Here is a 54569-nt window from a genome sequence, read left to right as displayed (position 1 = left end):
CACGCCCACTTCGGCGCTGGCTTCAGCGATGGAAACGCTGATGTCGGCGCCCATCGACGCGCCGATTTTTTCGCCGCGATCAACGATGATCACCTTGATATCCGCCGCTTCGCCAAGAATGGCGCGCAGCCGGGCCGGCATTTCAGTCGCTGTTTCAATCCCGGTGAAGCCACCGCCCGCCACCACCACGGTGTTACGCGCGGCGCTGTCCGGCTGGCCGGCGAGGGATTTGAGGTGTTGCTCCAGGCGCACGGCCTGTTCGATCTGGTCAACGTCAAAAGCGTGCTCGTTCACTCCCGCAGTGCACGACCGTGCCAGGCGGCTGCCGGTGGCCAGAACGAGTTTGTCGTAGCTGCACAGCTGTTGGGCGCCCGCCGCATCCAGGTAACCCACCTGCTTGCTGTGAACGTCGATGGTTTCAGCCGAGCCCTTGATGAACCGTACGCCGACCGCATCGAACAGCTCGCCGATGGGCGCCGCCAGTTGGTGGGCATTGGGCTCGTAGAACCGCGGTCGCACTCGCAGCTCGGCCTGCGGGGCCAGGACGGTGACTTCGACCGCATCGTGACCATGAAGATCGAACAGGCGTGTGGCGCTCAATGCTGTCCACATGCCACCAAAACCTGCGCCGATTACCAGAATGTGCTGTTTCATCTGTGACTCCAGGGAAGACCCGATATTGGAATGGTTTGAGGTCACGCTGAATGATCACCGTGCCGCTCCGAGTAACGGCGACTGTATTAGTCCTAGTTAACCAAAGCAATCGATTTTTTTGATGGTTGCCATCGACGTCATTGATGGCCTAACGGGAAAGGGTTTAGCAGGTAGGCAGGCTAAAGCGCAGAGAGGCGGGGATTGGGGCCCGACGTTGCCATGCCCGCAGCCGGCTGTTAATATTGGCGACTACTTTAGTCGGAGATGAACATGTCTCTTTACAGCGCGGGCGTCGAGTACGGCATTCATTGCCTGCTCTTTCTGGTGGGCAACCGTGGCGAGACCCGGGAGGCCAGCGTGCGCGACCTTGCCGAGTTGCAAGGCGTACCGCTGGATTACCTGGCGAAGATCTTTACCCGGCTGGCCAAGGCCAAGCTGGTGAGTGCCACCGAGGGCGTACGCGGCGGCTTTAGCCTGGCGCGGCCAGCCGATGAAATCACCCTGCTCGACATCGTCAATGCCATCGACGGGCGCAAGAACATTTTCGAATGCCGCGACATCCGCGGGCGTTGCGCCCTGTTTGAGGGCAATCCGCCGGAGTGGGCAATAGAAGGAACCTGCTCGATTCACGGCGCGATGATGACCGCGCAAAAGCGCATGGAAGAAGCCCTTGCCCAACAGACTATCCTCGACATTGCGAGAAAGGTCGGGCGCAAAGCACCGGCGGAATTCGGCCAGCAAGTGGAAAACTGGATCACTGATCGGCGCGACAGGAAAAGCGCCAGCCCCCAAGGCATCCCGCTGACCGACATCAGCAACTGAACACAAGCGTGGCTCAAGCCTACAGGCAGTCGCGCACGGCCTGACGCAGCGCGCCGGATTTGGCCCAGGGCGGCCCCTGGTACAGGGACACGCGGCTGCCACTCTTGTTCTTCACGATATCTAGGATCTCGTCTGCGGTGATCATGCCGGGGGCATTGATCCGGTAGCCGTTAGAGATCGAGGTCTGGCGCGTGGCCGAGACTTGCTTCTGCCATAACGGCAAGACGCACGCGGCGTACTCCTTGGGCGGCTTCTCGCTGTACTTGCTGACGTTCGGTTCACCGGGCACGACGGAAGCCGGCAATGAACAACCAGCCAATGTCGCCAGCATGATTCCTGCGATGAGCATCCGCATGAAGGTTTCCTTCGCTTAAAAAGGAAAATGTAGCGCGTGCCGGCGCAGACATCCATCTGATACACAAAAGCTCATCATTGCCCGGTGTCATCGGGCGCCTCGTAAGTTCGCGCATTCAGGTAATTCATCCAGCGCTCATAGGCCTCGTGTTGCCATTGAGTGACCCGCTCCCACTCCGGGCCGCTGAGTTGATGGGCGGATATCAACTTCATCATTTCCGTGGTGGCCGCATCCAGGTCAACGATCAGCTCATGGGCGTGAAACCTGAAATCATCGGTGGTCGTCATTTGAAAGTGGCCTCTGACACAGCGCGAAATCGCTACTCCACTACGACAACGCCGCTGCAGACTCGCTTAACCTTCCCGACCAAAGGCAAACGCCTGCGTGCAGCGACACAACTTCCGTCACGGTAAAAAGGGTCTAGTATTTCGAAACGGAGAATCATTACAGGAGGTCAGCATGTGGCTTAACGAATCGGAACAGCAACTTCGGCGGGACTTGCAGGGGGTTGCCTCGGACCTGCGCTGGTCGGCGGTAGAGCTTTTGCGCATTGCCGAGCAATTGCAGCAGTCGGGCAACGAGGTGGACGCCAAAGCCGCCAAGCGCCTGTGTGAAGTGCTTCAAGGGGATGAAGAGCGCCTGGCGCAGTATGCCGGGGAAGTGAAGGCCAGGGCGATCACGCGCAACCAGGCGCACTGAGCGAACGGGTGGCGAGGGAGCGTGCTCCCCGCCACCGCACATTGCACGCAAGCCGTTACTGTTTAGTGGCAGGTCTGGGTGATCTGTCGCGGTATCCGGGCAAGGACGCCGCAAAGGCCAACGCCTCTTCACGGCTGGCAAACGCGCCCAGACGGTCGCCCTTGGTGCAGACACGCCAAGGGCCATTGTTCACGCTGAGTACGTCGTAACCGTTCATATGCATCTTGTTCAGCATCGGTACACTCATGACAACCTCCGTTGCGAATCAACTCCAGGATTGACCTTTCTACCTTACACCTGCTTTTGGCGAACGTGCTGACCAGACGTCGTGACGTCAGCGATTGCACTTTCACCCTCCTCCCGGGCTCCAATCATCTGAAACACTACGCTGCACGGTCTGAATATTGCAGTTTCATGACATTATTGTGACAGCCAGTATTTGGATAGAGCATGAAAGTACGCGCCACCGTCATCTGCGAGCAGGATCGCCACATACTTCTGGTACGCAAGCATCGATGCCGCTGGACCCTGCCTGGAGGCAAGGTCGAGCGCGGCGAAACCGTTGCGGACGCGGCCAGGCGCGAGCTTCAGGAGGAAACCAGCCTGGGGGTCGACGAGCTTCTGTACCTGATGGCACTGGAATCCGGCGACACCTGTCACCACGTGTACGAAGCGTCGGTGGTGGATTACGAGGTCGCGCGGCCGACAAATGAAATCGTCGACTGCATCTGGCACCCGCTCGATTCGGTGCACAATCTGAGCACCAACGATGCCACGCTGCGCATCGTCAGGGCGTTCCAGCGTCGCCTCTAGGGTGGCTCAGGCCCGGGCCAGTCAGCCCTGATCGCCACCGCCCACGGGCATGACCATGCCGGTGATGTAGGAGGCGTCGTCGCTGGCCAGGAACAGAATCGCACCTGCCTGCTCATCAAGCGTGCCGTAGCGCTTCATCAGGCTGCTATCGAGCGTCTGGTCGACGATCTGCTGATACCACACCTTCTCCTCGGCACTCTGTTCGGCGCTATTGCGCGGGATGACCCGTGGCGGCGCATCGGTACCGCCGGGCGCCGTGGCATTGACGCGAACGCCCCGCCCGGCCGTTTCGAACGCCAGGCACGCGGTCAGTGCGTTGACCCCGCCCTTCGCCGCCCCGTAGGGCACGCGGTTGATGCTGCGGGTGGCAATGGAGGAGACGTTGACGATCGCCCCGCTGCCCTGCTCCAGCATGAACGGCAGTGCGGCATGGCAGCACCACAGCGTCGGGAACAGCGAGCGACGCACTTCGGCTTCGATCTGCGACGCTTCGTAATGCTCGAAAGGCTTGGCCCAGATGGTCCCGCCGACGTTGTTGATCAGGATGTCCAGGCGACTAAAACGTTCAACGGCGGCCTGCATCACGCGCTCGCATTCGCTGTATTGCTCAAGATCGGCGGTCAGCGCGAAGCTGTCCTGGCCCAGTTGCTGTTGCAGTTCGAACACCAGTTCGGAGCGGTCGACCAGGATCAGCCGCGCACCTTCGGCCGCCATGCGTTCGGCGACCCGCCGGCCGATGCCTTGGGCGGCGCCGGTGATGAGGGCGACTTTTTCGTGGAATCTGTTCATGTGTACCTCGATGGTTCAGGTGCCGCAGTTCTTGTACGGGCTCACGCCGCGCTGGCGGCGAATTTTTCGAAGTAGAAATTCACCGGGGTGATGCCCTGCTCGCGGATGTATTGGCTGACCGCTTCAACCATCGGCGGTGGCCCGCACAGGTAGACGTCGACATCACCTTCGTTGAGGTGACGCGGTTCGATGTGTTGGGTGACGTAGCCCTTGAGTGGGTGCGCGCTTTGCGAGTTGGCCACGCAGGCGCCGAAGCTGAAATTGGCGATGCGGGCGGCAAAGGCTTCGAGGCGATCGAGCTCAACCAGGTCGAAGTCATTGGTCACACCGTAGATCAGGTGCACCGGATGCTCACTGCCCTGCTCGGCGATTTTTTCCAGCATTGCGGTGAACGGTGCCAGCCCCGTGCCACCCGCGAGCAAGAGCAGCGGCCGCTTGATGTCGCGCAGGTAAAAACTGCCCAGCGGCCCGGCCAGATTCAGGCTGTCGCCGGCCTTCGCCAGGCCGGTGAGAAAGCTGCTCATCAAGCCGCCGGGGACGTTGCGGATCAGGAAGCTGACCTCGCCATCCTTCTGCAAGGAACTGAATGAATACGCCCGGCTTTGCTGACTGCCCGGCACTTGCAGGTTGACGTACTGCCCCGGTAGAAACGCCAGTTTGCTCAACGCCTCGCCCTTGATCGACAGGGCAATGGTGCTTTCGGACAACTGCCGCACAGCGCTGATCGAGGCCTGAAAACACGCCTGTTCGGTCTTGCATACCTGCGAGCCGACCGGCACGCGTATTACGCAGTCACTCTCGGCGCGCATCTGGCAGGTCAGGACGTAACCCTGGGCGAGTTCATCGTCAGTCAAGGCGTCCTCGATGAAGTTGTCGCCCATGGCGTAACGCCCGGCTTCGGCGAAACATTTGCAGGTACCGCAGGCGCCGTCACGGCAGTCCAGCGGGATGTTGATGCCTTGGCGATACGCCGCGTCGGCGACGGTTTCATGGCCACCGGCCTCGATGAAACGGGTGACGCCGTCTTCAAAATTCAGTGCGATCTGGAAATTCATGGTGCACCTCGCCGTGTCGACTAGATGTGATAGATGTCGATGACCTGACGGACGTAATCGTTTTTCAGCACGACTTTCTTGGCCTTGATCAGCGGCTGGTCGCCGCGCAGGTCGAGGCTGTAGAAACTGCTGCCGAAGTAGCTGTCGGTGACCTGATAGCGAAAGCTCAGGGTGTGCCAGTTGAAGCGCACCTGGCAGTGGCCTTCGCCTTGCTCGACGATTTCGATGTTGCTCAGGTTGTGCGAGGTGCGGGTGTCGGGAAGGGTCGCGCTGGAGCGCTCGGTCTTGATCCGAAAAATACGGTCTTCGAGGCCGCCCCGGTTGCCGTACCAGATCAGCGAGATTTCGCTTTGCGGGTCTTCGGTGAGCGTGTCGTTATCGTCCCAGGCCGGCATCCAGAACGTCGCCTCGGCGGCGTACAGTTCCAGCCATTGATCCCACTGACCGTCATCGAGATAACGCGCTTCGCGGTAGAGAAAATCCCGCACGGCTTCGTAGGTAATGGTCATCACACGGTCTCCACGTCGATCAGCTTCGCCTGCTCGGCGGCCAGCGCCTTGAGCATGGTCTGCTGCCAGTACTTGTGCTGCAGCACGAACAGACCTTCGTCTTCGGTGCGCACGCCGCTGAGCAACGGCTGCAGGTCGATTTCCCTGGCCGCCTCATCGGCGCCTTCGATCCAGTGCTCGGCACCGCGGGACATGTCGTTCCAGGCGGTGACGCTGCCCTGGTAACCGGTCTGGCAGGAACGAAATTCTTCGAGATCGTCCGGCGTCGCCATGCCGCTGACATTGAAGAAATCCTCGTACTGGCGGATGCGGCTGGAGCGCGCGTGATCGCTTTCGCCTTTGGGCGCGATGCAGTAGATGGTGATTTCCGTGCGGTTGACCGAGATCGGCCGGGCAATGCGGATCTGCGAGCTGAACTGGTCCATCAGGTACACGTTGGGGTACAGGCACAGGTTGCGCGAGTTCTCGATCATCCAGTCGGCGCGAGCCTTGCCGAAGTCACGAGCGAGTTCGTCACGGCGCTCGTAGGCCGGGCGATTCTCGGGGTTGGCCCAGCGGGTCCAGAGCAGCAGGTGACCGTGATCGAAGGAGTAGAAACCGCCGCCCTTCTTCGCCCAGCTGCCGGCGCTCATGGTCTTGATCGCTTCACCGGCTTCACGCTGCTGACGCTGATTCTGAGTGGCGGCGTAGTTCCAGTGCACGGAGCTGACATGGTAGCCGTCGGCGCCGTTTTCGGCGGTGAGTTTCCAGTTGCCCTCGTAGATATAGGAACTGGAACCGCGCAGCACTTCCAGACCTTGCGGCGACTGGTCGACGATCATGTCGATGATCTTCGCTGACTCGCCGAGGTGTTCACTGAGGGATTTCACCTCGGCATTCAGGCTGCCGAACAGAAAGCCGCGATACGACTCGAAACGCGCGACCTTGGTCAGGTCATGTGAGCCTTCGCAGTTGAAAGCGGCGGGATAACCGGCCTCGCTCGGGTCTTTGACCTTGAGCAGTTTGCCGCTGTTGTTGAAGGTCCAGCCATGGAACGGGCAGGTGTAGGAGCGCTGGTTGCCGGATTTATGCCGGCAGAGCATGGCGCCGCGATGGCTGCAGGCGTTGAGAAACGCGTTAAGCACACCGTCCTTGTTGCGCGCGATAAAGATCGGCTGGCGCCCCATGGTGGTGGTCAGGAAGTCGTTGTTGTTGGGGATCTGGCTTTCGTGGGCGAGATAAATCCAGTTGCCTTCGAAGATGTGCGCCATCTCCAGTTCGAACAGACGCGGATCGGTGAACATCTCCCGCTTGCAGCGGTAGATGCCCTGCTCTGGATCGTCTTCAAGCAGGGATTGCAGGTATTCGGGTCGCAGGGTCATGGCCGCCGCCTCCATTGTTTTTATTTCAGGCAGGGCCATGCTAGGACGGGGGGACGGGACGGACTATCCGCTGGGTGCAGACCTGTATCCGTTTAGTGCAGCTGTATGTGGCCAATGCGTGGGAGCGCGGAGGAGCTGTCGAGTGCAACGAGGCTGCGATCTTTTGACTTTCGCTTTTTCAAGAGCAAAGATCGCAGCCTCGTTGCACTCGACAGCTCCTACAGAGGCATTGGTGGGGTTTGCGGGTTCAATGCCGGCGCTTGAGGGTGTCCGAGGGCAGTTCGCCGAATTGTTTGCGGTAGCTGTCGGAGAACCGTCCCAGGTGCAGGAAGCCGTAATCCATCGCCACTTCGGTGACGTTGCGCACGATGCAGGTCGGGTCGCTCAGGCAAGCATTGACCCGTTCCAGGCGCTTCTGGCGGATGTAGTTCTTCGGCGTGGTGCAGGCGTTGCGTTCAAACAGGCCGTACAACGAACGCAGGCTCATGCTGGCCTGGCGCGCGAGTTCTTCGCTGTCGATGTCGTGCTTGAGATTGCGGGCGATGTAATCGGCAATCGCTTCGAACGTCGCAGCCTGGGAACCGAGTTCCAGGCGGCTGACGTTGGTCTTCATCAGGCTGAGCATCTTGCTGACGATGATCTGCGTGTAGTGCTCCTGCACCCGGGGAATCTGCTCGGTGGCCTCGGCCTCCTGGCAAATCATCGCCAGCAGGTTGACGAAACCTTCCAGTTCATTGAGCTGGTAGCGGTTTTCCAGAAACCGTACGCCCTGCCCCGGATAACGCCAGCGCTGCTCGTCGCAGACCGACTCCAGCAACGAGGCAGGGACTTTGAGGATGAATTTTTCGCAATCGTCGGAATAGGTCAGATCCACCGGATCGTCGGGGTTGATCAGCAGCAATTCGCCGGGGGCGAAATAATGCTCCTGGGCGTGACCACGCCACAGGCAATTGCCTCGCAATAACACTTGCAGGTGATAGATGGTTTCCAGCGCGCCCGAGGTGACGCGAACGCTGCCGCCGTAGCTGATACGGCACAGGTCGAGGCTGGCGAATTTGCGATGATTGAGACTGGCCAGGGGTTGCCCGGCACGGGGCATCAGGATGCAATGGTTGCCGACATGCTGATTGACGTAGCCCGACACGGCGTAGGGGTCGGCATGGTCGAATACCGTGCTGCGCTGACTCAACAGTTGCGCGTGCATCATCGGGTCACTCTCGTTGTTGTTATAGATGTTCTGGTCATTCTAGAGCAGTACCGGCACCGATGTACGCGTTGACCGACACATGGGAGCGGGCTCCTGCGGATTGGTGGCGAGCCAAACTCCCGCGTACACCCGGGCCCCTGTGGGAGCTGGCTTGCCAGCGATGGCGGTATCTCTATCGCCATCGCCGGCAGGCCGGGCTCCTGCAGGTTGTACAGGGATCAGTCTTCGAGTGCGCGAACCCGCTCCATGCGTTGCTGCTCTTGCGGCTGGGCCGAGGACTGCAGGGTGAAGTCGAAGACGATTTCAGCAAAGCGGCCGCTGACACCGTAGGCCGCAGCGCGGGCCTGGTCTTCGCTGAAGGTGATTTTGGCAATCAGCTCGTCACGGGTGGCGTAGGCGAAGTCGTCATGCAGGTACTCATCACCGTCCAGGTTGATCTGGGTGGTGAGGTGGCGATGGTCTGCGGCCGAGATGAAGAAGTGGATATGCGCCGGGCGCTGGCCATGACGGCCCAGTTGATCGAGCAGTTGCTGGGTCGGGCCATCCGGTGGGCAGCCGTAGCCGGACGGCACGATGCTGCGGAAGCGATAACGACCTTCGGCGTCGGTCACGATGCGCCGGCGCAGGTTGAATTCCGATTGGCTGCTATCGAAGTAGGAGTAAGTCCCACCGGTATTGGCCTGCCAGACGTCCACCACCGCACCTGCCAGAGGTTCGCCAGCGGTATTGAGCACCTGGCCCTGCATGAACAGCGGCACGCCCGGATCATTGCCGTCGTCCAGTCGAGCCTCGAAGTCGGACAAGGGCGCACCGGCCACGTACAGCGGGCCTTCGATGGTGCGCGGGGTGCCGCCAGCCTTGCCGGCCTGCTCGTCTTCGGCGTCCATCAACAGATCGAGATAGTGCTCCAGCCCCAGGCCCGCGACCACCAGCCCGGCTTCCTGGCGCGAACCCAGCACGTTGAGGTAGTTGACGGCTTTCCAGAACTCTTCCGGCGTTACCGCCAGGTCTTCGATGATGTTCACCGAGTCACGCAGGATGCGGTAGATCAGCGCCTTGACCCGCGGGCTGCCAGCATCGTTGTGCAGGCCGCTGGCTTCTTCGAGAAATTGCTGGGCAGCAGCAGTATGGGAAATCTTGACGTTCATGGTGGTTCCTCATCTTGTAATTATTAGCGTAGCGAACTGAACAGGCTGGGTTCAGCGGTCATCCTCGCGAATCGACGAAGGATGCCGGCACATCGCGGTGACTTCGATCGCCATGTACGGGTAGAGCGGCAATTGCATCAGCAGGTCGTGCAGTTCCTGGACACTGTCGACGTCGAACACGCTGTAGTTGGCATACAGCCCGGCAATGCGCCAAAGGTGGCGCCACTTGCCCTGGTCTTGCAGGCGCTGGGAGAAGGCCTTTTCGTCAGCCTTGAGCCTGGTGGCCAACTCGGTATTCATGTCGACCGGCAGGTTCACGGTCATCTTTACGTGGAACAGCATGATGCACTCCTCAGACTTGATGAAGAACAGTGGCAGACTTGTCGCGGCGGAAAAACGCCAGGCGCTCTTCGTCCAGTTTCAGGCCCAGGCCCGGGGTGGTCGGTACGTGCAGCTCGAAATCGCGATACTCCAGCGGTTCGCTGAGGATGTCTTCAGTCAGCAGCAGCGGGCCGAACAACTCGGTGTCCCAGGCCAGTTTGTTCAGGGTGATGAACGCCTGGGCCGAGGCCATGGTGCCGATGCCGCCTTCGAGCATGGTGCCGCCGTACAGCGCAATACCCGCTGCTTCGGCGATGGCCGCAGTCTTGAGCACTGCGCGCGGGCCGCCGTTCTTGGCGATCTTCAGGGCGAAGATCGATGCGGCGCCCTCACGGGCCAGGCTGAAGGCGTCTTCGACACTTTCGATGGATTCGTCAGCCATGATCGGTGCCGGGCTGCGCTGGTTCAGGCGAACTTGCCCGGAGCGGTTGATCCGCGAAATCGGCTGTTCGATCAGGTCGATGCCGTTGGTGCCGAGAATTCGGCAGGCACGGATGGCCACCGCTTCGTCCCAGGCCTGGTTGACGTCCACCCTGACGCTGGCGCGATCACCCAGGGCTTTCTTGATGGCGATCACATGCGCCAGGTCGCGATTGACTTCACCGGCGCCGATTTTCAATTTGAAGATACGATGGCGGCGCAGGTCGAGCATCTGCTCCGCTTCGGCGATGTCCTTGGCGGTATCGCCACTGGCCAGGGTCCAGGCCACCGGCAGCGCATTGCGCACCCGGCCACCGAGCAATTCGCTGACCGCCAGGCCCAGGCGCTTGCCCTGGGCATCGAGCAAGGCGGTTTCGATACCTGACTTGGCGAAAGTGTTGCCACGGATGCTGCGCTCCAGGCGCAACATCGCAGCATTCACATTGGCGCTGTCCTGGCCCAGCAGCAGCGGTGCGAAGTGGCGGTCGATGTTGGTCTTGATGCTGTCCGGGCTCTCGTTGCCATACGCCAGGCCACCGATGGTGGTGGCTTCGCCGATGCCTTCGATGCCGTCGGCGCAACGCACGCGAATGATCACCAGCGTCTGGTTCTGCATGGTGTGCATGGCCAGCTTGTGCGGGCGAATGGTCGGCAGATCGACGATGATCGTCTCGATCGATTCAATGGCTGTTGCAAGCATTTCGATACCCGTCAGGTTCTTGGAGTTCTGAACCCGATTCTGGTACGGCTTTTTCTGGAAGCCAATATAGAATTGGTCTGACTTGATACCTTAAAGGTATGCAGCCGATCAGCTTTTGGAGGTTCCATGGAACTGCGTCATCTGCGCTATTTTCAGGTGCTGGCGAAAACCCTCAACTTCACCCGAGCCGCAGAACTGCTGCACATCGCGCAACCGCCCCTCAGCCGGCAGATTCAACAGCTGGAGGATGAGCTGGGCGTGATGTTGCTGGAGCGCGGCCGGCCGTTGAAGTTGACCGATGCCGGCCGGTTCTTCCATGAACATTCCAGCGCACTTCTGGAACAGCTGGGCAAGGTGTGTGACAACACCCGGCGCATAGGCCAGGGGGAAAAGACCTGGCTGGGCATCGGTTTTGCGCCATCGACGCTTTATGGGGTACTGCCGGAATTGATCCGGCGCTTGCGCAGCGGCGAGCCACTGGAGCTGGAACTTGGGCTGTCGGAATTGACCACGCTCCAGCAGGTCCATGCGCTCAAGGCTGGCAGGATCGATATCGGCTTTGGACGAATCCGCATCGACGACCCGGCCATCATCCAGACCGTGCTCACCGAAGACCGGCTGGTCGCCGCCCTCCCCGCCGGCCACCCACTGCTGGGCGCGCCGATCAGCCTGCGGGAGCTGGCCAGGGAACCGTTCGTACTGTACCCGGGCAATCCGCGGCCAAGTTACGCCGACCATGTGATCGCCCTGTTCGAGTCCTACGGTGTGAGCATCCAGGTGGCGCAATGGACCAACGAGTTGCAGACCGCGATCGGCCTGGTCGGGGCTGGCATCGGCGTCACCCTGGTGCCGGCGTCCGTGCAGTTGTTGCACCGTGACGACATAGGGTTTACGGCACTGCTGGAGGACAACGCGACTTCACCGATCATCCTCAGCCGGCGGGCGGGCGATGTGTCGCCGGGGTTGAAGCACTGCCTGCAGATGATCGATGAGTTGTTGCCGCGCGCGCTGGAATCCACTCAGGACACCTGACCTGCAGCCTGGGGCAGCAAGCGCGCTCAACCGGCGAACGCGCGGCGCCCGGCGTTCATTTCCGTGCGCAGTTCGGCAATGAGGTTGTTGATGTCGCGGATGGTGGCCAGGTCCGCTGTGGAGACATTGCGGACCAGCAGCACAACCTCGTGGGTATCGGGATCGAATACGGTGATTTCCAGCAATCCCAGGCTCTCCGTGCATTCACAGGACAGTGGCTCGAAACCGGATTCGACAATACTGGAAAGGACTGCGATAGGCACCATGGCTGACGACTCTGGCGGCAGTTAATGGAAAAGATCCCATTGACGATAGATGCACTTCGTCAGTTGCGCGCACGCCAAATGTTATCCAGCTCTCACTTTGAGTGTTTTTCAGCGTGAATCCCCGGACCAGATCCAGTTCCACAGCCCCGGCAGTTGCACCGGCTGCGAACTGTCGAGCACGGTGCGCGCCAGGGCCGCCCGTTGCAGAGCAGCGCTGTCATCATAAAAAGGTTTTTGCGCAACCGGCACCCCTGTCTCCCGGGCGCTGTCGAGGAGAATCTGCAGATACTCGCGCGCATGCCTTGCGGTGTAGCGGTTGAGATCATGAAAGGTCACCACCACCGGGATCACCCCGTCCACCACCGGCAATTGACCTTGCGCGATGCGCTCGCGAACTTCGGACATCGACCGCAGCATATGCGAGCGCCGCCGCGGGCTGGCGTTAAACCCCCAGATCTTGCCGTCGTTGGCACTGAGGTCCGTCAGCAGCATGTGCAGGCCGTGCCGCTGATAGGCGGCGAAGGTGCGCTTGTCGTAACTCCAGAACGGCGGCCGCAGCAGGACAGGCGCCGCGCCGGTGATCGCGGCGATATCGGCGCTGCCATTGGCGAGCGATTGCTCCAGCGCCTGATCGTCCAGGGATCGATGGTTGCTGTGTCCGGGGGTGGCGGTATGAAAGCCGATGACATGACCCTCCGCCTGTTCCCGACGCATGACCTCGCGCCCAATCTCACTGCCCCCGGCCCTGGAAGCCCGGGTCTGCACGAAAAACACCGCCTTGATGTGCGGTTGCAGCGGATTTTGCGCGAGGCTGTCGAGGACAGTCAGCGTCGGGTTCCAGAAACTTGAAGCGCTGGGGCCGTCGTCGAAGGTCAGTAAAAACCGGATGGGAGGTTGCGCGGTTAAACGTTGTTCGGTTTGCGGGGTCATTGCTATAGGTGCAGCAATGCAGCCGGCCAGTCCGGTGGCTAGAACCAGTGGAGCGAGGAGTTTGTACAGCTGTTTCATGGTTTGCCTTGGCCAGGCGATGCGGTGGGCCAGTCTACATTGATGGTGAATGATAAGCCGCCATCGCGAGCGAGCTTTGCTTCCACAGGTGGTCATATGCAGACATATAAGCGCAGCGCGCCGGCTTGACGCCTTGGTCGGCCCGAAGGCCGCCACGGCGAGCTGTAGATTGCAGACGCCCCGTAAGGGCGGGACCAGCTATTACTGCAGCAGCGGATATGTACCCGACTACCGGAGGACCGACCCATGTGCGGACGCCTGACCCAATACCGCGGCATCCACGATTTCGTCGCAGCACTGAGCATCCCCGACGCACTGATCAACCACATCGGCGATGAACCCCTGGCCCGCTACAACGCCGCCCCGACCACCCGTCTTGCTCTGCTGCACCTGGAAAACGACGGCCTGCACGCCGACCTGGTGCGCTGGGGTTGGCGACCGCACTGGGCCAAAGACCGCGCACCCCCATCAACGCCCGGGTGGAAAAGGTCGCCCACGGCCCCTACTTCCGCCCCATCTGGCCGCACCGGGCGATTGTTCCGGTGGACAACTGGTTCGAATGGGTCGACAGCGGCGACGGTAGCAAACAACCCTGGTTGATCCGCCGCAAGGACCGGGCGCCGGTCTACTGCGCCGCCATTGGGCAGTTTCCCGCAGCGGCCGCCGAACCCGCCCCCGAGGACGGCTTTGTCATCCTGACCGCCGACAGCGCCGGCGGCATGCTCGACATCCACGACCGCCGCCCCATCGTGTTATCGCCGGAACTGGCCGAAGAATGGCTCGACCCCGCCACACCCAGGGAACGCGCCGAACAGATGGCATTATTTGAAGGTGAAGCCAGCGAAGTGTTCGAGTGGTTCCGGGTCAGCAAGGCAGTCGGCAATGTGCGCAACCAGGGCCCCGAACTGATCGAACCGCTTGCCTGACAGAAACCGTTAAATCTGCAGGCCCTCGCAACGTTACACATAGTGTTTCACCCATGTAACAGTCCATTGAAATATGGCCATTTGCCGCGCCAACCGCCTGTCTGACAATTTAATTGTCATACATACTTTCAGGAGCAGTGCCGCTAGCATGCGCGCCGCATTTCCACGGACGGAAAACCCAGAACTCCAGCCTTGCAGAGAACCCAGTTGCGCGACGATTTTTATATCCAGCAAGTCAGCAGTGTCGAGTGTGTCCACCTCTCGACTACGGAACGTTATCAACTCGATTGTTTCATCGGGCAATACATCAAGACCCGAAACCTGGCCTCAGTGCCCAACATCGATACCACGCTGCGCACAACCTTGCAGCGCTATCCGGGCAAGCCGCCGGTGATGGTCAATGAACTGAATGCCTGGATCGACAGGACGTTGGGCTATCGGGCAACACACCCCGACTTCTGCGAGCTGGAAGATGTCTGAGCGTCCCTCTGAATCGCGGCAGCGCCTGCACACAAGCTAGCAGGCGCCGCTGCGAGCGAAAAACGCTTCAAGGTTTCAGCGGACGCTCCTGATCACGGTCCGAGAGTTCTCGACTGTCGTCATGTTTCCAGTCTTGGGTCGAACGCTTTTTCTGCTCTTCTATTTCCTCTTGCGTAGGCTCATCCGGGTCCGGCTGCTTGGGTTCATTCGCCATGTTCGCCTCTCTTCCTGAAGGGATCGTTAATCGGTTTAAGCGTAGAACAGATTCACAGCCACCAACGCAGCACGAAGAACACCGCCATGCTCAACAGCATGCTGAGCAAGGTGCTGCGGGTGTACAGCACAAGCCCCACCGCCACCATTGAACTGAGCAAATACGGATTATCCCATTGCAGGTTCAGTTGTTTGTCCGGCATGAACACGATTGGCCCGCAGATGGCGGTGAGCATGCCCGGCACGGCAAAGCCGAGGAATTGCCGGGCGTTGCTGCTCAGGCGCACCGGCAGGCGCGGCTCCAGAAAGACGTAGCGGTTGAGGAACACCAGCGCACCCATCCCGAATATCACCGCCCAGACCATCATGCTGTTTGCCCCGGATAAAGTTTGTTGCACATAAATCCCGCCGTCATGCCTGCCAGCCCCGCCAGCACCAGCGCCGAGCCCCACTGCCAGTAACTGAACAGCACGGAACAAAACAGCGCCACCGCGACGCACACCACCGTGGGCACGTTACGCACCACCGGGGTGATCAGGGCAATGAAGGTTGCGGCAATCGAGAAGTCCAGGCCCAGGTGTTCCAGCCCCGGGATGCTGCTGCCGAGCACGATGCCGGCCAGGGTGAAAAAGGTTCCAGGCCACGTAGAACGTCAACCCGACCCCAAGCGCGTACCAGCGATTGAACTGCTGCTTGTCATGCTGGCTGGTCAGGGCGAACAGTTCGTCGGTCAGCAAAAAGCCCAGACCCACGCGCCAGCGTCCCGGCAGCGGTGAGATCACCGAGCGCAGGCTCATGCCGTAGAGCAAATGCTGGGAGGTCAGCAGCAGCGTGGTCAGCAGTATCGAGAAAATCCCGGCACCGCCCTTGAGCATGCCGATGGCCACCAGCTGTGCGGCGCCGGCAAACACGATGCTCGACAGGCCCTGGCCTTGCAGGGGCGTGAGGTTGGCTTCGATGGCCATGGAACCGGCCAGCAGGCCCCAAGGCGCAGTCGCCAGGGACAAGGGAAGGATCGCCACGGCGCCGCGCAGGAATGCGCTGCGGGGCATATGAGCGTTGGACATGACGTTCTGCGACCGGAAAAAAGACCTGCAACTTTGCCAGTACTTACCCGCGAAGGCATGCACAATTTCGAGTTATTTGCCGGCCATCGACCGGGTACCATGGTGCGGTCCATCCGGCACACCCAGGGAAGCCCACATGCTGTACCGAATCGCCGCCGACGGGCTGGTGCTGTTTCATCTGCTGTTCATTCTGTTCGTGCTGTTCGGCGGGCTGCTGGTGCTCAAATGGCGCCACTTGGCGGTGCTGCACCTGCCTGCGGTCGCGTGGGGTATCTCGGTGGAAGTCTTTCACCTGATGTGCCCGCTGACCGACTGGGAGAACCGCATGCGCGATGCCGCCGGCCAGAGCGGCTACGGCGGTGGTTTCGTCGAGCATTACATCTGGCCGGCGATCTATCCCGCCGGCCTGACCCCGGGCATCCAGGTGGGCCTGGGCGCCGTGGTGCTGGCGCTGAACCTGTGGGTCTACCTGCGGCTGGTCAGGCGTCTGCGACGAGATGGGCACCGCTGAAGCTACTTGTCGATCACGCTCATGTTGCGGCCACTGGCCTTGGCCACGTAAAGCGCCCTGTCGGCGGCACGCACCAGGTCGTCGGGCTGCTCATGCGAGGCCGGGTCCCAGGCGCAGACCCCGACGCTGACGGTGACCACCCCTTCGACGCCCTCGCTGTGTTCGATCGCCGCCAGCTGCACCGCCCGACGAATTTTTCCGCCACCAGGAAGGCGCCCACATAGTCGGTGCCCGGCAGCACCACCGTGAACTCTTCGCCACCGTATCGGGCCGCCAGATCACCTGGGCGCTTGATGTGCGAGTTGATGATCGAGCTGATCCTGCGCAAGGATGCGTCGCCCGCCACATGGCCGTACAAATCGTTGAAACGCTTGAAATGATCGACATCAATCAACAGCAGCGCGAGGTGAGTCTGGGTGCGCCGGGCGCGGCGCATCTCGGTCAGGATGAACAGATCGAACTGGCGTCGGTTGGACAGGCCGGTCAGGGCATCTTCCAGAGCGAGCAGCTCCAGGCCGCGATTGACCTCGAGCAGTTTTTCCTGGGCGTCGAGCAGCACACTCTGAATGCGATTCTGCTGCTGCATCAGCCGGATCAGCCGGTAACCGAGGGCACCCAGAAGCCCCAGGAACAGGGCCACGATGCCGGCACTCAGCAGCGATGCCTCGCGCCAGCTGGCCAAGACTTCGTCCTGATTCAGCGCGGCGAACACAATCAGCGGGTACCCTTCGACCCGGCGAAAGCCCACCACCCGTTCCACGCCATCGACCACCGACCGGACCCTGGCCGTCCCGGCGTTACCCAACGGCAGCAACTGGGTAAACAGCGGGCCATTGGCCACACTGCTGCCGACTTCCGATTCCTTGAACGGACGGCGCACGACAATCGTGGCGTCATCGGCGATCAGGTTGATCACGCCGTTCTGGCCCATGTCGATGCTGTCATAGAGCGAGAGGAAATGGCTCAGGTTGATGGTCGCCAGCGCCACGCCGGCAAAACTGCCGTCCGGATGATTGACCCGACGCGACACCGTCATGATCCATTCGCCACTGGAGCGGCTCTTGATCGACGGGCCGATGTGCGGTCCACGATCAGGATGATCGCGGTGGAAGATGAAGTATTCCCGGTCCGAGTTATTGGCGTTGGGCAGGCCGGCGCCGTTGGAGTTGGCAATCCACTGCCCGCTCTGGTCGTAGACAAACAGGCCGTGCAACTGGCTCAGCTCCCGGCGCTGCAGCCCAAGCAGGCGTTGCATCCTGGGCAGGCGCGCCGATTCGATGCCTTCGTTTTCCAAGCGCTCGACCAGCGTGAGCAGCAGCGTGTCAGCCTGCTTGATTGACGCCTGCGCCTGCCAGGCCAGGGCCTGCGCAAGGTTGGACATCGCCACTTCCTTGTCGCGCAGGTGGTATTGGCGCGAGTTCCAGACTTCCCAGCCGGCGACGGAGGCCATCGACACGCACACGGCGATCAGGAAAAACACCAGTGAGCGGATTTTCAGCCTGGACACCGCCTCGCTGCCGTTCAACAACATGGCCGGTTGGGTGTGATCGAGTTGATCGTTAATGGACAGTTGTCCCATGTCATTCCCTGACCTCTTAGGGTGTCGGCGTCTGCTTGAGGGCGTCGATCCAGGCAGGATCCAGTCGTGTCTGCCCGGTTTCGATACCCAGCGCTTCCATTCGCGCCTTGTGCTGGTCAATCTCGCGGTTCAATTGCCCGTGGTCGCTGGAGTTGCCGTCCAGCTCATGCATCTGGGTCAGCCCCAGATGATAGAAGCGTAGCAACTTCATCGCGTGGGGATCATCGCGATCCACCGCCGCCGTCACCTGATGCATGACATTGGTAATGCTCATCAGGCTGCGCTTGAGCTGCCAGCCATACACGGCGGCCGCCATCCACGGCTGGCTCCAGAATAGCCCACGCATCAACGCGACCATCAGCAACACCGCCACGAACACCCCACCGACGTTAAAGCGCATGTTGTCGCCGCCAGGCTCGCCGAATACGGCCACCGCCACGCTCGACAACAGCATCGCCAGCACCAGGAACACCAAAGCGATAATCACCGTGCTGCGCCGCGTCTGTTGTCGATAGGTCTGGGCATTCATTGGCTGGATTTCAAACATTACGACAGGGTTCCTTGCATCAGGTCATAGGTTGAGGGGCAAAAGACTGCGGGGCATTATCGCCTCATCGACAGATTTAGCTATGCTGGGGCTCCTTTTCATCTTTTCAGCGTCCAACGGGGACATGGCGGTACAGCGCAGATCGTGCCACCTTCATTCATGGATACACACTATTCGGATGCCATCCGCCTGGTTTTGGGATGACATCGTTTTAAGGATCATTGCATGACCCAACGACACGTAATCAATGCCTCGGTCAGCCCGAAAGGCAGCCTGGAAACCCTTTCTCAACGTGAAGTTCAGCAACTGAGCGAAGCCGGATCCGGCAGCACCTACACGCTCTTCCGCCAGTGCGCCCTGGCCATCCTCAACACCGGCGCCCATGTCGATAACGCCAAGACCATTCTCGAAGCCTACAAGGACTTCGAAATCCGCATTCACCAACAGGATCGCGGTGTACGCCTGGAGCTGCTGAACGCTCCGGCCGACGCCTTCGTCGACGGCGAAATGATCGCCAGCACCCGCGAAATGCTCTTCAGCGCCCTGCGCGACATCGTCTACACCGAAAACGAACTCGACAGCCAACGCATCGACCTGAGCACCTCGCAGGGCATCAGCGATTACGTTTTCCACCTGCTGCGCAACGCGCGCACCCTGCGTCCGGGTGTCGAACCGAAAATCGTCGTGTGCTGGGGCGGTCACTCGATCAACACCGAAGAGTACAAATACACCAAAAAAGTCGGCCACGAACTCGGCCTGCGCAGCCTCGACATCTGCACGGGCTGCGGCCCCGGCGTGATGAAAGGCCCGATGAAAGGCGCGACCATCGCCCACGCCAAACAGCGCATTCACGGCGGTCGCTACCTCGGTCTGACCGAGCCGGGCATCATCGCCGCCGAAGCGCCAAACCCGATCGTCAACGAGCTGGTGATCCTGCCGGACATCGAAAAACGCCTGGAAGCCTTTGTGCGTGTCGGCCACGGCATCATCATCTTCCCGGGCGGCGCCGGCACGGCTGAAGAGTTCCTCTACCTGCTCGGCATCCTCATGCACCCGGACAACGAAGGCCTGCCGTTCCCGGTAATCCTGACCGGGCCGAAACATGCAGCGCCTTACCTGGAGCAGCTCGATGCATTCGTCATCGCGACCCTCGGCGAGGCCGCTAGGCAGCACTACGAAATCATCATCGACGACCCGGCCGAAGTCGCACGGCAGATGACCCAGGGCCTGAAAGCGGTGAAACAGTTCCGCCGCGAGCGCAATGACGCGTTCCACTTCAACTGGCTGCTGAAGATCGACGAAGGCTTCCAGCGCCCGTTTGATCCGACCCACGAAAACATGGCCAACCTGAAACTGCACCGCGACCAGCCACCGCATGAACTGGCGGCGAACCTGCGCCGGGCGTTTTCGGGCATCGTCGCCGGCAACGTCAAGGACAAAGGCATTCGCCTGATCGAAGAACACGGGCCGTATCAGATCCGTGGCGACGCCGCGATCATGCAGCCGCTGGATCAACTGCTCAAGGCCTTCGTCGCCCAGCACCGGATGAAACTGCCGGGTGGCGCGGCGTATGTGCCGTGTTATCGAGTGGTGGCCTAGCAGCATTTGTGTGAGGCGCAGATCACTGTGGGAGCCGGGCTTGCCCGCGATGGCGGTGTACCTGATGCATCGATGCTGGCCGCTCCCACAGGTTAGCGCTCGTTCAGCCGGTCACAATTTATCGGCATCAATCACTGCTTTGGCAAAGGCCTTCGGGTCTTCCTGGGGCAGGTTGTGGCCGATGCCGCCCTTGATCAAGCGGAACTCATACTTGCCGGTGAAGCGTTTCGCATAGTCCTCGGGAGCTGGATGCGGCGCGCCGTTGGCGTCGCCTTCCAGGGTGATGGTCGGCACGCTGATGGCGGGCGCCTTGGCCAGCTGCTGTTCCAGGGCCTCGTAACGGCTTTCCCCTTGTACCAATCCCAGGCGCCAGCGGTAGTTGAAGACGGTGATTGCTACATGGTCGGGGTTGTCCAGGGCTGCAGCGCTGCGCTCGAACGTGGCATCGTCGAAGGCCCACTTCGGTGAGGCGAGTTCCCAGATCAACCTGGCGAAGTCATGCCGGTTTTTCTCATACCCGGCCTGGCCGCGATCGGTCGCGAAATAGAACTGGTACCACCACTGCAACTCGGCCTTGGGCGGTAACGGGTTCTTGCCTGCCGCCTGGTTGCCGATCAAATAACCACTGACCGCCACCAAGGCTTCGACCCGCTCCGGCCAGAGTGCCGCAACGATGTCTGCCGAACGTGCGCCCCAATCATAGCCACCCAACACGGCCCGCTTGATCTGCAGCGCGTCCATGAAGTCGATGACATCACTGGCCAGTGCGGCAGGCTGGCCGTTGCGCAGCGTCTTGTCGGAGAGAAAGTGCGTATCACCGTACCCCCGGGCATAAGGCATCAGCACGCGATAACCCTGCGCGGCCAACAAAGGTGCCACCTCGGAGTAACTGTGAATATCATAAGGCCAGCCGTGCAGCAGAATGACCACGGGGCCCTCGGCCGGACCCACCTCGGCGTAAGCTACATTCAGCAGACCGGCCTGGACGTGCTTCAACGGGCCGAACACGGCAGATGGATCGACTTTGGTGCTGACCGTAGCCGCCGCGGTTGGGGTGGTGCTGGCCTGCACGTTGGCCGTACCCAGGAGGCCCAACTGCAGCAACACCGCAGCAAGGATCGAAGGCCCCACCAGGCGCCGGTGCTTAGCGGTTGTAATGGTCGACAAGGCGTTGTTCACGTCGGGTGACTCCTGCAGGTGGCGGATGAGCAGTCTGCTCTCGGTGAAGCCTATTTGGCCGGCCCGAGGTATCCACGTTGTGTCGTAAAACCTGTGCGATCGCGACATAACGTGTCCCACGGTGCGACGGATACAGTCCGATACAAAACCCAGAGTTCAATAACAAGAGAATCGAGCGATGGAACACGTGAACCACATCCTGATTGTCGACGACGATCGGGAGATCCGCGAGCTGGTCGGTAATTACCTGAAGAAGAACGGCTTGCGCACCACAGTCGTGGCCGATGGACGGCAGATGCGCAGCTTTCTGGAGGCCAACCAGGTGGACCTGATCGTGCTGGACATCATGATGCCCGGCGATGATGGCCTGCAGCTGTGTCGCGAACTGCGCTCGGGCAAGCACAAGGCAACGCCGATCCTGATGCTCACGGCGCGCAACGATGAAACCGACCGAATCCTCGGGCTGGAAATGGGCGCCGATGACTACCTGACCAAACCCTTCTCCGCCCGTGAACTGCTTGCCCGCATCAACGCCGTGCTACGGCGCACGCGGATGCTGCCGCCTAACCTGCTGGTCAGCGAAAGCGGCCGCTTGCTGGGCTTCGGTCGCTGGCGCCTGGACACCACCGCCCGTCATCTGCTGGACGAAGATGACACCAGGGTCGCCCTGAGTGGCGCCGAATATCGGCTGTTGCGGGTGTTCCTCGACCATCCCCAGCGCGTGCTCAGCCGTGATCAATTGCTGAACCTGACCCAGGGTCGCGACGCCGACCTGTTCGACCGCTCCATCGACCTGCTGGTCAGCCGGTTGCGCCAACGCTTGATGGATGACTCGCGCGAGCCGACCTACATCAAGACCGTGCGCAGCGAAGGGTATGTATTTTCCTACCCGGTGCAGATGCTCGGCGCACAGGACTGAATCAGCACAGGCCGATCAACATCCTTGATAAAGACTATGCCCATGGGTGTTTTTTCATCGACGGGCTCCAGCTCTACAGTGGCCACATCTTCTTCCCACGCTCTGGAGCTACCTCATGAAAATCATCATCGGTCTTGGATTTGCCCTGTCGGTCCTGGGTGCCACTTCGGCCATCGCTGCCCCGCACGCAACCGCGCAAGTGGTGGCCGCTGCGCCGGTCAGCCAACCGGCTACCTTGAACGTCAATACGGTGGGCGTCGATCACAAGGACGTTCAGGCGAGCAAGCTGTATGTCGCGGAGAACCGGCCGGAGTTTGGTTCGAAATATCAGCGTTATTGATTCGATCCTTCCCTGCAGGCGGGTCCGACAGGCCATGCCCTACAGGGGTTGGGTCAATCTGCGGGCAAGCGCTTTGGCCTGCAGTGCCACATCCGTCACTGCCGTACTCTCCCACCACATTCCACGCAACGGCGGCCCCATGGCGAACAGCCGACCGGCGACTTGCCCATCGGCACCGATCACCGCGCCGTCCGCGGAGGCGGCGATGCCCAGTGCCAGCGGTCCGGGCTGAATCAGGCCCCGCGCCAGCAACTGCCGGGGCAGAGGTCGGGCAACCCGTCTCCAGTCATATTCGATGCCACTGGAGTTGATCAACGCCGCGCCACGGACCACGCACTCCTGCGGCTCGCCACGCCGACGGATGCGGATACCCAGCCCATTCCCCGACGAAGGTTCAAGCCCCTTGAAGGACGCCGCCTGAATCCGCAGCCGCCCTTCCCCGTGCAACCGCGCGACCAGCTCGGCACTCAAGGGTGGCGAGCGGTGGTGATGGCTCTCCCACCACGGCCGTACGTGCCGTACGAACTGCCGACGCTGCGCGTACGTCGCCTGGCTCCACAGCCGTGGAATGTGCACGCGCACAGTGTCCAGGGGCGCTTGCCAGTCGATCCCCGGGCAATCGCATCGCGGCAATGGCGGCGCAGCTCGCGTACCAGTTGCCGTGGCGTACGAATGCTCGGGTCATCGCCGAGAAAGTCGGCCCAGGCCGGCGGCTGGCGGCGCACGTGGGGCAGCAGGCCGTGGCGGGAAAACACTTCGATCGGCCCGCGGTGCCCAGCCTGCTCCAGCGAGACCACGGCATCGACCATGGTCAGGCCGGAACCGATGATCAAAACCGTCGACTGCGGATCAAGCTGGCGCATCGAGGCGACATCCCAAGGGTCCAGTGCCGCTGCGTTCAAGCCACTGGATTGGGCCTGGGGCGTGCGTGCGGCGGGGAACATCCCAGTGGCCAGCACCGCGTAAGCGCCCTGCAGGCGTTGCCCGTCGCTCAAGGTCAACCGCACGCCTTCGGCCAGGTTCTCGAGGTCGACAACCTCAGCGCGCACGTGTTCCACGCTAGAACCGTTCGCGGCGCCAGCCACCTGGGCTTGCGCCAGGCGCTGTTGCACATACTCGCCAAACAGCCCGCGCGGGGGGAACAGCTCACTGACCGGCACAGACTGCTGATCGGACTCGGGCCAGCCGCCCGCCGCTATATGTGCCGTCAGCCACTGCGTCAGGTCATCGGCATTGTCCGGGTCGACGCTCATCCGCGCCGCGTTGCCGTTGAGCGTGTGTCCCAGTTCCACCGCACTGTAGGCCTCGCCCCGACCAAGCTCGTTACGCGGCTCAATCACCAGCACCGAACGCTGGCCCGGCAGGCGCAGCAGCTGCACGGCCAGCATCGCGCCACTCAGGCCGCCGCCGATGATCAGGATGTCCGCCTGGCGGATGGCGTCATTCGCCTGCTCGCGGTGGATTTCACTCATGGGGTTCTCACAGGTCAGGGTTGTCCTGGACGATCATAAGCGCCAAACCCGGGTCAGTGTCAGAGAGCAGTACCAAAGTAGCGATAGCAGCCTTGGCGACCGTCGCTGCTGGCGGTTCAGATCACCACATTACGCACAAACCGCGCGGCCACTTCACCATCGTTTCGATAGGCGTGCGGCTGGTTGCTGGCAAACATGAAGAACTCCCCCGTGCCGATGTGCTGTGGCTGATCACCCAACATCAGCGTCAGACAGCCCTCGAACACGTAGATTTGCTCACTCCAGCCATCCGCATCCGGCTGCGATGGGTAAACCTCACCCGGTTGCAGGCACCATTCCCATTGCTCGACTTCACGGGTCGCGGTGGCTTTCGACAGCAATACAGCTTTACTGCCCGGGATGCTTCCGGCCCATGCCACCTCGTTGATCCGGCTCGGATCGCGCGCGTCGGGTGCCTGGATCAAGTCGCTGAAGGCAACGTCGAGTGCTTCGGCAACGCGATCCAGAGTGGTCAGGCTGACATTCTTTTCGCCCGCCTCGATCGCCACCAACATCCGCCGACTGACCCCGGATTTTTCCGCAAGCGCGGTCTGACTCATGTCCGCCGCATGGCGCAAGCGCCGAACGTTCTGACTGACGTGCTGGAGGACGGACATTCTTTGGCTGGAATCTTTGGGCACTATATTGCTCACTCGGTGGGGTTGGGCAGTATACTGCGCAACGTTGGGCGCATTGTGCGTCCCCTCCGGTAGTGCGCAAGGTCATGACGTCGGCGAACAACTCCTCCACTTCCCTCCGTTTCTCCCGTTTCAGCAAAGCCGAATGCGTGTTGGTGCTGATTACCATGGTCTGGGGCGGCACATTTTTGCTGGTTCAGCACGCGATGACCGTCAGCGGGCCGATGTTCTTCGTCGGCCTGCGCTTTGCGGCGGCGGCGTGCATCGTTGCGCTGTTCTCCTGGCGGCACCTGCGCGAGCTGACACTGTTCGAGCTCCGGGCCGGGTCGTTTATCGGTGTGGCGATCATGCTGGGCTACGGCTTGCAGACGGTCGGGTTGCAGAGCATTCCAAGCAGCCAGTCGGCGTTCATCACGGCGCTTTACGTGCCCTTCGTGCCGTTGCTGCAATGGCTGGTGCTGGGGCGGCGTCCAGGGCTGATGCCGAGTATCGGCATCATGCTGGCGTTTACCGGCTTGATGCTGCTGTCAGGCCCTGCGGGCGCATCGTTGAATTTCAGCCCGGGTGAAATCGCCACCCTGATCAGCGCCGTGGCGATTGCTGCGGAAATTATTCTGATCAGTCACTTTGCCGGTCAGGTCGATGTGCGCCGGGTGACGGTGGTGCAACTGGCGACGACGTCGGTGTTGTCGTTTCTGTTGGTCGTGCCAACCGGTGAAGTGATTGCGGATTTCTCCTGGACGCTGCTGGTGACTGCGCTGGGATTGGGCGCGGCGAGTGCGGCGATTCAGGTGGCGATGAACTGGGCGCAGAAGAGTGTTTCGCCGACGCGGGCAACCTTGATCTATGCCGGTGAGCCGGTGTGGGCAGGGATTGTCGGGCGGATTGCCGGGGAGCGGTTGCCGGCGATTGCGTTGCTGGGCGCCGGGTTGATTGTGGCGGCGGTAATTGTCAGTGAGTTGAAGACCAAGGGTAAGGTCGTCGAGGCTGAGGAAGAGCTGGAGCGGGAAACCCAACGCTGACCGGCAGTACGTGCGGCGTTTGATCGAGAGTGTTCGCGAACAAGCCCGCTCCCACTGTGGATCTGTGCCAGACGCATGCCCTGCATTCACCGATGATCTAATGTGAGAGCAGGCCTGCTCGCGATGAGGCCAGACCTGCATGTCACAGTATGCCAAACCACCAGACAGCATGACTTTTGCGCACTCCATGTAGGATTCTGCCACAGGTTCGCGTTTGGTAATCCGGGGACTGGCACGTATGATGCTTCACAAACCTCCGCAGATTAGAAGCCTATGTCCCTGATAGTTCTACTGCTTCTGCCATTCATTGGCAGCTGTCTGGCAGCGGTGCTGCCACACAACGCGCGTAATACCGAATCCCTGTTGGCAGGTCTGGTCGCTTTGATCGGCACTGTTCAGGTTGCGCTGTTGTACCCGCAAATCGCCCATGGCGGCGTCATTCGTGAAGAGTTCATGTGGCTGCCCAGCCTCGGCCTGAACTTTGTTCTGCGCATGGACGGCTTCGCCTGGCTGTTCTCGATGCTGGTGCTGGGTATAGGCACCCTCGTCTCTTTGTACGCCCGCTATTACATGTCACCGGATGATCCGGTGCCGCGGTTCTTCGCGTTTTTCCTGGCGTTCATGGGCGCCATGCTCGGCCTGGTGATCTCCGGCAACCTGATCCAGATCGTGTTTTTCTGGGAGCTGACCAGCCTTTTCTCGTTCCTGTTGATCGGCTATTGGCATCACCGCGCCGACGCCCGACGCGGCGCCTACATGGCGCTGATGGTCACGGGTGCCGGCGGACTATGCCTGCTGGCGGGGGTCATGATCCTCGGCCATGTGGTCGGCAGCTATGACCTCGACAAGGTCCTGGCCGCCGGCGAGCTGATTCGCGCACATGCCCTCTACCCTGTCCTGCTGCCTCTTATCCTGATCGGCGCCCTGAGCAAAAGCGCGCAATTCCCCTTTCATTTCTGGCTGCCCCACGCCATGGCGGCGCCGACGCCCGTCTCGGCCTATCTGCACTCGGCGACCATGGTCAAGGCCGGGGTGTTCCTGCTGGCGCGGCTCTGGCCGTCGTTGTCCGGCAGTGAAGAATGGTTCTACATCGTCAGCGGCGCCGGTGCCTGCACCCTGTTGCTGGGCGCCTACTGCGCAATGTTCCAGAACGACCTCAAAGGGTTGCTGGCCTACTCGACCATCAGCCATCTGGGCCTGATCACCCTGCTGCTGGGCCTGAACAGCCCGCTGGCAGCAGTCGCGGCGGTGTTTCATATTCTCAACCACGCCACCTTCAAGGCTTCGCTGTTCATGGCCGCCGGGATCATCGACCACGAAAGTGGCACCCGGGACATCCGCAAGCTCAGTGGCCTGATTCGGCTGATCCCCTACACCGCCACCCTGGCCATGGTCGCCAGCGCCTCCATGGCCGGCGTACCGCTGCTCAACGGTTTCCTGTCAAAAGAGATGTTCTTCGCCGAAACCGTGTTCATCAATGCCACGGCCTGGGTCGAAATGGCCCTGCCGATTGTCGCGACCATCGCCGGCACCTTCAGCGTCGCCTACTCGTTACGGTTTACCGCTGACGTGTTCTTCGGCCCGACCGCTACCGACCTGCCCCACACCCCCACGAGCCGCCACGGTGGATGCGTGCGCCGGTCGAACTGCTGGTGTTTGCCTGCCTGGTCGTGGGGATTTTCCCGGCACAGGTGGTGGGCCCGCTGCTGGCCGCCGCTGCGCTTCCCGTGGTCGGTGGCCCATTGCCGGAGTACAGCCTGGCCATCTGGCACGGCTGGAATGCGCCGATGATCATGAGCCTGATAGCCATGAGCGGCGGCATCGTGCTCTACCTGTTGCTGCGCAATCAGCTCAAGCGTGGACGCTTCAAGTACCCGCCGCTGATTGGCCGCTTCAATGGCAAGCGCCAGTTCGAACGCAGCCTGGTGGTGATGATGCGCCTGGCTCGGCGCCTGGAGCGGCGGATCAGCACCAAGCGTCTGCAAATGCAATTGTTCCTGATGGTGCTGGCGGCAGTGCTCGCCGGCCTGATTCCAATGTTGCACAGCAGCCTGACCTGGGGCGACCGGCCGAAAATCCCGGGTTCGGCCGTGTTCGTCACCCTGTGGCTGCTGGCGATCGCCTGTGCCCTGGGCGCTGCCTGGCAGGCCAAGTACCACCGGCTGGCAGCCCTGACCATGGTCAGCGTCTGTGGCCTGATGACCTGCATCACCTTCGTCTGGTTCTCCGCGCCGGACCTGGCCTTGACGCAACTGGTGGTTGAAGTGGTCACCACGGTACTGATCCTGCTTGGCCTGCGCTGGTTGCCGCGGCGGATCGAAGAGGTGGCGCCATTGCCGAGCACCTTGCGCAAGGCGCGCATCCGGCGCTTGCGCGACTTGCTGTTGTCGACGGCTGTCGGTGGCGGCATGGCGCTGTTGTCCTACGCCATGTTGACGCGCCAGACCCCCAACGACATTTCCTCGTTCTACCTCAGCCGCGCCTTGCCCGAAGGCGGTGGCAGTAACGTGGTCAACGTGATGCTGGTGGATTTCCGCGGCTTTGACACCCTGGGTGAAATCACCGTGCTGGCCGCCGTGGCGCTGACCGTATTCGCCCTGCTGCGACGCTTCCGCCCACCCAAGGAGAGCCTGCAATTGCCGGCCCAGCAACGCCTGCTGGCGCCCGACGTGGTGACCGACCTGGTCAACCCGCGCCAGGCCAGCGATACCGCGCTCGGCTTCATGATGGTGCCGGCGGTACTGGTGCGCCTGCTGCTGCCCATCGCCTTCGTGGTGTCGATCTACCTGTTCATGCGCGGTCACAACCAGCCCGGTGGCGGGTTCGTTGCCGGGCTGGTGATGTCGGTCGCGTTCATCCTGCAGTACATGGTGGCCGGGACACAGTGGGTCGAGGCGCAAATGAGCCTGCGGCCGCTGCGCTGGATGGGCACCGGATTGCTGTTCGCCACGGCTACCGGTCTGGGGGCGATGCTGGTCGGCTATCCGTTCCTGACAACGCACACCTGGCATTTCACCTTGCCGCTGCTCGGTGACATCCATATCGCCAGCGCATTGTTCTTCGACGTTGGCGTGTATGGCGTGGTGGTCGGTTCGACGCTGTTGATCCTCACCGCCCTCGCCCACCAATCGGTGCGGGGTCACAAGACCGCATCGCTGCCCAAGTCCGTCGCCAGCAAAGGAGCCGTCTGATGGAAGAAGTCATCGCAATCGCCATCGGCGTTCTCGCTGCGTCAGGCGTCTGGTTGATCCTGCGGCCACGAACTTTTCAGGTGGTCATGGGCCTGTGTTTGCTGTCGTACGCGGTCAACCTGTTCATCTTCAGCATGGGCAGTCTCTTTATCGGCAAGGAGCCGATCATCAAGGACGGCGTGCCCCAGGACCTGCTGCACTACACCGATCCATTGCCGCAGGCGCTGGTGCTCACCGCCATCGTCATCAGCTTCGCCATGACAGCACTGTTCCTCGTCGTGCTGCTGGCTTCCCGGGGCCTGACCGGTACCGACCATGTGGACGGCCGGGAGCCTAAGGAATGAACCTGATGCCGCACCTGATTGCCGCACCGATTCTGCTGCCGCTGCTGACTGCCGCCTTGATGCTGATGCTCGGGGAAAGGCACCGGCCGCTGAAGGCGAAAATCAACCTGTTCTCCAGCCTCGTCGGTCTGTTCATTTCGGTCATGCTGCTGCAATGGACGCAAACCACCGGCGTGCCAGGCTCCATCGGCGTTTACTTGCCGGGTAACTGGCAGGCGCCGTTCGGCATTGTGCTAGTGGTTGATCGCCTGTCGGCGCTGATGCTGGTGCTGACCGGGATCATCGGCGTCAGCGCTCTGTTGTTTGCGATGGCGCGTTGGGACGGTGCCGGTTCGAGCTTCCACGCACTGTTTCAGATTCAACTGATGGGCCTGTATGGCGCGTTCCTGACGGCGGATCTGTTCAACCTGTTCGTGTTCTTCGAAGTGTTGCTCGCCGCCTCTTATGGCCTCTTGCTGCACGGCTCGGGCCGGGCGCGGGTGTCGTCGGGGCTGCATTACATTTCGATCAACCTGCTGGCCTCGTCGTTGTTCCTGATTGGCGCGGCACTGATCTACGGCGTCACCGGCACCCTGAACATGGCCGATCTGGCGCTGAAGATTCCGCTGGTACCTGAGGCTGACCGAGGCTTGCTGCACGCAGGCGCAGGGATTCTGGCGGTAGCGTTTCTGGCCAAGGCTGGCATGTGGCCGCTGAATTTCTGGCTGGTACCGGCCTACTCCTCGGCCAGCGCGCCAGTCGCGGCAATGTTCGCGATCATGACCAAAGTCGGCATCTACACCCTGCTGCGCCTGTGGACGCTGCTGTTTTCCGGGCAGGCTGGCGCGTCTGCATTCTTCGGTGGCGACTGGCTGATCTACGGCGGCATGGCGACCATGGCCTGCGCGGCGCTGGCGATTCTTGCTGCGCAACGACTGGAGCGCATGGCCAGCCTGAGCATTCTGGTGTCGGCCGGCATTCTGCTGTCGGCTATCGGTTTCGCTCAACCGAACCTGATTGGCGCGGCGCTGTTCTACATGGTCAGCTCGACCCTGGCGCTGAGCGCACTGTTCCTGCTGGCTGAATTGATCGAGCGCTCGCGCTCGGCCAACGAGATCCCGCTGGAAGACGAAAGCGAACTGCTACCGCGTCCACAAGAATCTCTGCAACCGCCCAAAGGCATCAACCTCGACGACGAGCAGAAAGCCGTGGTCGGTCAGGTCATCCCGTGGACCATGGCGTTTCTTGGCCTGAGCTTCATTGCCTGCGCCCTGCTGATCATCGGCATGCCGCCGCTGTCCGGGTTCATTGGCAAGCTCAACCTGATGGACGCGCTGCTGAATCCACTGGGCCTGGGCACCGGCGCACCGATCTCCAATGCGGCGTGGGCGCTGCTGGCGCTGTTGATCCTCTCCGGGCTGGCTTCGTTGATGGCGTTCTCGCGCCTCGGCATCCAGCGTTTCTGGACGCCCGAGGAGCGCCCTTCGCCGCTGCTGCGCAAACTCGAATGCGCGCCGATCTTCCTGCTATTGGGGCTGAGCATCGCCCTGACCTTCAAGGCCGAGCCGCTGCTGCGCTACACCCAGGCCACTGCCGAGGCGCTGAACAATCCGCAGCAATACGTCATGGCGGTGCTCGGCACCCGCGCCGTGCCAAGCCCCGAAGCGCAAGCCGCGATCGTGGAGGTGCGCCCATGAATCGTCTGTTTCCCGCCCCCTGGTTATCACTGGCGCTGTGGGTATTGTGGCTGGCGCTGAACCTGTCGATCAGCCCGGGTAATGTGCTGCTGGGGGCCGTCTTAGGCATCTGCGCGCCACTGATGATGCGCAAACTGCGCCCCCTGCCGATCCGCATTCGTCGCCCTGGCGTGATCCTGCGCCTGTTCCTGCTGGTGGGACGTGACGTGGTGGTGTCCAACCTCGCCGTCGCCTGGAGCGTGCTCAATGCCGGACGCCGACCGCCGCGCTCGCGCTTCATCAAGGTGCCGCTGGAGCTGCGCGACGCCAACGGCCTGGCGGCCCTGTCGATGATCACCACGGTGGTTCCCGGCACGGTCTGGTCGGAGCTGGCACTGGACCGCAGCATTCTGTTGCTGCACGTGTTCGACCTGGATGACGAAGCGCTGTTCATCGAGCACTTCAAGGCGACCTACGAACGCCCCTTGATGGAGATTTTCGAATGAGCCCGTTACTGTCGAACGCCATTCTACTGACGCTGTTCCTGTTCTCGCTGGCCATGGTGCTGACCCTGATTCGTCTGTTCAAAGGCCCATCAGCGCAGGATCGGGTCTTGGCGCTGGACTACCTGTACATCGTCGCCATGCTGATGATGCTAACCCTGGGCATTCGCTACGCCAGTGACACGTACTTCGAAGCGGCGCTGCTGATAGCGCTGTTCGGCTTCGTCGGCTCGTTTGCGCTGGCAAAATTCCTGCTGCGTGGCGAGGTGATCGAATGAATGCTGAATTGTCTCTATGGGTCGAAATTCCGGTGGCAATCCTGCTGGTGCTCAGCGGTATGTTTGCGCTGATCGGTGCGATCGGGTTATTGCGGATGAAGGATTATTTCCAGCGCATGCACCCACCGGCACTGGCCTCAACGCTCGGCGCATGGTGCGTGGCGCTGGCCTCGATCATCTGCTTCTCGGCGCTCAAGTCCGGGCCGGTAGTGCACGCTTGGCTGATCCCGATTCTGCTGGCAATCACCGTGCCGGTAACCACGCTGCTGCTGGCCCGCGCCGCATTGTTTCGCAAGCGCATGGCTGGGGATGATGTGCCGGCAGAGGTAAGTAGTCGGAGCATGGAAAGCGGGAACTGAGCCACGGGCACCTTTGGATCCTGTGGGAGCAAGCCTCGCTCCCACAGACTCGGATCTAGATATAGCGCTCTAGTCCACCGCTCAGATCCAAGCCACCGCCAGCAACCCTGCCCCCAGCACCACACACAACGGCGAATACGCCCAGGTATCGAGGCGGGCAAATTTGGAATCCTTGACCTGTTTGAAAAACCCTACAAGATTCGAATCGCCAATCGCCCGGGCGAACATCAGCATCGCAATGGCGCTGATCACCCACTGCAGTGACCAGTGATGCACCGTCGGCAGGTACAGGCCAACCCGCAGGCACACCAGCATCGCGATCAGCAGCAGGCCGACCGCCACCAGCAGCGTGGCGAATCCAGAAGGCTTGAAGGCCGGCCTGGAGCCTTGGTCGTCCTCCCTGGGCACTCGCGGCACGGCGGCCTCGCTGCCCAGCTTGCCACCGGCCGCCCAGTACAGGTGGACCAGGCTGATCAGGAGGAAGACGGCAGCCATCCATTGCGCAATTACCAGGCTCATAGTCAAACTTCCAGCGTGAAATGTGCGCGCAGGATGAACCTCCCCGAACGATTATGTAAGGGCAGGCCCAAACTCACTTCAACTCGGCAGCGACTTTGGCGGCGACATCCTTGGGCACCCAGGCCTGCCACACGTCCGGATGCGCCTTCATGAACGCTTCGGCCGCCTGGCGTGGCGCGGTGTGTTTTTCGCTCATCTCGGCCAACGCCTTGTTCAACGGCTCGATCGGGAAATCGACCTTGCTGAAAAACTCGGCAATCTGCGGGTACTGCTTCTGGAACGGGGTGGAGACGCCGATCGACAGCTTCGACGCCAGCGAGCGGGTCGGTTGCGGATTGGGATTGTCGGCGTCGGTGAGGGTCTTCCAGGCTTCGGCATTGAACGGCGGTTCTTCCAGCTGGATCAGCTTGAAGCGGCCCAGCAGCGGCGTCGGCGACCAGTAATAGAACAGGATCGGTTTGCCTCGACGAATCGAGGAACTGATCTCGGCATCCAGCGCCGCCCCGGACCCGCTGCGGAAGTTCACGTAACTGTCGTCCAGCCCGTAGGCCTTGAGCTTCTGCTTGTTGACCACCTCGGACGTCCAGCCGATCGGGCTGTTGAGAAAGCGGCCCTTGCCAGGCGATTCCGGATCGCTGAACACGTCCTTGTACCTGGGCAGATCGGTGACGCTGCGCAGGTCCGGGGCCACGGCCTTGATGCCCTTGGCCGGGTCACCCTTGATCACATACTCGGGCACCCACCAGCCTTCGGTGGCACCCTTGACCGTGTCGCCCAGGCTCACCACCTTGCCTTCAGCCTCGGCCTTGACCCAGACCGGACTGCGCCCGGCCCACTCCTCGCCAATCACCTGAATGTCATTGTTGGCCAGTGCCGTTTCCAGGGTGATGGTGGTACCGGGTAGCGTGTCGGTCGGCAGTCCGTAGCCCTTCTCGACGATGATCCGCAGGACATCCGTGATCAGGCTGCCGCTTTCCCAGTTCAGGTCGGCAAAATGGATCGGCGCCTCTGCCGCCATCACCGACTGCGCCGACGTCAGCAAGCCGAATGTGGCCACGCTCGCGGCCAACAACCGTCGAAATCCGTTCATGCATTGCACCTCATGCTGTTCACAGCAATAGCAGGATGGCCTGACAGAAGACCGCAAGCCTCTGAATACTCAGTCAACTGACTGTAGCCGAGGTTCCTGCTTTCGAAGGGCGTGAATCTGTTTTCGCAAATGTACTGCAGTGCCGACCGCTTATTCGCTGGCCTTGAAGGTCACCAGTTCACCCTTGCGCCATTTCGCGGCTTTGGCCGTGACGGCCTTGAGTGTCTTGGTCAAACCTTCCTGCAACTGCTGGTGCGCGGCGAACACCATCACCACGCTATGGCCTTCCTTGAACACGATGCCGTGGCCATCAGCGGTAGTCACGAACGCATAATCGCCAAGGCCGTAAACGGTCAGTTTAATTTCGCGAAACTTGATATCCAGCTTGCCGCCTTCGCGACTGGGCAGTACGGATGCGCTGAAGTGATCGCCAACCTTGAGCTTGAGCCCGGGTTTATCATCAACGACCAACGACTCTTCGGTATCGATTTCGGCAATGTAAATGCCTTCGGCGTTTTGTTCGGTGATGTAAACGAAACGTGACTGAAACTGTTTAACCAGCTTTGCCCGCAGATCACCCAGCACGAACAAAGCATGCATATCGAGATTACTTACTGCCAAGGAAACATCCCCACATCTGAAATGGTGCCGCGCGCGAAACGGGCGCACGGCAGAAAATAGCGGCAATGCCGAAATGAACACATAAACCGGGGTGAATCCCAGATCAACAGAATAATGGAATACCACCCACGTCGTCCTGTCTGGCGCTTTTCAAGACTTGGAGTACAGCGCCTTTTTTACGCCAGAGAAAACGGACTATCAACTCCGGGAAAAAATCGCTTTGAAAAAAGCATTTTTCCAACAGATCGCCAGGCAAAAATCGCTTTGGATAGGCACGTATGCCCGGCACTGCGGGTGATTCTAGAGCAGCGACGCTCTTCCAGACTACCCATAACGACGAACAGACGTCGGCAGACCCGTGAAAAGGGCTTCACAGGTGCACTTAAACACACTTCAGCCAACTGCCTGGCTCCCCGTGCAATCATTTGCAGGCCACGCCCTGGAGTGCCGCCACTGACTGCGGCTTCGAAAGGCGTTTCGTCATGCCGGCGACTTATCTCAGCCGCCGGCAGGCAACTACTGCCATACTGCCCGACCAATGAAATCCGTCCCAACGGCGGGCGACGTTCAAAACAACAGAATATTCTCATGGGAAGGCTGCGACGTGACGGAATTTGATATCGGCGAATTTTTCATCCGGGGCGAAGTCAGGGAAGTCGAGGGTGAGTTCCAGGCAGTCATCATCATGCGCGCCAAACCGCCGCTGACCACCGTCACCTGCCACCAGGTCGAAAAGGACCGCTGGTTCAAGACCGCCGACGTGGCCGCCATTGCCGCCCAGGATGCCGCCAAGGCACTCAAGCTGGCTGTCGATGAGGGCGCGTTAAAAGCCTGACCTTCAGTTTGCCGTCTATGCTTGCCCTGCTTTAGAACATCGCTATCGAACTCCTGGAGCGCGGCCGCCTCAGATGCAATGAGCCGTACTTCAGCACTTGCACTCGACGCGGCACTCAAGGAGATCAACATGGATGCACCTACACATGATTTGAAAGGCCTGTTTGACCAACTGGGCCTGGATTCCAGCGAGAAGGCGATCGACGACTTCATCGCCAGTCACTCTCCCCTCCCCGACGACAAGAAGCTGATCGACGCCGAATTCTGGACGCCGCAGCAGGCGGGCTTCCTGAAAGAACAATTGCGCGAAGATGCTGACTGGGCGCGGGTGGTCGACGACCTCAACCTGCGCATGCACCAGGTGCACTAAGCAGCGGACTCAGTGCAGGCTGCCTTGTTGTGTTGCGCTCAATTGCGCAAGCCAGGCAGCTTTGCACTCCTGCGCTTCATTGCGACTGGCGAACGCCGTACCGCGACGCTCCCCGTTCAGCAACACCACCCAGCAAACGCTTTGCCCCATCGCCCTTAAACCGGCAGGCACACCGCTGCCGATCATCACGGCAACATCGACTCTGCATTGCATGCGGACCTCTCGAAATCATTAGCAACCTAACTAAGTGGCCAGATTAATGCTTTCTTTCGAGAGGAAACAGCAACCGCCGTGCACAGATTCATTGCATCTGAAGTAACAATCGATCAGCGCGCACGTTCAGGTTTATAGCCCAGACGCAAACCACCCCAATGCCGGCCCTTGATCATGATTGGCACCGAGAGGTCATGCATCAGCTCGCCAGTGTCGCGGGTATAGGTCTGCAACAACACCGGTTTTTGGTGGCTGCCACAGCGAATGCCCGTGCGATCGGCAAACTTGCGTTTGGTGCGATTGTTGACCGCATCGACCTGCGCATCCCCGGTCAGCGGCTGACTAAACGCCTGATTGTGCGTCGGCACATAACCCTGCTGCGTGCAGGCGATGGCGAACACCAGGCCCTCGTGACGGGCCAGCAGGGGTTCCTGGATGGCCGGCAACACCTGGTCGGTGTAACGATCGAAGCGGGTCTGGAACTTGCCGGGATGAGTGTTGGGAATCGCCTGGTAATTGCGATCGAACAGGTCATCGAGGCTGACACGTCCCTGGTCGATATCAGCTTCAAATCGCGCCGTGATCTGGCTCGCCCCTTCACGCGCCAGGTCGTAGATGCGCTGGTGATAGTCATCCAGCCCGACTTCGGCCAGTCGCTCGCTGATCGTCTCGGCCTGCCCTTCCATCTGCACCGCCGCTTCGGCGAGGCGTCGGGTTTGCTGGTCGCTGATCGCCAGATCGCTGCGCATTTGCTCGATGGCTTTGAACAGACTGTCGAGTTGCTCGCGATTAGTCTCCGCACCTCGGGCGATCTCGCCGACCTGACCTTCCACCCCGGCAGCCAATCGCGCGATGTTCTGCAGATGCTGACCGGTGAGCTCGACTTGCTCGACGCCTGTGTGCAGATCGCTGGACAGCTCACGAATCTGCTCCACCACCTGCGCGGTGCGTTGCTGAATATCGGCAACCATCTCACCGACTTCACCGGTCGCCGACGCCGTGCGCGCCGCCAGCCCGCGCACCTCATCCGCGACCACGGCAAAACCGCGGCCATGCTCGCCAGCCCGCGCCGCTTCGATCGCTGCGTTCAAGGCCAACAGATTAGTCTGGCTGGCAATCGACTGAATCACCAGCGTCACGCGCTGGATGTCGTCGCTGCGCACGCTCAACGCCTCGATCAACTCGCGGCTGGTATTGGCGCGCTGACTGAGTTGATGCATGCGCGAAATCGAATCAACCAGTTCCGAACGCCCCGCCGCACTGCTGTGATGCGCCTCACTCGCGGCCTCCAGCGCTTCACGGCTGAGCTGTGAAGTAGCGTGTTCGGTGGCGATCATCACCTCGGCATTACTGACAATTCGCGCCGCCGCATCCAGTTGCGATTCGAGCTTGCTTGCCAGTTCCTTGACCGAAAACGCCACACCCGCCGCCGACAACGCGTTGTGGCTGGTGGTGTAGGAAAGGTCGCGGGTCAGATCGGAAATAGCGCTGCCAGTGTCGGCAGGCGGTACAGCGGGGACGGCTCGGGAGCGCAGGCGCGGCAGCCAGATAATCAGCACCGCCAACGGCATGCCAACGTAAAGCGACCACTCACCCAGCGTCATGCCGGCCAACAACAGCATCAGGGCGATGCTTTGCAGGGTCGGAGCGATCCAGCGGTTTTTCGGCAAAAGCACTGGTGCAGGCAGAGCCCCAACCAGAGATCCATCTCTCGTCATTTCAACACCCCACGCTTGTTCTCATTGTTGTGACTGCATTAAACGCCACTACAACGCCATTATCCATGGTCCGTTAGTCGCGGTTATTGCAGCAGATCAATAGAAGCGTGTCGGGTTTTGTGCAGACGATAAAAAGCATCGCGGGCAAGCCCGCTCCCACAGGTTCAACGCAAACCTTGCGGGAGCGGGCTTGCCCGCGATGTAGCGCTACGAAACGAAATCAGGCCTGACGCTGGTGCTTATCGATCTGCTCGTGACGCTCTTGAGCTTCGATGCAGTACTTGGTGGTCGGGCTGATCAGCAGGCGCTTCAGGCCAATGGCCTCGCCGCTGTCGTCGCACCAGCCAAAGCTGTCTTCCTTGATGCGCTCAAGGGCTTGTTCCAATTGCGGCAGCATGCGCTGGTCGCGATCGATCGCGTTCACCAGCCAGGTGCGCTCTTCTTCAACCGAAGCCGCGTCCGCCGGGTCAGCCGGGGTGTCCAGGCTTTCGATGGCGATGCGGTTTTGCTCAATGCGCTCGTGGGTTTCGACTTTCATGTTCTGCAACAGCTCAGTGAAGAAAGCGTGCTGCTCGGCATTCATGTAGTCATCTGCCGGCATGGCCAGCAACTTGTCCTTTGTCATTGATATCTCTATAAAAAAACGTGCATTAAGGCGAATTAGGGAGCGTTTCGACGAACCGTGTCCGGCCGACGAAAAGGCATCGTTTATTGCAAACGCCACCCGGCACTCAATTTACGAGGGGCGGCAGTCTAAGGCCCGTTTGAGGCCTCAGCAACTGTAAATACAGGGAATCTGTCCAACAAAGCCCGGAAACTGCTCTGACACAGGCTTCATAGCGGTCATCGGAGTGCGTTTATAGCAAGAAATTCAGTCGAGCGGCTGTATATAGAAGACAAACGGCGGCTCCCTGTACATCTATTGCACCGCGCCCAACCTGAGCTAAGGTTGAGCATCCCATAAGCCCGACCCCAAGGAGAGTATCCATGAAGCTGATCGGCATGCTCGATTCGCCCTATGTGCGGCGCGTGGCCATTAGTGCCAAGTGCCTGGGCATCCCTCTGGAACATCAATCAGTCTCGGTGTTTCGTCACTTCGAGCAGTTCCAGCAGATCAATCCAGTGGTCAAGGCGCCAACCCTGGTGCTGGACAACGGCGATGTGCTGATCGACTCGACGCTGATCATCGACTACCTGGAGGCGTTGGCCGGGTCGAACAAGACCCTGATGCCCGGCGAACTCGATCAACGCTTGCGCGCATTGCGCCTGACTGGCCTGGCGTTGGCCGCCTGTGAAAAATCCGTACAGCTGTATTACGAACGCAACCTGCGGCCCGCCGAGATTCAATATGAACCCTGGGTGGAACGGGTGGAGGGACAACTGGCAGCGGCATATTCGGCGCTTGAGCGCGAGCTGGAGTTTGCGCCTTTGAAGGCCGATGGTTCGATCGACCAGGCCGGGATCAGCGTGGCGGTAGCCTGGAGCTTCTCTCGGCTGGTGGTGCCGGAGCAGGTGGACAGTGAGCAGTTTCCACAGATCAGCGCGTTTACAGCATATGCGGAGCAGCTGGAAGCCTTCCTGGACACGCCGATCGAATGAATCCCCTTAAACAAAAAAGCCGCTTCTACCAGAGGCAGAAGCGGCAGGAGCACAAGCTCCAGGACTATCAGTGCATAAACAGGGCGATCAGGATAATGATCGGGATCGGCACACCGAGAAAGAACAACAGTAATGAGCGCATGAGGTTTCTCCTGGTTTAACGAATCGAGTTGGTAGTAGTGACGTAGGCGTCGGACTCGACATACACCACGGCATCACGGCGACGACCGCCGAAGGTGGCAGCGAGGCTGGCGAAGAAGGCACCGATCAGCAGCGCAACAAACATCCACAAGGTGGTAGTGGCAGCCACTTTGGCAGCGGTGTCAGCCGCTTCCTTGGCAGCCTGTTTGGCGTCGGCCACGGCTTTCTGGGTACGGGCATACACTTCGTCAACACGACGCTCGGCATCGGCCTGGGTCAGGTTGGTACGCTGGGCAACCAGTTGTGCAAGGTAGGTACGGTCTTCGGCGGCGAGTTGGCCGTCGTTCAGGCTGCGTACGAAGATGCGGGTGACGGTGCCACGGGCGGCGTCATCGCTGACGGCGGCTGGACGATCATCACGGAACAGGCTGTCGATGAAGTAACCATACTGGTCACTGTCGGTGTTGCCCGCTGCCGAACCTGCTGCCTGGGTAGCCATGCTGGCTGCACCCCCGACCACACTGGCACCGGCTTGCACGCCACCACTGATGATGCTGCTTACCGAACCGACCACCAGGGTCGCGGCCACCAACGTTGCAACGCACCACGAAAGGAAGCCGTGGGCGGTATCACGGAAGTAAACTTCATCGCCGTGCATGTTGGCCCATTTGACCCGCAGACGGCCCGCAATGTAGCCACCGAGGCCCGATGCGACGATTTGTGTGAAGGCCAGCCAGACGATCGTGGAAATGCCCAGCCCCTTGGCGCTTACGCCTTCGTTGGCCCATGGCGAAACCGCCGAGAAGCCAAGGCCAAAGCCCAGCAATACGAGGATCAGCGACAACGCCGCCGCCGCAGCGGCACCGGCAAAAATCGCACCCCAGGAAACGCCCGACCGCGCGTTTGATTCTTCTGCGGCAGGATAGAAACCATCCGAGGATCTATTCATTATTGTGTCGCTCCAGGCAGGAAAGATATTGTTACAAGTAGCTGCCTGAACAATTGCAGTCGGCGTGCCAAGCGCGATTTTTTAATAAAACTATATTTTTCAATAGCTTATAAAAATTGAACTTGCCAGCATCATGCAAATTGCAACAAAACGTCGATATCAGCGGGTTTTATGCATTGCATTTGCGGATGAATTTTTATTTAGAAAGAACGAGCTGTTTTCTTGGCAAAATGCTGCCATTCCGTTTGAACCGATCAAGGCCTGCCCTATGACTCGTATATTGACCATCGAAGACGACGCCGTAACCGCTCGGGAAATCGTCGCCGAACTCAGCAGCCACGGTCTGGACGTCGACTGGGTCGACAATGGCCGTGAAGGCCTGGACCGCGCCGTGAGCGGCAATTACGACTTGATTACCCTCGACCGCATGTTGCCGGAACTCGATGGCCTGGCCATCGTCACCACGCTGCGCACCATGGGCGTGGCCACGCCGATTCTGATGATCAGCGCCCTCTCCGACGTCGATGAGCGGGTTCGCGGGCTGCGCGCAGGCGGTGACGATTACCTGACCAAGCCGTTCGCTACCGATGAAATGGCGGCGCGGGTTGAAGTGTTGCTGCGCCGGCAGAACAGCGTCGCGACGCAAGCGACAACCTTGCAGGTGGCCGATCTGCAACTGGATTTGATCAGCCACGAAGCGCGCCGCGCCGAGCAGGTGCTGACGCTGTTGCCGACCGAATACAAATTGCTCGAATTTCTGATGCGCAACAGCGGCCAGATTCTCTCGCGGATGATGATTTTCGAAGAAGTCTGGGGTTATCACTTCGACCCGGGCACCAACCTCATCGACGTGCACATCGGCCGTCTGCGCAAGAAAATCGACGCGGTGGGCAACGTGCCGCTGATCCGCACGGTACGGGGCTCAGGTTATGTCATTGCCGAACCCGTCTGACGGTTGGCGCTCTTCCAGCAGCCGTTTGCTGGCGCTGTACAGTTCGTTGTTCGTGGCCTGGAGCGCGATCCTCATGGGGGTCATGTATTACGAGGTTTCCGGCTACCTCGACAATCTTGCCAAGCATTCGTTGATGCAACGTCAGCATCTGTTTTCACACTTTCGCGGTGAGCAACTGGAAGAGGCGCTCGCCGCGAGCATGACCTTCGACATTCGTGGCATCGACGCTTATGGCCTGTTTGACGATCAGCACCGCTACCTCGGCGGCGCGCTACAGCAGATCCCCGAGGGCCTGCCACTGGACGGCAAGATCCACATGCTCGCCGACTGCGCCGACTCCGATGATCCGACCCTGCCCAATGACAGCTGCGATGCCGTCGCCACGCAAACCCGCGACGGTCGTTGGCTGGTATTGCTGCGCGACAACGGTTCGTTGTTCGCGGTAACGCGGATTATTTTGCACGCGTTGTTCTGGGGCGTGTCGCTGACGATTCTGCCGGGGATTGCCGGTTGGCATTTGTTGCGCCGGCGGCCCTTGCGGCGGATCCGGGCGATTCAGGCCAGTGCGCAGTCGATTGTGGCCGGCGACCTGACTCACCGTTTACCGCTGTCCAATCGCCGTGATGAACTGGACATGCTCGCGGCCATCGTCAACGCCATGCTTGAGCGCATCGAGCGTTTGATGAATGAAGTCAAAGGCGTGTGCGACAACATCGCCCATGATTTGCGCACACCGCTGACCCGCTTGCGCGCGCAGTTGTATCGCATGCAGCAACAGGCTGGTGAAGGTTCCCAGGAGGCGGCGCAACTGGATCTGGTGCTGGCCGAAGCGGATACGCTGATGGCGCGGTTTCGCGGGCTGTTGCGGATTTCCGAGCTGGAAGATCGGCAGCGTCGCTCAGGGTTTGTCGAGCTGAATCCGGTGTCGTTGCTGGAAGAACTGCACGAGTTTTATTTGCCACTGGCTGAGGAAGGTGAGCTGCGTTTCGAGCTGAACATGCCGGAGACGTTGCCGCCGTTGAACGGTGATCGGGCATTGCTGTTTGAGGCATTGGCGAACCTGTTGAGCAACTCGATCAAATTCACCCCTCCGGGCGGTACGGTGATGTTGCGTGGCGTGAATACCGGTGGCCAGACGCGGATTGAAGTGCACGATTCAGGGCCGGGCATCCCGGAGGCTGAGCGTGAGGCGGTGTTCCAGCGTTTCTATCGCGCCGAGGGTGGGCAACCGCAGGGTGGTTTTGGTTTGGGCCTGTCGATTGTGGCCGCGATTGTCAGTTTGCATGGCTTCACCCTGGACCTCGGTGAAAGCGAACTGGGCGGCGCTCGGCTGGTGCTTGAGTGCCGGCAACCGCCCATTGCCCAGACCTGAGGTTCATGGGGCGATGGATCGCGATGAGGCTGGCACATTCAAAATGTGCGTTGCCTGACCCACCGCCATCGCGGGCAAGCCCGCTCCCACACTGGCCCCATGTCGATCGGGGTTACCCCGGATAATTGGCCCGCAAAGCTTGCACGCCACCGTGGTAAATCCCGCTGAACAACGCCACCACTTCCTCCTCGGTCACGCCCACCGGTACAAACTGCCCCGACCACGTCACGCGCGCACCCTCGCCCTGAGCCTCAACGCGGATCGTCGCCAGATAATCAGTGGCCGGAAACGGCGCCTGCAAAATCGAGTAACTGTAAGTCTTCCCGGCGTTATCAAAGGACTCAAGCCGCTCAACCACTACCGCGCCGTCCGAGGTTTGCAGGGTGCGCACGCGCCCGCCTTCGCTCAACTCACTATTGGGAATGAACGGCAGCCAGTCCGGCAGCGTGTTGAAACCGCCGATCAATTGCCAGACCTGATCGGCCGAAGCCGGGATGTCGATGGTTGCAGATGCTGTTGGCATATAGGTTCTCTCTCAATCCATCAATCAATCAAAAAATCAGATTGCCATGCTGTCGACAACACCGCCATCGACACGCAGAGCAGCGCCGGTGGTGGCCGAAGACAATGGCGAAGCGATGTAGGCCACAAGATTGGCAACCTCCTCGACATCTGCCACGCGCTGGATAATCGAAGTCGGGCGCGCCTTGCGCACAAAGGCGTCAGCTTCCTCCCGGGCGCTGCGGCCGGATTCGGCGGTGGCATCCTTGAGCATCTGCTCCAGGCCGTCGGTGAACGTCGGGCCGGGCAAGATCGCGTTGACCGTCACACCGGTGCCCGCCAGCCGCTTGGCCAGACCGTGGGACACCGCGAGGTTAGCACTCTTGGTCACGCCGTAATTGATCATGTCGGCCGGCGTCGCCACCCCGGATTCCGAGGAGAGGAAAATTACCCGGCCCCAGCCTTGCTTGACCATGTCCGGCACATAATGCCGGGACAGGCGCACGCCGGAGATCACGTTGACTTCATAAAAGCGCGTCCATTCACTGTCCGGCGCGTCGAAGAAATCCACCTCGTTGAAGATCCCCAGGTTATTCACCAGTATGTCCGCCCGCGGCTCGGCAGCGAACAGCTGCGCTGCCCCTTCTGCGGTCCCAAGGTCCGCCGTCAGGCCCCGCACCTGCGCGCCCGGCACGCGCTGGCGAATGCTCTCAAGGGCCTGCTCGACCTTGGCCGTATCCCGGCCGATCACCACCACCGTTGCACCGGATTCGGCCAGCGCCTTGCTGATGCCCAGGCCAATACCGGCCGTACTGCCACTGACAATGGCCAGTTTTTCGCTCAGATCAATTTTCATCTTCAAGCTCCCATCGTTGGCAACGGCGCCCGCTCGGACACCAGTTTCGCTTCACGCATTGCCTGCCAGAACGCCGCAGGAATAACCGCCGACAGCGCCGCCACATCCTCGGCAATCCGCCCCGGCCGACTGGAACCTGGAATGACCGCCGCCACTGCCGGGTTAGCCAGGCTGAACTGCAACGCAGCAGCCTTGACGTCGACACCATGGGCCGCGGCAATGCGCTTTGATCTGTTCGACCTTGCTGACGATCTGCGGGCTGGCCTTCTGGTACTCAAAATGTGCACCGCCCGCCAGGATCCCGGAACTGTAAGGGCCACCGACCACGATCTCGACATTCTGCGCCAGCGCTGACGCCATCAAGCGCTGCAGGGCCCGGTCGTGATCAAGCAAGGTATAGCGCCCGGCCAGCAGAAAACCATCCGGCTGCGCTTCGGCCAGGTCCAGAGTCAGCTCACAGGGCTCGACCTTGTTCACCCCCAGCCCCCAGCCCTTGATAACCCCTTCTTCACGCAGGCGTGTCAGCACCTTGAAGGCACCGGTGCGGGCCTGATTGAAGTACTCGAGCCATTGGTCCCCGTAGAAATCCTGGGCAATATCATGCACCCAGACGATATCCAGGCGATCGGTTTGCAGGCGTTCGAGGCTGTCTTCAATTGAGCGCAGCGTCGCGTCGGCGCTGTAGTCATTGACGATTTTGTTAGGCCGGCCGTGTTCGAACACTCCGCTCTTCTCGCCCAGGTCCCGTGCCGCGGCATCCTCGACCTCATCGAGAATTACCCGCCCGACTTTGCTACTCAACACATAGTCGTCGCGCTTGCACCCAGCCAGCGCCGCACCCAAGCGCATTTCCGCCAGGCCCGAGCCATAAAATGGCGCGGTGTCGAAATATCGCACGCCGGCATCCCAGGCTCCGTGCACGGTGGCTTGCGCTTCTTCCTCGGGAATCGCGCGGAACATGTTGCCCAGTGGGGCAGTACCGAAACCGAGTTGGCCGGGCAGTTTGTCTTTCAAGCTCATGATGCAAACCTCGTCGTATTCAGAGATCGGTCAATCGACCGTTGAGCAGATTCTGGATTGTGATGATCGGACCGTCCAAGACATAATGTGCAGCACTTGAGTCCCTGAGGGTCTGACATGATCGACATCCGCCAACTGCGTTACTTCGTCGCTGTCGCCGAAGAAGAGCATGTCGGCCGCGCCGCCGAGCGCCTGCACATTTCCCAGTCGCCCTTGAGCCGGCAGATCGCCCAGCTCGAAGAACGCCTGGGGCTGACCCTGTTCGAGCGCAGCCAGCAACGCATCCGCCTGACCCGCGACGGCCAGACCTTCCTTGCCGAAACCCGCGCCCTGCTGACCCATGCCAACCGCCTGGAATCCCTTGGCAAACGCCTGGGTCGCGGTGAGGAAGGCGGCCTGTGCATCGGTTACATCGAAAACGCCATGCACGCCGGGGTGCTACCCAATGCCTTGCGCGTGCTGCGGGCAGACCGACCAGGCGTGCACGTCGCGCTGTACAACCTGAGCTGCGCCGAACAACTCGAAGGCCTGCGTCAGCGTAGTCTCGATATCGCCCTGGTGAGCGAGCCGCCGACCGATGACGACCCGGACTTGCTGGGTTTTCAGGTGCTCGATGACCCGATGCTGCTGGCCCTGCCGGAGCACCATCCGCTGGCACGGCAAAGCATGCTAAGCCCGCAGGATCTGGCCGGGCAGGAATGGATCGGCGTGCAACCACGTCAGGATGCGAGTGATGAGTTTGTCAGCGCGTGCATCCGCGCCGGTTTCACCCCGGATGTACGCATGCAGGCAACCGAGCCGTTTACGGCGCTGGGGCTGGTGGCGTCGGGGCTGGGGATTGCGATGATTCAGAAAGGCTTGAGTCGAAATGCACCACCAGGGGTGGTGTTACGGGAGGTCCCGTGGATAGCGTTTACCACGCCGTTGTGGGCGGCCTGGCACCGGATCAACTTGCGGCCGTTGGTGGAGACGTTCAGGAAGGTGCTGACCGAGTAAAGTTTGATCGAAAGCAGCAGCCAGTTGCGTGCCGACGCTCCACCCTTCGACATTGTGCTGCCGCCGCTGTCGAGGGGTGAAACGGCGTCAACGATAACGATCCGGCAGAACGTTGGTGGCGCTCGCGAATAGCCCGACACATGTCGGCGCCGCCGCCGGTGCTTTCTGCGTCTTCAACTGCGGATCATGTTCGCGCAGGAATACCGGCAGATCCGTTACCGGTGGCATGGCCGGGATCTCGAAGTACATCTGCACCACCCAGCCACGGTGATAGCTGGCATGGTTGATCACGTGCATCAGCATCGCGCCGGCGCTCATGGTGCCGTTTTCGCCGGAAACGAATGCGAACTCGACCGGTTTGAGCAGCGAGGCATCGGTTTGCCTGGCGCTCCAGTCGCAGTACCAGTGATCAATGTCCTTCTGGGCCTGGCGCAGGTCCGGCAGGTCAGCGTGGAGCAGATCGTGTGACGTCTTGAAACCGTGTCCGCGGCCCTCCAGGTGGGCTTGCCAGATACAGTCCACCACGTAGATGTGGTTCAAGGTGCCAATCATATTGTTGAACACCGAGACCCGTTGCCTATCGACTTCACCGGGTGGCAGCGCGGCGAGGCTGTCGAACAGGCGCAGGTCCGCCCAGCGCTTGTAATCGGTCAGCATGCAGGCAGTAGCTGTATTGATCATTGCAGTTCTCCCATTGCGATGGGCGCACTGCCAAGTTTAGACCCGCCGAGCCCCGCCAGCCTGGGCGCTGATCACCGGTACAGGTAACGCTTTGGGGAAACAGACAGCTGCGCGCAATCTATCTGCGTTGCGGTATCCCACGGCATCCGCCTGCCAGGGCCTGCATACGTGCGCGGGGGCCTTGAAATGCCGGGTAGGTTTTGTTGTCTGAAATGATTATCTGCCGCTCAAGGAACTAGTGAGCCCCGACATGCATCTTAAGGTATGTGGTAATTCCCTTATGCTTCAAGCTGTCGGAGGACACCGTCATGCGCCGTCTTGTTCTGATCTCTTCACTGGTACTTTGCTTGCCGTTCGGTTCTGCCATGGCCAAAGTCGATGCCGGCGATGTCGCCACTTCGGCCGGGGTTTCAGCGTCGCTGTATTCCACGTTCAAGGATCACAAATTGATGATTCCAGCCAAGGATGATGCCTCAAGCTTCGTTGCCAGCGGCGGCGCCATTCGCGGGGTGTATCTGGAGTCGGTGATGCATCAGATTCGCCAGGACAATCCCGGCCTGAACGCCACCGATGAAGACCTGGCCCGGGCCATCCTGATCAACGATGGTGCTGCGTCGGGGCAGTAAGCCAGCCCGACACGTCCTGCAGCTCCCCGTAGGAGCTGCCAAAGGCTGCGATCTTTTGATTCTGTAGGAGCTGCCGAAGGCTGCGATCTTTTGATTTTTCGTAATTGCTGAAGATCAAAAGATCGCAGCCTGCGGCAGCTCCTACGGACGCAGTTGTTAACGCAGCCTGCCGCAGCTCCTACGGACGCAGTTGTTAACGCAGCCTGCCGCAGCTCCTACGGACGCAGTTGTTAACGCAGCTTGCGGCAGCCCATACCGGCGGAGTTGTCTTAGCGCTTTTGCAAGGTCAATTGCCCGCCTACATCCACCGCAACACCCACCCGCTCATAGCTTTCCAGTGTTGCGTGGGGCGTATCCATCGGGTGCGGATGCGTCGACGTGATCACCAGCAAATCAGCGCCGGACGCCTCAGCCGCCTGGATGCCCACACTGGCATCTTCAAAAATCAGGCACTCGCCAATCTCTACGCCCAACCGCTCAGCCGCCAGTTTGTAACCGGCAGGATCAGGCTTGCCCGCGCTGACATCCTCGGCGGTGATGATCACGTCCGGCGCAGGCACACCGGCCGCTGCCATCCGCCGCAAAGCCAATGCCTTGGGCGCCGATGTCACGATCGCCCACTGCCTGGGCGGTAGCGACCGCAAGAATCGCGCGGCCCCCGACACCTCGACAATGCCCTCTACATCCTCGATCTCGGCCTGGGTGACCCAGGCTGCTTCTGCCTGTGCATCAATGCCCGGCAAACCTTGACGGTTAACCGTGTCGATGGCGCGGGCGCCATGGATGGTGGGCAGGAATGATGCGACATCGATGCCGTGGCGCAGGGCCCAGGTGGTCCAGATTCGCTCGGCGGCAGCAATGGAGTTGAGAACGGTGCCATCCATGTCGAAGAGAAAGGCGCGGTAAGCGCGATTGAAAACAGCGTCGTCAGCAGGCAAAAGCAGACTTCCTATCCAGGTAACGGGCGGGGTTTCACCCAATGTACAGGATCAACGTTGCACCGGGGCTTTCTTCAGCGCCCCTTCAACGCAATCGAGCAATTGCCCGAGCGCCCAGGGTTTCTTGATGAAAGAAACGTCGTGCCGGACCCCGGAAGTCTCCGGCGTTTCGAACCCTGACATGATCATGATCGGCTTGTCCGGCCAGCGATCGCCGACCAGATTCGCCAGGTCGGCGCCGTTGAGGGTGCCGGGCATGGTGATATCGGTCAGCAACAAACTGACCTTGTCGCAGTGCTGCTCCAGATAGACCACTGCAGCGTCCGCACTGATCTGGGGTTCAACGGTAAAACCTTCGTCCTGAAGAATTTCGCAGAGAAACTCCAGGATCAACGGATCATCCTCGACCACAAGAATCAACCCGTCGGGAAGGTGATCGTTTGCCGTTGTGACTGGACTCATGACGGTGCCACTCCCTGATTGCTCAAAAATTTCGCGGGCTCAAATCCGCTGCTTACAGGTATGAGCAGCGGACTCGGCGGAAATTCATTTTTGATACAGGCAGTCGACGAAATCAGGCGTCCAGCCGTTCGCGAAGCGAAGATCACTTGGCCATGTCGTCCTTTTTCATGGCGTCTTTGGACATTGCGTCCTTTTTCATCCCGTCTTTGGACATGCTGTCCTTTTTCATCCCGTCCTTGGACATGCTGTCCTGCTTCACGGCGTCCTTGCTCATGCTGTCTTTGTTCATCGAGTCTTTTTTCATCGCGTCCCTGGACATCGAGTCCTTGCTCATGCCTTCCTGACTCATGGTATCGGCGGCGAACACGCTGGCGGCCCCTGCTGCGAGGCACAGGGACAGGGCAATGCTGGTCAGTTTTTTCATGATGAATCTCCTGGAGCTGAGGTGCGAATGTGCGCAACACGGGCTGCGCGGATGAACCTGGCGGATGTCGGTCAGCTGCCACCGAACCAGTTGTAACCCTGGTCTTCCCAGTAGCCGCCGGTGTAGGTGTTACTGACGAAAATCGCCTGGATATGCTTGGGATTTTTGTAGCCCAGCTTGGTGGGCATGCGCAGCTTCATTGGGAAGCCGTACTCCCGCGGCAGCACCGCGCCGTCGTAGGTCAGCGCCAGCAGGGTTTGCGGGTGCAGCGCGGTGGCCATGTCGATGCTGGTGTAGTAATCGTCCGCGCATTTGAAGCCCACGTATCTGGCGTGCGTATCGGCGCCGATGCGCCTGAGGAAATCGCTGAAAGGCACACCGCCCCAGCGACCGATCGCGCTCCAGCCTTCGACGCAAATGTGCCGGGTGATCTGGTCGGCCTGGGCCATGGCGCGCAGTTCCTCCAGGCGCCAGCTGCGTTTGTCGGCGACCAGGCCGGTGACTTCCAGTCGGAAACTGTCGGCATCAACGGTCGGTGCTTCGTCGATGCCGTAGAAGGCATTAAACGGAAATGGCCGGGTGATCATCGACGCCGGATAGGTAGGCGCCAGTGCATTGGGGTTGAACAACCAGCCCTGCACCCGATCGTTGAAGCGCGACATCGAAGACAACGCGGTCTCGACGCTGTCGTTGTCGGTCAGGTTGCAACCGGACAACATCGCCACCCCGCCGAGGGTCAGGCCACGCAACAGAAACGAGCGACGCGAGGGGTCTTCGATTTGCGGGGCGATGATTTTGCGAGCGTCGGCGAGAATGGACGCCTCATCCAGCCCGGGTCCTTGAATGCGCTTTTTCATAAGGGTTCCTTGTGACCAAATAGCATGGCAACCAGGGTTTTGGGGACGAGCGCGACCATCACCAGGTGCACCGCGACAAACCCCAGCAACAGCGCCATGGCAATAAAGTGCACGTGCCGCGCCGCTTCGTAGCCGCCCAGCAGCTCGCGCAACAACGGAAACTGCACGGACTTCCACAGCACCAGCCCGGAAACCACCAGCAGCGCGATGTCGAGCATCACAAACAGGTAGGCAAGGCGCTGCACCTGGTTGTACTGACGCAGGTCCGCATGCCCCAACTTGCCTCGCAGCGCGGCCAGCACGTCGTGCCGGATGCCCTTGGGCGACAGGGGGAAAACCGTCGCGACAGGCGCCCGCTGATGAGGTTGACCAGTAGATAAATGACGCCATTGATGACCAGCAACCACATCGCCGCGAAATGCCATTGCAGCGCCCCGCCGAGCCAGCCGCCCAGGGTGATCGACGGAGGAAAACTGAAATCGTAGAGCGGGGAGGCGTTGTAGATGCGCCAGCCGCTGGCGACCATCACCAGCACCGCCAAGGCATTGAGCCAGTGAGTCAGCCGTAGCCAGCGCGGATGTGTGCTGACCGAGGGTTGCTGCAACATGGTGGCTCTCCCGGCGACTGGTGTTCGATGGAGCCGAGTATGTGGGCCGTCAGATCGCCAAATCCTCACGGAAAGTTAAATTAAACGTGATAACTCCCGACGCCCGGAAAGCAGGCGCTGGCCCAAGTTGTGGTTAAATGCCGCCCCCTCAAATGACCGAACCAGGCCGATGAATCCAGAAGCGCTCGCCCTCCTCCACGCCCATCTGCTGACCGCCCTGGCAGACGCCCCCGCCGAAACCCGCCGGCTGTTCCATGGCCGTGGGCGTTGCTGGCCGGGCCTGGAGCAAGTGACCGTCGACTGGTTGCAGGGGGTGGTGCTGGTGTCGCTGTTCAAGGAACCGCAGGCGGCGCAATTGGAGGCGCTGAAGGCAGACCTGTTGCGGCTCGCCGCTTCGCCTGCCTGGGTCGCATGCGGCGCACATACGCTCGCGTTGCAGCACCGCTACCTGCCGCAAAGCACCACCGAATGGCTGGTGGGGACGCCATCGATGACATGACCATCACCGAGGGTGGCCTGCGCTATCGGGTGGACCTGGGCCGCAAGCAGAACAACGGCCTGTTCCTCGATATGCGCTACGGGCGCGACTGGGTGCGGGCCAATGCGCAGGGCAAGCGCGTACTCAATCTGTTTGCCTACACTTGCGGCTTTTCCGTGACAGCAATCGAAGGCGGCGCCGAGCATGTGGTCAACCTGGACATGTCCAGCGCGGCCCTGAGCCGTGGTCGCGACAATCACCGACTCAACGGGCACGACCTGGGCAAGGTGACGTTCCTGGGGCACGACCTGTTCAAGTCCTGGGGCAAGGTGATCGGCAAGGGGCCCTATGACCTGGTGATCATCGACCCGCCGTCCTTCCAGAAAGGCAGCTTCCTGCTGACCAAGGATTACCAGCGAGTCCTGCGTCGGCTCCCGGAGCTGCTGGGCGCCGAGGGCACGGTGCTGGCCTGCATGAACGACCCGGCATTCGGTGCAGACTTCCTCATCGAAGGCGTCACCCGGGAAGCGCCGAGCCTGCGGTTCGAGCGGCGGCTGGAAAACCCGCCGGAGTTTCCAGACGCTGATATCGAGTGTGGGCTGAAGGCGCTGGTGTTCCGGCTATAGGACCGCAGCACCCGCATCGCGAGCAGGCTCACTCCCACCATGGACCCCGCGTCGTGCACGTATTCCCCGCCCGGCGAAGATCCCTGTGGGAGCGAGCCTGCTCGCGATCAGAACGACCCGGTTTCAGCTCAACGCGGCTGCAGCACCAGCGCGAACAACTCGCCATGCCCGTTGACGTTGAGCTTTTGATAAAGATTGCGCCGGTGAACCTTCACGGTCTCCGGGGAGATGCCCATCTGCTGGGCGATCGCCTTGCTGGAAAACCCTTGCAGGATCAGGCGCGCCGTTTCAATTTCGCGCACCGTCAGGCGCGCGTCGAAGCGGTCCAGCAGAGAAGCCAGGTCACCGGCTGCGGCTTCGCCGGTGGGTGCTAGCGCGGGGAGCAATTGCACGTGACGGCGGATCGCCGCCAGCACCCAATCACGCACGCACAATAGCCGGCCCTGCTCTTCGAGCGTGAAGCGCGTCGAACGACCGAGGGACAGGCCCAGTACCGCGCCGTCCATGTTGAGCATGAACTGCAACTCGTCCCCGCCAACTACCGGCTGGAAGTAGCTGAGGTAATACTCACTCTGCTGAAACTGGTCAGCCGCCACTGATTCGAGGCTGTGCAAACCGTCGGCGATACCGGCGCAGGCCACCTGGTAAAAGGGGTCCAGCAGGTACATGCCGGCGCTGTAGTCGGCCAGTTCGTCGTGCTCGGTGGCGCTGCCTTTGGAGTCGAAGTCGATCAGCAGCCTGGGCACCCTGCCCGCCCGCATCACCGCCACCAGCGCGTTGTCCAGCGGCACCAGCAAACGCAGGGTATCGACCAGCGCACGCCAGAAACCGTCATGCCCCACCTCGGCAAATACCCGCGCCAGGCTTTGATGCACCGGCAATTCCTGCAACAACGCGTCCACGCACTACCCCTTTTGTATAACCCATGAAGGGAATGGGTGAGCAATCTGCCTGCCAGTACTCTGCACGCACTTGGCCACAACCTGACGATGAGACTACAGATGAAACCACGTGCCCGCGACTTGAACATCCAGTTTGGCCAACTGCAACCCGGCCCCCTCAATGCCATCACCGATGTGCCCGGCGTACGGGTCGGTCACAGCAATGTGCGAGGACGCACTGCCAGCGGTCGCGACATCCTCACCGGCGTTACCCTGATCGAACCGCGGCAGGGTTCCACCAACCAGCAGCCATGCTTTGCCGGGGTCCATGTACTCAATGGCAACGGCGATGCCACGGGCCTGGAGTGGATTCGCGAAGCCGGCCTGTTGACCAGCCCGATTGCGTTCACCAACACCCACAGCCTGGGCGTGGTGCGCGATGCGCTGATTGCGCTGGATCGCCAGCAGCAACCGGACGACGGCCGACTCTACTGGAACATGCCGGTGGTGCTGGAAACCTTCGACGGCCTGCTCAGCGACATCAACGGCTTCCATGTAAAGCCCGAGCACGTCGCCCAGGCCCTGGAAGCCGCGACCGGCGGCCCGGTGACCGAAGGTGCGGTGGGTGGCGGCAGCGGCATGATCTGTCATGAATTCAAGGGCGGCATCGGCACCTCCTCGCGCCGACTCAGCGCCGCGCAGGGCGGCTGGACCGTCGGCGCCATCGTCCAGGCCAACCACGGCATTCGCAATGAACTGCGGGTCGACGGTTATCCGGTGGGACGCTACATGGAACAGGCCGACTCCCCCTTCCTCAAGGCATCGCTGCCGTATCCGGGCATGGGCTCGATCGTGGTGTGCCTGGCCACCGATGCGCCGCTGCTGCCGCACCAGTGCACGCGCCTGGCCCAACGCGCCAGCCTCGGCCTGGCCCGTACCGGTGGCGGCAACGAGGACCACAGTGGCGACATCTTCATCGCCTTCGCTACCGGCAACCAGATGCCGCCAGCCGCTTATGAGGGCAAGGGTGCACCGACGTGCGATCAGTTGCGCATGGTCAACAACGATCACATCAGCGAGTTGTTTCTGGCTGCCACCGAAGCCGTCGAGGAAGCGATCATCAACGCCTTGTTGGCCTCCGACTCCGCCGAAGGCAACGGCCATGCGGTGCCGGGACTGGACGCACACGCTGCTCAAAGCCCTGGGTCAGGCCGGCTGGCCGGGCGATGCGACCCGCTCCCGGTAAGTGCTCGGCCCGGGACTCACACTCACCGGGCCACCCCTCCCACCACGCCCTCCCCGTGCAACTGCTGCAACAAGGCCAGGCCGCTTGCCACGAAAGCGGGCACGTCTTCAGCACCGGCCTCCTGTGCAAGGGCTTGCAACTGGGCCTGGCCATTAAGTGCGGGAAGCTCGTTTATGCGCTGCAACAGGCGCCAGGCCAATGGGCTCAGTTCGGAAAACTTCACGCTCCAGTCTTCGCCGCGACGCACCAGCAGCAACGTAGGCTGGGCCGGCGGCATCGACGGCTGGAAATCCGGCCCGACCTGCTGGACCGGCCAGGCATACGCCAATGGCCAGGCGAGGGGCGAAACGCGTAGCGGGCAATCCAGTAAGCTTGCGCCAGTGCTGACAGGCAGGGGGTCGGCGTCGGACTGTTGCAACGCCATCTCGACCCATTCGTAATGTGCCAGCTCGACCATGAACCCGGGCCAGTCGCCTTGGGGGACAGTCGCCACAAAGCCCACGAACTCCTCGGCGATCTCGCCGAATTTCGGCGTGCGCGCGCGATGGTCACGCAGAAAACTGCGCACCAGCAGACGCCAGCGCGCCTCACCGAGGATCCTGATCAACACAGGGAAAGTGGCGCTGAGCAATTGCGACAGATTGGCAAAGATCAGGTCGCGGTAAACCTGGGCCCTTGCCGCGTCCATGTGGCCTGGCGGCGCGCAATGGTCGGGGTCGCGCAGGTAGCGGCCAAAGGTGATCTGCTCCTGAAACAGGCCGGGCTTATCCACGATTCACTCCTGCGGCCTGCAGGCGGCGGATGATGTGCAGTTCGGCGACCAACTCGGCGAACACCGGGAAATTGAAGTCCCGTTCCAGCAGCGTCGGTTGCGCACCGAACCGCGCGTAGGCCTGCGCCAGCAACGACCAG

At 61.0% G+C, this 54569-nt stretch carries 58 protein-coding genes and 10 pseudogenes (1 of these 68 running past the window's edge); 27 read left to right on the top strand and 41 right to left on the bottom strand.

Annotated features, from left to right (window positions below):
* On the bottom strand, positions 1–654 hold the 5' portion of the coding sequence (locus tag JFT80_RS16560; protein ID WP_201148582.1) for an NAD(P)/FAD-dependent oxidoreductase. The gene continues 549 nt to the left of window position 1, outside the view; the window shows 654 of its 1203 coding nt (coding positions 1–654); the start codon lies at positions 652–654; the stop codon falls past the left edge of the window.
* A gap of 270 nt (positions 655–924) precedes the next feature.
* Here JFT80_RS16560 and JFT80_RS16555 point away from each other — a divergent pair, with 270 nt between their 5' ends.
* Positions 925–1476 (top strand): Rrf2 family transcriptional regulator, encoded by a 552-nt coding sequence (locus JFT80_RS16555; protein WP_201148581.1) that lies wholly within the window; start codon positions 925–927, stop codon positions 1474–1476.
* A gap of 19 nt (positions 1477–1495) precedes the next feature.
* On the opposite strand, the gene JFT80_RS16550 is transcribed toward JFT80_RS16555, so the two are convergent.
* Positions 1496–1831 carry a hypothetical protein gene (locus tag JFT80_RS16550; protein WP_122839463.1) on the bottom strand — a complete coding sequence of 112 codons (336 nt, stop codon included), beginning with the start codon at positions 1829–1831 and terminating at the stop codon, positions 1496–1498.
* Between the two features lie 74 nt (positions 1832–1905).
* Positions 1906–2118, bottom strand: coding sequence for a hypothetical protein (locus tag JFT80_RS16545; RefSeq protein WP_122839462.1), 213 nt, complete (start codon positions 2116–2118; stop codon positions 1906–1908).
* A 172-nt stretch (positions 2119–2290) separates the two neighbouring features.
* Between JFT80_RS16545 and JFT80_RS16540 the strand changes: the two genes are divergently transcribed.
* Entirely contained in the window at positions 2291–2530 is a 240-nt protein-coding gene (locus JFT80_RS16540; RefSeq protein ID WP_122839461.1) for a hypothetical protein, read from the top strand.
* Between the two features lie 55 nt (positions 2531–2585).
* On the opposite strand, the gene JFT80_RS16535 is transcribed toward JFT80_RS16540, so the two are convergent.
* Positions 2586–2777: an SPOR domain-containing protein gene (locus JFT80_RS16535; protein WP_045062838.1), complete on the bottom strand. Its 192-nt coding sequence runs from the start codon at positions 2775–2777 to the stop codon at positions 2586–2588.
* A 203-nt stretch (positions 2778–2980) separates the two neighbouring features.
* On the opposite strand from JFT80_RS16535, the gene JFT80_RS16530 reads away from it, so the two are divergent.
* Positions 2981–3343 carry an NUDIX hydrolase gene (locus JFT80_RS16530; RefSeq protein WP_045062840.1) on the top strand — a complete coding sequence of 121 codons (363 nt, stop codon included), beginning with the start codon at positions 2981–2983 and terminating at the stop codon, positions 3341–3343.
* A 21-nt stretch (positions 3344–3364) separates the two neighbouring features.
* Here JFT80_RS16530 and JFT80_RS16525 read toward each other — a convergent pair whose 3' ends face one another.
* The 8 genes from JFT80_RS16525 to JFT80_RS16490 form a co-directional block, all read right to left on the bottom strand.
* Positions 3365–4132, bottom strand: a complete 768-nt coding sequence (locus tag JFT80_RS16525; protein ID WP_201148580.1) for a 1,6-dihydroxycyclohexa-2,4-diene-1-carboxylate dehydrogenase — start codon at positions 4130–4132, stop codon at positions 3365–3367.
* 41 nt (positions 4133–4173) lie between these two features.
* The gene (gene benC, locus JFT80_RS16520; protein ID WP_201148579.1) at positions 4174–5187 is read right to left on the bottom strand and encodes a benzoate 1,2-dioxygenase electron transfer component BenC; all 1014 of its coding nucleotides are present in this window, start codon (positions 5185–5187) and stop codon (positions 4174–4176) included.
* 20 nt (positions 5188–5207) lie between these two features.
* Positions 5208–5696 carry a benzoate 1,2-dioxygenase small subunit gene (gene benB, locus JFT80_RS16515; RefSeq protein ID WP_201148578.1) on the bottom strand — a complete coding sequence of 163 codons (489 nt, stop codon included), beginning with the start codon at positions 5694–5696 and terminating at the stop codon, positions 5208–5210.
* Positions 5696–7057 carry a benzoate 1,2-dioxygenase large subunit gene (gene benA, locus JFT80_RS16510; protein WP_201148577.1) on the bottom strand — a complete coding sequence of 454 codons (1362 nt, stop codon included), beginning with the start codon at positions 7055–7057 and terminating at the stop codon, positions 5696–5698. The genes benB and benA overlap by 1 nt, the downstream gene beginning before the upstream one ends.
* A gap of 247 nt (positions 7058–7304) precedes the next feature.
* Positions 7305–8264 (bottom strand): AraC family transcriptional regulator, encoded by a 960-nt coding sequence (locus JFT80_RS16505; RefSeq protein ID WP_045062850.1) that lies wholly within the window; start codon positions 8262–8264, stop codon positions 7305–7307.
* Positions 8265–8482: 218 nt separating this feature from the next.
* On the bottom strand, positions 8483–9412 hold the full coding sequence (catA, locus tag JFT80_RS16500; RefSeq protein WP_122839456.1) for a catechol 1,2-dioxygenase: 930 nt from the start codon (positions 9410–9412) through the stop codon (positions 8483–8485).
* Positions 9413–9463: 51 nt separating this feature from the next.
* Entirely contained in the window at positions 9464–9754 is a 291-nt protein-coding gene (catC, locus tag JFT80_RS16495) for a muconolactone Delta-isomerase (RefSeq protein WP_122839455.1), read from the bottom strand.
* A 10-nt stretch (positions 9755–9764) separates the two neighbouring features.
* Positions 9765–10913 (bottom strand): muconate cycloisomerase family protein, encoded by a 1149-nt coding sequence (locus tag JFT80_RS16490; RefSeq protein ID WP_201148576.1) that lies wholly within the window; start codon positions 10911–10913, stop codon positions 9765–9767.
* Positions 10914–11039: 126 nt separating this feature from the next.
* On the opposite strand from JFT80_RS16490, the gene JFT80_RS16485 reads away from it, so the two are divergent.
* A complete protein-coding gene (locus JFT80_RS16485) occupies positions 11040–11945 on the top strand; it encodes a LysR family transcriptional regulator (protein ID WP_045062861.1) in 906 nt (301 codons plus the stop codon).
* Between the two features lie 26 nt (positions 11946–11971).
* On the opposite strand, the gene JFT80_RS16480 is transcribed toward JFT80_RS16485, so the two are convergent.
* Positions 11972–12211: a DUF1652 domain-containing protein gene (locus JFT80_RS16480; protein ID WP_045062862.1), complete on the bottom strand. Its 240-nt coding sequence runs from the start codon at positions 12209–12211 to the stop codon at positions 11972–11974.
* A 108-nt stretch (positions 12212–12319) separates the two neighbouring features.
* Entirely contained in the window at positions 12320–13219 is a 900-nt protein-coding gene (locus JFT80_RS16475; RefSeq protein ID WP_201148575.1) for a polysaccharide deacetylase family protein, read from the bottom strand.
* Between the two features lie 246 nt (positions 13220–13465).
* On the opposite strand from JFT80_RS16475, the pseudogene JFT80_RS16470 reads away from it, so the two are divergent.
* Positions 13466–14145 (top strand): annotated as a pseudogene (locus tag JFT80_RS16470) (SOS response-associated peptidase).
* Between the two features lie 207 nt (positions 14146–14352).
* Positions 14353–14625, top strand: a complete 273-nt coding sequence (locus JFT80_RS16465) for a hypothetical protein (RefSeq protein ID WP_201148574.1) — start codon at positions 14353–14355, stop codon at positions 14623–14625.
* A 67-nt stretch (positions 14626–14692) separates the two neighbouring features.
* On the opposite strand, the gene JFT80_RS16460 is transcribed toward JFT80_RS16465, so the two are convergent.
* From JFT80_RS16460 to JFT80_RS16450, 3 genes and pseudogenes are all read right to left on the bottom strand, one after another.
* Positions 14693–14839, bottom strand: coding sequence for a hypothetical protein (locus JFT80_RS16460; RefSeq protein WP_177328566.1), 147 nt, complete (start codon positions 14837–14839; stop codon positions 14693–14695).
* A 52-nt stretch (positions 14840–14891) separates the two neighbouring features.
* Entirely contained in the window at positions 14892–15203 is a 312-nt protein-coding gene (locus JFT80_RS16455) for an AzlD domain-containing protein (protein WP_201148586.1), read from the bottom strand.
* Positions 15203–15905, bottom strand: a pseudogene (locus JFT80_RS16450) (AzlC family ABC transporter permease). The gene JFT80_RS16455 and the pseudogene JFT80_RS16450 overlap by 1 nt, the downstream one beginning before the upstream one ends.
* A 136-nt stretch (positions 15906–16041) precedes the next feature.
* Here JFT80_RS16450 and JFT80_RS16445 point away from each other — a divergent pair.
* Positions 16042–16416 carry a DUF2784 domain-containing protein gene (locus JFT80_RS16445; protein ID WP_201148573.1) on the top strand — a complete coding sequence of 125 codons (375 nt, stop codon included), beginning with the start codon at positions 16042–16044 and terminating at the stop codon, positions 16414–16416.
* A 2-nt stretch (positions 16417–16418) separates the two neighbouring features.
* Here JFT80_RS16445 and JFT80_RS16440 read toward each other — a convergent pair.
* Both JFT80_RS16440 and JFT80_RS16435 read right to left on the bottom strand, forming a co-directional pair.
* Positions 16419–17947: pseudogene (locus JFT80_RS16440) on the bottom strand (sensor domain-containing diguanylate cyclase).
* Positions 17948–18011: 64 nt separating this feature from the next.
* Complete coding sequence (locus JFT80_RS16435) at positions 18012–18542, bottom strand: DUF3087 domain-containing protein (protein WP_045060420.1); 531 nt, start codon at positions 18540–18542, stop codon at positions 18012–18014.
* A 225-nt stretch (positions 18543–18767) separates the two neighbouring features.
* Between JFT80_RS16435 and ppnN the strand changes: the two genes are divergently transcribed.
* Positions 18768–20141 carry a nucleotide 5'-monophosphate nucleosidase PpnN gene (ppnN, locus tag JFT80_RS16430; RefSeq protein WP_201148572.1) on the top strand — a complete coding sequence of 458 codons (1374 nt, stop codon included), beginning with the start codon at positions 18768–18770 and terminating at the stop codon, positions 20139–20141.
* A gap of 111 nt (positions 20142–20252) precedes the next feature.
* Here the strand turns inward: ppnN and JFT80_RS16425 are convergent, their stop codons facing one another.
* On the bottom strand, positions 20253–21320 hold the full coding sequence (locus JFT80_RS16425; protein WP_201148571.1) for an alpha/beta fold hydrolase: 1068 nt from the start codon (positions 21318–21320) through the stop codon (positions 20253–20255).
* A 178-nt stretch (positions 21321–21498) separates the two neighbouring features.
* Between JFT80_RS16425 and JFT80_RS16420 the strand changes: the two genes are divergently transcribed.
* Complete coding sequence (locus JFT80_RS16420; protein ID WP_122839445.1) at positions 21499–22239, top strand: response regulator; 741 nt, start codon at positions 21499–21501, stop codon at positions 22237–22239.
* A gap of 115 nt (positions 22240–22354) precedes the next feature.
* Positions 22355–22579, top strand: a complete 225-nt coding sequence (locus tag JFT80_RS16415; protein ID WP_122839444.1) for a hypothetical protein — start codon at positions 22355–22357, stop codon at positions 22577–22579.
* 39 nt (positions 22580–22618) lie between these two features.
* On the opposite strand, the pseudogene JFT80_RS16410 reads toward JFT80_RS16415, so the two are convergent.
* Positions 22619–24051 (bottom strand): annotated as a pseudogene (locus JFT80_RS16410) (FAD/NAD(P)-binding protein).
* A gap of 116 nt (positions 24052–24167) precedes the next feature.
* Positions 24168–24731, bottom strand: a complete 564-nt coding sequence (locus tag JFT80_RS16405) for a helix-turn-helix domain-containing protein (protein WP_201148570.1) — start codon at positions 24729–24731, stop codon at positions 24168–24170.
* Between the two features lie 83 nt (positions 24732–24814).
* Here JFT80_RS16405 and JFT80_RS16400 point away from each other — a divergent pair, with 83 nt between their 5' ends.
* From JFT80_RS16400 to JFT80_RS16370, 7 genes and pseudogenes are all read left to right on the top strand, one after another.
* Positions 24815–25750, top strand: a complete 936-nt coding sequence (locus JFT80_RS16400; protein ID WP_201148569.1) for a DMT family transporter — start codon at positions 24815–24817, stop codon at positions 25748–25750.
* Positions 25751–26023: 273 nt separating this feature from the next.
* A pseudogene (locus JFT80_RS16395) lies at positions 26024–28941 on the top strand (monovalent cation/H+ antiporter subunit A).
* The gene (locus JFT80_RS16390) at positions 28941–29285 is read left to right on the top strand and encodes a Na+/H+ antiporter subunit C (RefSeq protein WP_201148568.1); all 345 of its coding nucleotides are present in this window, start codon (positions 28941–28943) and stop codon (positions 29283–29285) included. Before JFT80_RS16395 ends, JFT80_RS16390 begins: the two are co-directional and overlap by 1 nt.
* Positions 29282–30961, top strand: coding sequence for a monovalent cation/H+ antiporter subunit D (locus JFT80_RS16385; protein WP_201148567.1), 1680 nt, complete (start codon positions 29282–29284; stop codon positions 30959–30961). The genes JFT80_RS16390 and JFT80_RS16385 overlap by 4 nt, the downstream gene beginning before the upstream one ends.
* A complete protein-coding gene (locus tag JFT80_RS16380; RefSeq protein ID WP_201148566.1) occupies positions 30958–31446 on the top strand; it encodes a Na+/H+ antiporter subunit E in 489 nt (162 codons plus the stop codon). The genes JFT80_RS16385 and JFT80_RS16380 overlap by 4 nt, the downstream gene beginning before the upstream one ends.
* A complete protein-coding gene (locus tag JFT80_RS16375) occupies positions 31443–31721 on the top strand; it encodes a K+/H+ antiporter subunit F (protein WP_090284207.1) in 279 nt (92 codons plus the stop codon). Before JFT80_RS16380 ends, JFT80_RS16375 begins: the two co-directional genes overlap by 4 nt.
* Positions 31718–32080: a Na+/H+ antiporter subunit G gene (locus JFT80_RS16370; protein WP_201148565.1), complete on the top strand. Its 363-nt coding sequence runs from the start codon at positions 31718–31720 to the stop codon at positions 32078–32080. Before JFT80_RS16375 ends, JFT80_RS16370 begins: the two co-directional genes overlap by 4 nt.
* An 81-nt stretch (positions 32081–32161) precedes the next feature.
* Here the strand turns inward: JFT80_RS16370 and JFT80_RS16365 are convergent, their stop codons facing one another.
* From JFT80_RS16365 to JFT80_RS16355, 3 genes are all read right to left on the bottom strand, one after another.
* Positions 32162–32599 carry a DUF3995 domain-containing protein gene (locus JFT80_RS16365; protein ID WP_122839436.1) on the bottom strand — a complete coding sequence of 146 codons (438 nt, stop codon included), beginning with the start codon at positions 32597–32599 and terminating at the stop codon, positions 32162–32164.
* Between the two features lie 73 nt (positions 32600–32672).
* On the bottom strand, positions 32673–33689 hold the full coding sequence (locus JFT80_RS16360; RefSeq protein ID WP_201148564.1) for an ABC transporter substrate-binding protein: 1017 nt from the start codon (positions 33687–33689) through the stop codon (positions 32673–32675).
* A 150-nt stretch (positions 33690–33839) separates the two neighbouring features.
* Positions 33840–34310, bottom strand: a complete 471-nt coding sequence (locus tag JFT80_RS16355; protein ID WP_082069195.1) for a hypothetical protein — start codon at positions 34308–34310, stop codon at positions 33840–33842.
* A 604-nt stretch (positions 34311–34914) separates the two neighbouring features.
* On the opposite strand from JFT80_RS16355, the gene JFT80_RS16350 reads away from it, so the two are divergent.
* Positions 34915–35145 (top strand): hypothetical protein, encoded by a 231-nt coding sequence (locus JFT80_RS16350; RefSeq protein ID WP_045060403.1) that lies wholly within the window; start codon positions 34915–34917, stop codon positions 35143–35145.
* A gap of 129 nt (positions 35146–35274) precedes the next feature.
* On the top strand, positions 35275–35514 hold the full coding sequence (locus JFT80_RS16345) for a DUF2789 domain-containing protein (RefSeq protein ID WP_122839434.1): 240 nt from the start codon (positions 35275–35277) through the stop codon (positions 35512–35514).
* Between the two features lie 9 nt (positions 35515–35523).
* Here JFT80_RS16345 and JFT80_RS16340 read toward each other — a convergent pair whose 3' ends face one another.
* From JFT80_RS16340 to JFT80_RS16330, 3 genes are all read right to left on the bottom strand, one after another.
* Entirely contained in the window at positions 35524–35727 is a 204-nt protein-coding gene (locus tag JFT80_RS16340; protein ID WP_201148563.1) for a hypothetical protein, read from the bottom strand.
* A 113-nt stretch (positions 35728–35840) separates the two neighbouring features.
* A complete protein-coding gene (locus tag JFT80_RS16335; RefSeq protein WP_374091366.1) occupies positions 35841–37064 on the bottom strand; it encodes a methyl-accepting chemotaxis protein in 1224 nt (407 codons plus the stop codon).
* Between the two features lie 601 nt (positions 37065–37665).
* Complete coding sequence (locus JFT80_RS16330) at positions 37666–38070, bottom strand: TraR/DksA family transcriptional regulator (protein ID WP_003225981.1); 405 nt, start codon at positions 38068–38070, stop codon at positions 37666–37668.
* 362 nt (positions 38071–38432) lie between these two features.
* On the opposite strand from JFT80_RS16330, the gene JFT80_RS16325 reads away from it, so the two are divergent.
* Positions 38433–39044: a glutathione S-transferase gene (locus JFT80_RS16325; RefSeq protein WP_122839432.1), complete on the top strand. Its 612-nt coding sequence runs from the start codon at positions 38433–38435 to the stop codon at positions 39042–39044.
* 157 nt (positions 39045–39201) lie between these two features.
* On the opposite strand, the gene JFT80_RS16320 is transcribed toward JFT80_RS16325, so the two are convergent.
* Positions 39202–40134, bottom strand: a complete 933-nt coding sequence (locus JFT80_RS16320; RefSeq protein WP_045060399.1) for a hypothetical protein — start codon at positions 40132–40134, stop codon at positions 39202–39204.
* 268 nt (positions 40135–40402) lie between these two features.
* Here JFT80_RS16320 and JFT80_RS16315 point away from each other — a divergent pair, with 268 nt between their 5' ends.
* Both JFT80_RS16315 and JFT80_RS16310 read left to right on the top strand, forming a co-directional pair.
* Complete coding sequence (locus JFT80_RS16315) at positions 40403–41086, top strand: response regulator transcription factor (RefSeq protein ID WP_201148561.1); 684 nt, start codon at positions 40403–40405, stop codon at positions 41084–41086.
* Positions 41064–42458, top strand: coding sequence for a HAMP domain-containing sensor histidine kinase (locus JFT80_RS16310; RefSeq protein ID WP_201148560.1), 1395 nt, complete (start codon positions 41064–41066; stop codon positions 42456–42458). Before JFT80_RS16315 ends, JFT80_RS16310 begins: the two co-directional genes overlap by 23 nt.
* A 112-nt stretch (positions 42459–42570) precedes the next feature.
* On the opposite strand, the gene JFT80_RS16305 is transcribed toward JFT80_RS16310, so the two are convergent.
* From JFT80_RS16305 to JFT80_RS16295, 3 genes and pseudogenes are all read right to left on the bottom strand, one after another.
* The gene (locus JFT80_RS16305) at positions 42571–42981 is read right to left on the bottom strand and encodes an SRPBCC family protein (RefSeq protein WP_201148559.1); all 411 of its coding nucleotides are present in this window, start codon (positions 42979–42981) and stop codon (positions 42571–42573) included.
* A gap of 36 nt (positions 42982–43017) precedes the next feature.
* Complete coding sequence (locus JFT80_RS16300) at positions 43018–43815, bottom strand: SDR family NAD(P)-dependent oxidoreductase (RefSeq protein ID WP_201148558.1); 798 nt, start codon at positions 43813–43815, stop codon at positions 43018–43020.
* A 2-nt stretch (positions 43816–43817) separates the two neighbouring features.
* Positions 43818–44775 (bottom strand): annotated as a pseudogene (locus JFT80_RS16295) (aldo/keto reductase).
* A gap of 177 nt (positions 44776–44952) precedes the next feature.
* On the opposite strand from JFT80_RS16295, the gene JFT80_RS16290 reads away from it, so the two are divergent.
* On the top strand, positions 44953–45831 hold the full coding sequence (locus tag JFT80_RS16290) for a LysR substrate-binding domain-containing protein (protein WP_201148557.1): 879 nt from the start codon (positions 44953–44955) through the stop codon (positions 45829–45831).
* Positions 45832–45989, top strand: a pseudogene (locus JFT80_RS24440) (LysR family transcriptional regulator); the annotation flags it as partial.
* Here the strand turns inward: JFT80_RS24440 and JFT80_RS16285 are convergent.
* Positions 45919–46512 carry a DinB family protein gene (locus JFT80_RS16285; RefSeq protein WP_201148556.1) on the bottom strand — a complete coding sequence of 198 codons (594 nt, stop codon included), beginning with the start codon at positions 46510–46512 and terminating at the stop codon, positions 45919–45921. The pseudogene JFT80_RS24440 and the gene JFT80_RS16285 overlap by 71 nt on opposite strands.
* A 308-nt stretch (positions 46513–46820) precedes the next feature.
* Here JFT80_RS16285 and JFT80_RS16280 point away from each other — a divergent pair, with 308 nt between their 5' ends.
* Complete coding sequence (locus JFT80_RS16280) at positions 46821–47138, top strand: DUF2388 domain-containing protein (protein WP_201148555.1); 318 nt, start codon at positions 46821–46823, stop codon at positions 47136–47138.
* Positions 47139–47407: 269 nt separating this feature from the next.
* Here the strand turns inward: JFT80_RS16280 and JFT80_RS16275 are convergent, their stop codons facing one another.
* The 5 genes and pseudogenes from JFT80_RS16275 to JFT80_RS16255 all read right to left on the bottom strand — a co-directional run bounded on the left by JFT80_RS16275 (position 47408) and on the right by JFT80_RS16255 (position 50426).
* Positions 47408–48076 (bottom strand): HAD-IA family hydrolase, encoded by a 669-nt coding sequence (locus tag JFT80_RS16275; protein WP_201148554.1) that lies wholly within the window; start codon positions 48074–48076, stop codon positions 47408–47410.
* 51 nt (positions 48077–48127) lie between these two features.
* The gene (locus JFT80_RS16270) at positions 48128–48538 is read right to left on the bottom strand and encodes a response regulator (RefSeq protein WP_201148553.1); all 411 of its coding nucleotides are present in this window, start codon (positions 48536–48538) and stop codon (positions 48128–48130) included.
* Between the two features lie 142 nt (positions 48539–48680).
* Positions 48681–48962, bottom strand: coding sequence for a pentapeptide MXKDX repeat protein (locus JFT80_RS16265; protein WP_201148552.1), 282 nt, complete (start codon positions 48960–48962; stop codon positions 48681–48683).
* A 71-nt stretch (positions 48963–49033) separates the two neighbouring features.
* Positions 49034–49819 carry a molybdopterin-dependent oxidoreductase gene (locus JFT80_RS16260; protein WP_122839421.1) on the bottom strand — a complete coding sequence of 262 codons (786 nt, stop codon included), beginning with the start codon at positions 49817–49819 and terminating at the stop codon, positions 49034–49036.
* A pseudogene (locus JFT80_RS16255) lies at positions 49816–50426 on the bottom strand (cytochrome b/b6 domain-containing protein). Before JFT80_RS16255 ends, JFT80_RS16260 begins: the two are co-directional and overlap by 4 nt.
* Before the next feature lie 169 nt (positions 50427–50595).
* On the opposite strand from JFT80_RS16255, the pseudogene JFT80_RS16250 reads away from it, so the two are divergent.
* Positions 50596–51530, top strand: a pseudogene (locus JFT80_RS16250) (class I SAM-dependent methyltransferase).
* Positions 51531–51658: 128 nt separating this feature from the next.
* Here JFT80_RS16250 and JFT80_RS16245 read toward each other — a convergent pair.
* Positions 51659–52432: a helix-turn-helix transcriptional regulator gene (locus JFT80_RS16245; protein WP_201148551.1), complete on the bottom strand. Its 774-nt coding sequence runs from the start codon at positions 52430–52432 to the stop codon at positions 51659–51661.
* A 99-nt stretch (positions 52433–52531) separates the two neighbouring features.
* Here JFT80_RS16245 and JFT80_RS16240 point away from each other — a divergent pair.
* Positions 52532–53657, top strand: a pseudogene (locus JFT80_RS16240) (P1 family peptidase).
* A 22-nt stretch (positions 53658–53679) separates the two neighbouring features.
* Here JFT80_RS16240 and JFT80_RS16235 read toward each other — a convergent pair.
* The gene (locus tag JFT80_RS16235; protein ID WP_201148550.1) at positions 53680–54429 is read right to left on the bottom strand and encodes a DUF2063 domain-containing protein; all 750 of its coding nucleotides are present in this window, start codon (positions 54427–54429) and stop codon (positions 53680–53682) included.
* Positions 54422–54569 (bottom strand): DUF692 family multinuclear iron-containing protein (locus JFT80_RS16230; protein WP_201148549.1); only part of this gene is annotated, 148 nt, incomplete at its 5' end. The genes JFT80_RS16230 and JFT80_RS16235, both read right to left, overlap by 8 nt.

It is taken from the genome of Pseudomonas sp. TH10 (assembly GCF_016651255.1).
Taxonomy (GTDB): Bacteria; Pseudomonadota; Gammaproteobacteria; order Pseudomonadales; family Pseudomonadaceae; genus Aquipseudomonas.
Note: the sequence above shows the minus strand (reverse complement) of the source record. Positions and strands in the feature narration are given on the sequence as shown.

Excerpts from the sequence above, each read along its gene's own strand:
- JFT80_RS16555 (WP_201148581.1), top strand. The coding sequence starts at position 925 with ATGTCTCTTTACAGCGCGGGCGTCGAGTACGGCATTCATTGCCTGCTC.
- JFT80_RS16550 (WP_122839463.1), bottom strand. The coding sequence starts at position 1,831 with ATGCGGATGCTCATCGCAGGAATCATGCTGGCGACATTGGCTGGTTGT.
- JFT80_RS16545 (WP_122839462.1), bottom strand. The coding sequence starts at position 2,118 with ATGACGACCACCGATGATTTCAGGTTTCACGCCCATGAGCTGATCGTT.
- JFT80_RS16540 (WP_122839461.1), top strand. The coding sequence starts at position 2,291 with ATGTGGCTTAACGAATCGGAACAGCAACTTCGGCGGGACTTGCAGGGG.
- JFT80_RS16535 (WP_045062838.1), bottom strand. The coding sequence starts at position 2,777 with ATGAGTGTACCGATGCTGAACAAGATGCATATGAACGGTTACGACGTA.
- JFT80_RS16530 (WP_045062840.1), top strand. The coding sequence starts at position 2,981 with ATGAAAGTACGCGCCACCGTCATCTGCGAGCAGGATCGCCACATACTT.
- JFT80_RS16525 (WP_201148580.1), bottom strand. The coding sequence starts at position 4,132 with ATGAACAGATTCCACGAAAAAGTCGCCCTCATCACCGGCGCCGCCCAA.
- benC (WP_201148579.1), bottom strand. The coding sequence starts at position 5,187 with ATGAATTTCCAGATCGCACTGAATTTTGAAGACGGCGTCACCCGTTTC.
- benB (WP_201148578.1), bottom strand. The coding sequence starts at position 5,696 with ATGACCATTACCTACGAAGCCGTGCGGGATTTTCTCTACCGCGAAGCG.
- benA (WP_201148577.1), bottom strand. The coding sequence starts at position 7,057 with ATGACCCTGCGACCCGAATACCTGCAATCCCTGCTTGAAGACGATCCA.
- JFT80_RS16505 (WP_045062850.1), bottom strand. The coding sequence starts at position 8,264 with ATGATGCACGCGCAACTGTTGAGTCAGCGCAGCACGGTATTCGACCAT.
- catA (WP_122839456.1), bottom strand. The coding sequence starts at position 9,412 with ATGAACGTCAAGATTTCCCATACTGCTGCTGCCCAGCAATTTCTCGAA.
- catC (WP_122839455.1), bottom strand. The coding sequence starts at position 9,754 with ATGCTGTTCCACGTAAAGATGACCGTGAACCTGCCGGTCGACATGAAT.
- JFT80_RS16490 (WP_201148576.1), bottom strand. The coding sequence starts at position 10,913 with ATGCTTGCAACAGCCATTGAATCGATCGAGACGATCATCGTCGATCTG.
- JFT80_RS16485 (WP_045062861.1), top strand. The coding sequence starts at position 11,040 with ATGGAACTGCGTCATCTGCGCTATTTTCAGGTGCTGGCGAAAACCCTC.
- JFT80_RS16480 (WP_045062862.1), bottom strand. The coding sequence starts at position 12,211 with ATGGTGCCTATCGCAGTCCTTTCCAGTATTGTCGAATCCGGTTTCGAG.
- JFT80_RS16475 (WP_201148575.1), bottom strand. The coding sequence starts at position 13,219 with ATGAAACAGCTGTACAAACTCCTCGCTCCACTGGTTCTAGCCACCGGA.
- JFT80_RS16460 (WP_177328566.1), bottom strand. The coding sequence starts at position 14,839 with ATGGCGAATGAACCCAAGCAGCCGGACCCGGATGAGCCTACGCAAGAG.
- JFT80_RS16455 (WP_201148586.1), bottom strand. The coding sequence starts at position 15,203 with ATGGTCTGGGCGGTGATATTCGGGATGGGTGCGCTGGTGTTCCTCAAC.
- JFT80_RS16445 (WP_201148573.1), top strand. The coding sequence starts at position 16,042 with ATGCTGTACCGAATCGCCGCCGACGGGCTGGTGCTGTTTCATCTGCTG.
- JFT80_RS16435 (WP_045060420.1), bottom strand. The coding sequence starts at position 18,542 with ATGTTTGAAATCCAGCCAATGAATGCCCAGACCTATCGACAACAGACG.
- ppnN (WP_201148572.1), top strand. The coding sequence starts at position 18,768 with ATGACCCAACGACACGTAATCAATGCCTCGGTCAGCCCGAAAGGCAGC.
- JFT80_RS16420 (WP_122839445.1), top strand. The coding sequence starts at position 21,499 with ATGGAACACGTGAACCACATCCTGATTGTCGACGACGATCGGGAGATC.
- JFT80_RS16415 (WP_122839444.1), top strand. The coding sequence starts at position 22,355 with ATGAAAATCATCATCGGTCTTGGATTTGCCCTGTCGGTCCTGGGTGCC.
- JFT80_RS16400 (WP_201148569.1), top strand. The coding sequence starts at position 24,815 with ATGACGTCGGCGAACAACTCCTCCACTTCCCTCCGTTTCTCCCGTTTC.
- JFT80_RS16390 (WP_201148568.1), top strand. The coding sequence starts at position 28,941 with ATGGAAGAAGTCATCGCAATCGCCATCGGCGTTCTCGCTGCGTCAGGC.
- JFT80_RS16385 (WP_201148567.1), top strand. The coding sequence starts at position 29,282 with ATGAACCTGATGCCGCACCTGATTGCCGCACCGATTCTGCTGCCGCTG.
- JFT80_RS16380 (WP_201148566.1), top strand. The coding sequence starts at position 30,958 with ATGAATCGTCTGTTTCCCGCCCCCTGGTTATCACTGGCGCTGTGGGTA.
- JFT80_RS16375 (WP_090284207.1), top strand. The coding sequence starts at position 31,443 with ATGAGCCCGTTACTGTCGAACGCCATTCTACTGACGCTGTTCCTGTTC.
- JFT80_RS16370 (WP_201148565.1), top strand. The coding sequence starts at position 31,718 with ATGAATGCTGAATTGTCTCTATGGGTCGAAATTCCGGTGGCAATCCTG.
- JFT80_RS16365 (WP_122839436.1), bottom strand. The coding sequence starts at position 32,599 with ATGAGCCTGGTAATTGCGCAATGGATGGCTGCCGTCTTCCTCCTGATC.
- JFT80_RS16360 (WP_201148564.1), bottom strand. The coding sequence starts at position 33,689 with ATGAACGGATTTCGACGGTTGTTGGCCGCGAGCGTGGCCACATTCGGC.
- JFT80_RS16345 (WP_122839434.1), top strand. The coding sequence starts at position 35,275 with ATGGATGCACCTACACATGATTTGAAAGGCCTGTTTGACCAACTGGGC.
- JFT80_RS16340 (WP_201148563.1), bottom strand. The coding sequence starts at position 35,727 with ATGCAATGCAGAGTCGATGTTGCCGTGATGATCGGCAGCGGTGTGCCT.
- JFT80_RS16335 (WP_374091366.1), bottom strand. The coding sequence starts at position 37,064 with ATGATCGCCACCGAACACGCTACTTCACAGCTCAGCCGTGAAGCGCTG.
- JFT80_RS16330 (WP_003225981.1), bottom strand. The coding sequence starts at position 38,070 with ATGACAAAGGACAAGTTGCTGGCCATGCCGGCAGATGACTACATGAAT.
- JFT80_RS16325 (WP_122839432.1), top strand. The coding sequence starts at position 38,433 with ATGAAGCTGATCGGCATGCTCGATTCGCCCTATGTGCGGCGCGTGGCC.
- JFT80_RS16320 (WP_045060399.1), bottom strand. The coding sequence starts at position 40,134 with ATGAATAGATCCTCGGATGGTTTCTATCCTGCCGCAGAAGAATCAAAC.
- JFT80_RS16315 (WP_201148561.1), top strand. The coding sequence starts at position 40,403 with ATGACTCGTATATTGACCATCGAAGACGACGCCGTAACCGCTCGGGAA.
- JFT80_RS16310 (WP_201148560.1), top strand. The coding sequence starts at position 41,064 with ATGTCATTGCCGAACCCGTCTGACGGTTGGCGCTCTTCCAGCAGCCGT.
- JFT80_RS16305 (WP_201148559.1), bottom strand. The coding sequence starts at position 42,981 with ATGCCAACAGCATCTGCAACCATCGACATCCCGGCTTCGGCCGATCAG.
- JFT80_RS16300 (WP_201148558.1), bottom strand. The coding sequence starts at position 43,815 with ATGAAAATTGATCTGAGCGAAAAACTGGCCATTGTCAGTGGCAGTACG.
- JFT80_RS16290 (WP_201148557.1), top strand. The coding sequence starts at position 44,953 with ATGATCGACATCCGCCAACTGCGTTACTTCGTCGCTGTCGCCGAAGAA.
- JFT80_RS16285 (WP_201148556.1), bottom strand. The coding sequence starts at position 46,512 with ATGATCAATACAGCTACTGCCTGCATGCTGACCGATTACAAGCGCTGG.
- JFT80_RS16280 (WP_201148555.1), top strand. The coding sequence starts at position 46,821 with ATGCGCCGTCTTGTTCTGATCTCTTCACTGGTACTTTGCTTGCCGTTC.
- JFT80_RS16270 (WP_201148553.1), bottom strand. The coding sequence starts at position 48,538 with ATGAGTCCAGTCACAACGGCAAACGATCACCTTCCCGACGGGTTGATT.
- JFT80_RS16265 (WP_201148552.1), bottom strand. The coding sequence starts at position 48,962 with ATGAAAAAACTGACCAGCATTGCCCTGTCCCTGTGCCTCGCAGCAGGG.
- JFT80_RS16260 (WP_122839421.1), bottom strand. The coding sequence starts at position 49,819 with ATGAAAAAGCGCATTCAAGGACCCGGGCTGGATGAGGCGTCCATTCTC.